Source organism: Arundinibacter roseus, from assembly GCF_004348825.1.
GTDB classification, from domain to species: domain Bacteria; phylum Bacteroidota; class Bacteroidia; order Cytophagales; family Spirosomataceae; genus Arundinibacter; species Arundinibacter roseus.
The window spans coordinates 100,576-142,204 of the sequence record NZ_SMJU01000014.1; the positions used below are offsets into that span (position 1 = coordinate 100,576).

The window sequence follows — 41,629 nt, forward strand, 5'->3', positions numbered from 1 at the left end:
ATTACTTTCTGTGGATTGATGAGGCCCGTAAGTACATCAATTCGTTCATCGGGCACAGTCACGACGCCAACGTTTGGTTCGATGGTACAAAAAGGATAGTTGGCTGCTTCGGCTTTCCCGCTCGAAATGGCATTAAAAAGGGTGGATTTTCCTACGTTTGGCAATCCTACAATTCCACATTGGAGACTCATGAGGTATGTTTATTTACAATTTTCGATATACTACAATCACTTCTGCAAGACGGAATTAGAGAGCGGTCTGCAAAAATGAGTCGCAAAATTACAATATAGTGCGCTAAAAACTAAAAAGCCTTCGGAAGGATATTCCGAAGGCTGCGATATTTTTATGATTTACGAGTCAATCTACTCCCATTTCAATTCAGTACCACCAATCTCATCCAGCTCATCTGCTTTCACTTCATACTGAGAGAAATCAAAATCCGGCATCAATTCCGTTTTTACGTGATTGACAGATTCCTGAAGCGCATCGATAAATTTATCAAAGTCTTCTTTGTACAAAAACATTTTGTGTTTTTCGTACGTAAACCCATCTCCCTGCGGATGTCTGCGGCTTTCTGTAATTGTAAGGTAGTAATCATTGGAACGAGTCGAGCGAACATCGAAGAAATACGTTCGCTTTCCTGCCCGAACCCGCTTTGAGTAGATTTTCTCTCTGTCTTCCACTAGTTTGTAGCAATTTTGGTTAAATCGAACGCTAAAATAGGAAGTTTATTGCTTGTAACAAAAAGATTTCTTGAGATACTACCATCATATGTTACTCACTAATAACTCTCATGAAATTTATATCATTCAGGAAAAAAATTGTACTAATACAATAATTAATATACAATTGAAAATGCTTTCCGTTATATTTGAGAAAAGTACCCAATCATAGGTCGTCTGATCGCCTGATCTTCTGTATCACTTTCATAGGCAAATCAGGCAGAATTTTTTACTTAAACCCCTGATTATGAGCATTCAAGCATTCTTCATTTTTCTGATCGCCAATTTTTCAAGCCCTTCTGTATCAATAATAAAAGAGCATCTTGGCAAAACCCAAACCGGAATGGCCTCCTATTATGCCTCCAAATTTAATGGACGGAAAACCTATTTTGGTGAAATTTTTAATAATCAGGAACTGACTGCCGCTCATCCATCACTTCCCCACAATACACTCATCGAAGTCACGAATCTTTCCAATAATAAAAAAGTCACCGTCCGTGTTAACGACCGCGGTCCGCATACGCGCAACCGGGTGATTGACCTCAGTAAGTCTGCCGCCCGCGAACTGGGAATGGTGGCAAGTGGTGTGGCCAAAGTCATTGTTCGTGTGGTTGGTGTGGACGGTCTGATGCTGCTTCCTCCTTCACAAGTGTCTCCTGCTGCCGCTCAGGCAGAAGTTTCGCCGAAGGAGTAGATTGACTCCTTCGTTTCCTGTCGTATCTTAGGGCACTTGTTTCGTATTAATTTTTAAGGATTATGAGCAAATTCCCCCTGGATCTAGCCAAAGTAAGAGAATTTGGCAATTTGGATTTTCTTGCCCGGCAGTTGGTAGAAGGCTTTATTACCGGTCTTCACAAATCTCCTTTTCATGGATTTTCGGTGGAATTTGCCGAACATCGGCTTTATAACACCGGCGAAACTACCCGACACATGGACTGGAAAGTTTTTGCCAAGACCGACCGTTTGTTTGTAAAACGCTACGAGGAGGAAACCAACCTACGCTGTCATCTGCTGCTCGACACGTCGTCTTCGATGTATTATCCCGAAGAAACTTACGGCAAAATGACGTTTAGCATTATGGCTGCGGCTAGCCTTGCCCATTTGCTTCAACGCCAGAAAGACGCCGTAAGTTTAGCTACGTTTTCGGATCAGATTGAGATTCAGACGCAGGTAAAATCAACTCCGTCGCATATTCACAAAATTCTGCTGGAACTGGAAGGCCTCCTGCAAAAGCCACGACCGCTACGCAAAACCTCCGTAGCAGAAGTGATTCATTTGCTCGCCGAAAAGATTCATAAACGCTCACTAGTGATTCTGTTTAGCGATATGTTTGATGATCTCGAACACAGCGAACAGCTTTTTTCCGCGCTTCAACACCTGCGACATAATCTGCACGAAGTGTTGCTTTTTCACGTAACCGACCGCCGCACCGAAGAGCAGTTTGCCTTTGAAGATCGTCCGTACGAATTTATTGATCTCGAAACCGGCGAGAAAGTAAAGGTACAGCCTAATCAGGTGCGGGAGCAGTATCAGCAATTTGTGCAGCGTTTTTATCAGGATCTTAAATTAAAATGCGGTCAGTATAAAATTGATTTCATTGAGGCAGACATTGCGCAGGGATTTGACCCTATTCTTACGGCCTATTTAGTGAAGCGTTCGAAAATGAAATGATTTTTTCAGAAATTTGGGCCATTCAACTTAACCATCTTCTCTGTTTGGCTCATGTATATGAAAAAACTTTCCTCTCTCAGTGTATTATGTTTACTGCTACTGACGATACTTGTGTCGTGCAAATCAGCAAAAAAATCCTTACGGCAAGGCGAATATGACGAATCGGTGCTATTGGCTGTTTCGAAAGTAAAAGATAATCCCCGCTCGTCTTCGGCTGATGTTCTGAAAGAAGCCTACGAACTGGCGCTTCAGCAGCATCTAAGTGATTTGCGAAGAAACGAAACTTCTACCGACCTCTTTCGGCAGGAACGCACCGCTGAAATTTATACGCGTCTGAATACACTGTACAATGCGATTCAGGACTGCCCGGCTTGCGGAAGACTTGTATCTGCCCGTAGCTTTTTTAATGAAGAGAATCAGGCACGACAATCGGCAGCCGCTACCCGCTACGAGGCCGGGCAGCAAATACTTGATCAGGGCGGACGGGACAATGCCCGTCAGGCATTTATTCATTTTGAAAAAGCCAATGAAATGGTCAACAATTTTCGGGATGTAAACCGCAAACTTGATGAGGCGTATGCAATCGGCTCTTTTAAAGTTGTGGTGGAGCAAGTATTGGTTTCGTCGCGCACCTACCAATTAAGTAATGAATATTTTCAAAATCAGGTGAACGAGTTTTTACAAACCAATCGCCGCCTGAACAAATTTGTTCGCTTTTATACTCCCGATGAAGCCACGCAAGACAAGGTTCGGCCTGATCATGTGGTGGTTTTACAGTTTGACGATTTTGCAGTTGGCCAAACCTTGGTAGAATCCAAAACAGAGGTAGTCACGAGCAAGGATAGCGTAAAAGTAGGCGAAACGACCGTGGCTGGGAAAAAAGTACCTGTGTTTAACAAAGTAACTGCCAAACTAACGCGCAACCGCAAAACTGTACTTTCCAATGGTTTATTGGATATGCAAATCAAAGATTTTGGCACCAAACGCGTGGTAAATCAGGAAAAATTTACTGGACAATATACGTGGGTCTGTGAGTGGGGAAATTTTAATGGCGATGAACGGGCTTTAACTGCCGATCAAAAACGAATGACGTCTTCCAGAGAATTGATGCCACCACCTCCGCAGCAGCTTTTTATTGAATTTAGCAAGCCTATTTATAATCGGCTCACCACCAAACTTAGAGGATTTTACGAGAATTATTAAGGTATTAGTTCTCATGACAAAAGCCGGAGGTAAACCTCCGGCTTTTGTCATGAGAATGAGATTTTTTACTTCCCTGCTTTTGCTTTGACGGCGGTTGTTGTTTCAGGATGTGTTCTGAGATAAAAGTTAAAAAAATCATCCAATTGCTCCACCGGCATACGGCGGGCAATTATCTTTTTCTTTTTATCGAGCACATAAATCGACGGTGTTGCAAAGACATCAAACTGCGAGCGGTAGTCGGTTCTGAACGTAAAATCGTAGCCGTGTGTGAGCTCTTCGAGTTTATAATCCTGAATATATTTTTTCCAATCCTCTGGGCTTTGGTCTGTGGCAATCGCAAGCACTTTTACGTTCTTGCTTTTATTGGCGTCATAAAATTCCTTCAATTTGGGTGCGGCTTCTTTACAGTGCCCACACGTAGGCGAATAAAAAAACAGCACCGTATAATCAGCATTGATTCCGTAAATACTCACCGGCTTGCGAGTCGGGTCTGAAAGCGCCAAATCAGGCATTATTTTATCGACAAGCATAGGTTTCATGGTCGCTACCCGCTCGCCAATGCGGCGTTTGGCATCGTCGGATACTTCCATTTTCCCGGACAGATAGTATTTTTCAGCCATGTGCACAAATACTCCTTCTGTACCAACAACTTTCGGATTTTCGTATTCGCTGGATACATAGTAAATAATGTAGGAACGCAGTTCTTCATTATCACCAACTTTTGCCACCAATGCATCAACATCTTTATTGATAGAATCCGGCACCTGCACGATTAGGTCTTTGACGTAGCGGTCAAGTTTGGGCTTCAAAAACGGCGCCCGCAGGAGGCGTTCATCGGTCAGGTCAAAGTTGTCCCAAAAATGAGCTTTATAATAATTAAAAACCCAAAGCGAATCTTTCCGGCCATTTGGCAAAGTAGGGGCTTCCGGAATTTCGGGTTCAGCGGAGGCTTTGAGCAGCTTAGCTGTAAAGGTGGTTTTATTTTCTTCAATAAATTTTTTACGATACGCATTAAACTGCTGTTGCGCTTCATTCATTTTCTTTGAAACAAGCGCTGTACTCACATTGTCCGTCTTCAATTTTCTTTCCAGATTGAGCGCTTCCATTTCTTCCATAATGCCCCGAAGCTCTTTTTGATACTCATAAAAAATCCGGTTTTCTTCCGAACCTTTAACAACCATGTTATTGACGATTGTAACGGTATCAGTTGCCAGAGAAAAATCTGTCTCGGTTCCTGAATATACCACTTCGATCCAGCGTTTTTGGCCGGGGAGCAGAATCAGGTACAGCCCACCGGGAAGCGGCTTGGTATCTTCAAAAACCAGCATTCCGTCAGCGTTGGTCTGTGCGGTATCTTTGGCAAGAAACTGTTGATTACTGTAATTATAGTGTCCCAAAATACAGGTTGCGTTTGAAAGCCCGCTCAGTGTAGCCTCAATGCGATACCCCTGCGCACTTGCAGACAATACTGAAATAAAAGCCAATAACACGGTACAAACCGTAGTGCTTATTCCTTTTTTCATATTTTTACTTATTCAATGATTTTCCTGCAAAATTAACTTCAAAACGATAGAATCGTACTTACCTATACCCGAATGTTTTTTTTTCTTTCCAAGACGCTTGATTTTTTCCTGATGCCCATTGGGTTCATTTCGGCCTTGCTTATTTATGCCTATTTTACCAAAAACCGTGCCTATTCGCGTCGGACAATTTTGGGCATAGCGCTGCTTTTGTATGTGTTATGCAATACATTTTTGGTCAATAAAGCCTTACTGTGGTGGGAATTTCCTCCCAAAAGTCAAACGGATTTGCCCGGCGTGTACGACGTAGGCATCGTGCTGACAGGAGGCATGATCAGTATGCCTCAGCATCGGATGGATCATCCGGGACTTGGGGTGCATGCAGATCGTTTTTTTCAGGCTTTTTTATTGTATAAATCGGGCAAAATCAAACGGATTTTAATCAGTGGAGCAGATCATCCACTAATTATGAAAAAAGGTCTGGACGATGCCAATCAGGCAGCGATGGTTTTGGAAAAGTGGGGCGTTCGCCGGCAGGATATTCTGCTGGAAAAAGCATCCCGAAATACGTATCAAAATGCTGTTAATTCGATACAGATTCTACAAAAGCAATTTCCTGCTTCGAGTCGGTATGTACTCATTACTTCCTCTTTTCACCTGCGTCGGGCGTTGGGGTGTTTTCAGAAAGCAGGCTTGCAGCCGGATTTTTACCCGGCTGATGTGTACGGCACCACGCACAATCCAACGCTGAAAGACTATTTCCGTCCCGATCCGGATGTATTTGGGTATGCCCACTTACTGTGGCGGGAATGGGTTGGGTACGTAATTTATAAGATCGTAGGATATTGCTAGCCTTAGCCCAAAACCTACGATTCGGGCTAAGGCTTAGTTGTATGGTATTAAATGCTCAAAATCCGAACCATCCGAAGCAAGTCTTCATTGATGGGTTTGGGCAATCGAATTGTATCTTCAAAAGGAGTATAAACAAGCTCATTATTAATAATCCCGGCCATCACATTTTTTTGTCCGGCCATTAACCCTTCCAGGGCACCAAGGCCAAGGCGACTGGCCAAAATACGGTCCTGCGCAGAAGGTGAACCACCCCGTTGTGTATGGCCGAGGGTTGTTACCCGAATATCTACATCTCCTTCTACCTGTTGCTTGATTTTTTCAGCGATTTGGGCAGCATTTCCTTCTTCATCTCCTTCGGCCACCACTACAATAGACGAAGATTTGGAGCGGCTCCATCCCTGTTGCAGGGTGTCAATAACTTCTGAAATAGGTGTAAGTACTTCCGGTACCATCACCAGCTCTGCCCCACCGGCAATACCCGATTGAATGGCGATATAGCCGGAGTCTCGCCCCATTACTTCAATAAAAAAGATTCGGTCGTGCGAACTCGCCGTGTCCCGAATGCGGTCAATGGCATCAAGCGCTGTGTTTACAGCCGTATCGTAGCCAATCGTGTAGTCGGTTCCGTACAAGTCATTATCAATAGTTCCTGGCGCTCCTACGGTCGGAATGCCATACTCGCGCTGAAAAATCATGGCGCCCGTAAAAGTACCATTTCCACCAATAGCTACGAGCCCTTCGATGCCATGCGCCACGAGATTGTCATAGGCTTTTTTGCGGCCTTCGGGCGTCATAAACTCTTTACTTCTGGCTGATTTGAGGATCGTGCCTCCGCGCTGAACAATATTACTTACTGAATGCGAGGACATTTCAAAAAGCTCCCCGGCAATCATTCCATTATATCCTTTTCTAATTCCGAAAACTTCAATTCCATGATAAACGGCTCCCCGCACTACGGCTCTGATGCAGGCGTTCATACCGGGGGCATCTCCGCCGGAGGTAAATACAGCAATTCTTTTCATGTATGATGATTAAGTTAATACGACTACGAAAAATGAGGGTTATCTTTCAGAAAATTCTATCTTTCGACACATTAGCCGCAAATTTATTCGGTTATTTCTAAAAGTAGATGATTACGTATCGTTTTTTACGATAAAACCTCAACAGTTGCTGAGCGCTTTGTAGTTCAAACATACATCAATACTTCTATATTTGTGGCAGTTAATCAAAATTTAACGTACAAGTAAACCTGCGGGGTCTTCCTCTGCAAGATTCATTCTGATCAAGTAGCTTTTTAATCTTCATGAAACAATTAATTTCCTGGCAGCGCACGTGGCCGCATTTGGTGGCCCTTCTTGGCTTTGCAATTCTTTCTTTACTGTATGCATCACCTGTTCTTACGGGTAAACGTCTAAACCAATATGACGACGTTCAGGCCAAATCAGCGGCACAGGAAGTCATAAAATACCACGAAGCTACCGGAGAATGGTCTGCCTGGACCAATAGCATGTTTGGTGGAATGCCCGCTTACCTGATTGCTACGGATTATCCTACAAGTATCTCGACGAAGCTCGGACGGGCGTTCAACGGTATTTTACCTGCTCCTGCCAACTACTTTCTAATCATCATGGCCTGTGCTTACCTGCTATTGGTAGTGTTGGGTGCCAATAGCTGGCTGGCGGCAATGGGCGCAATTGCCTACGCATTTGCCTCTTATCTGGTCACGAGCCTGGAAGCCGGGCACGTTTCCAAAATCCTGGCGCTTGCCTACGCACCGGGCGTTTTGGCAGGGGTTTTATTGGCCTTTCGTAAAAACTGGCTGACAGGCGCTGCCGTCACCGCCTTGTTTTTATCACTCGAACTATATGCGAACCACATTCAAATCACCTATTACCTTGGCATTGGTGTAGTTGTACTCGTTGCGATGGAAAGTATTTCCTGGATTAAAAGTGGTAAAATCAAACCCCTCCTACTGGTTTTGGCAGGTTTGGGTATTTCGGCTGTATTTGCCCTGGGCACCCACTCTACCCGCCTCTGGAACGCCTACGACTACACCAAAGAAACTATTCGTGGGAAGTCCGAGCTTACACCCGCGCCAACAGCTTCTCCGCGCAGCAATCAGGATGGTTTAGATAAAGAATATGCGTTTCAATATAGTTATGGAATTGCCGAAACCCTCACTTTCCTCATTCCTCACCTCTATGGCGGCCCCTCCGTTGGTTCACTGGACGAAAAATCTGAAACATATAAAACGCTGATAAACAAAGGTGTAGATGCGGTCAACGCCCGCAATTTCACTCAGGCACTTCCCTTGTACTGGGGCACGCAATACAGCACTGGCGGTCCGGCTTATGCAGGTGCCATCATTTTCTTTTTGTTTATTCTGGGATTGTTTTTGGTAAAAGGCCCGCTTAAATGGTGGATTGCCGGGGTTACGGTTTTGTACATAGTCTGGGCCTGGGGCAAGAATCTTGCAGGTGTTAATTATCTGTTTTTTGACTATTTCCCCATGTTCAATAAATTCAGGGCCGTAACGATGGTGCTTTCACTGGCACACCTGCTAATGGTCATTTTGGCGGTGGCTACTATTCGGGATTTAGTTAAGAGAACCTGGAAGTTTGAAGAAATCAGCCGCCCCTTTCTTATTAGTCTGGGACTAACCGCTGGACTGTGTCTGCTTTTCGCATTAATGCCCACTGTATTTTTTAGTTTCCGGGCAGAAAACGACCCGCAGTTTGTGGATAACATCGCACAAAGCAGTCAGAATCCGGCCTTTGCTCAGGAAATCATGCAGGCAATTGTGAAAGATCGGATCGGCATGATGCGCTCAGACGCTCTGCGAAGCGCATTTTTCATTCTGTTAGCGGCTATATTAATTTGGCTTTGGTTAAAAGAAAAAATCAAAGCAGGTATTCTTTATCCATCGCTAGTGCTCCTATTGGTAATTGATATGTTTGGAGTAAGCAAGCGGTACCTCAACGATGCCGACTTTATCAGCAAGCAAGCTGCCCTTTCCAAGCTATCCCCTTCACCGGCCGACGAACAGATTTTGCGTGATCCTGATCCAAATTACCGTGTACTCGATGTGCTGCGTAATACGTTCAATAATGCCGAAGCTTCAAATTTTCACAAGTCCATTGGTGGGTATCATGGTGCTAAACTCCGGCGGTATCAGGAGCTTATCGAAAATCAGATTGCCAAACCAAATCCAAATCCGGGCATTCTGAACATGCTGAATACCAAATATATACTCACGCAGGATCAACAGGGCAATCCCGTGGCACAGACCAATCCTGAGGCATTGGGCAACGCATGGTTTGTTGAAAAATTCAGCTTAGTACCCAACGCTGATGCAGAAATGAAAGCACTGGATTCAATTCAACCGGCACGGGAAGCTGTACTAGATCAGCGTTTTGCAGAAGCGTTGAATGGCTTGTCGATTCAGTCAGACTCAGCGGCCACTATCCGTCTCACGAGCTATAAGCCAAACGAACTCGTTTATGAGACTACTGCTTCAAAGGAGCAATTAGCGGTATTTTCGGAGATCTACTACAACGTGCATGACGATTGGCAGGTAACAATAGACGATCAATCGGCCCCGATGCTTCGGGCCAACTACGTGTTGAGGGCCCTGCGCGTTCCTGCCGGAAAGCACACGATCACCTTCCGGTTTGAGCCAGTTTCAGTAAGTAAAGGACGAACCCTCGACCTGATCAGTTCTATACTTTTGATTGGATTGATACTAGGTGCGGTCATCATAGAAGCACGCAAAAAGTCGTGATAAATACGGCAAAGTGCCCGCTGAATTTGCGGGTATTTTTCAATGTTTTTTGTTAAAGTGACCTGTTGTTGGTCCGAGTCAATTTTAAAAATTGATATAAAAATGGGGGTGAAATAAGTCATACAATTACAAGAACTGTATGACTTATTTCACCCCCAAACTATTAAAATTAATGAAGGCTGCTTATTCAGCTACATTTATACGGTAAAAGAAAGGCGAGCTGTAAAAAGGCCCACCTGTTATGTTAGCACCGGTATTCAAAGCATTGAAAGCACGGCCGTCAGTTAATTTCATCGTACCGCGAAACTCAAAACGGTCACCCGCCGAAATCTGATCAGCCGTTAAACCTACCGCAGTCAGGGCTTCCTGACCCGTTATGGTCATTGTTGCCCGTGGATAGCCGGTTACCGGATCCGCAGAAAACGTGGAGGCTGCAATCGTGCGAAACGCTTTATCCGCAACATTGTTTGTTCCATTGGCAGGAGTTGCATCTACAAATCGAATAACTAATTCATATTGAGCAAAATTAGCTCCTTTGCTTGGGGTAACCGCTTCGTGGACAAGTTCCAGCTTGGTACCTCCCAGGTTTGCTTTACTTACATTAAAGGTGGCATTATTGACTGGAAAAGGAGTCACTATACGCATATATCCTCCCTGCTCAAGATTAAACTCATCCAGCTTTTCTTCCGCAAGCGGAGACTCACAGCCCATGACCATAACCCCCAGCAACGCGACTAGTGATAATTGTTTGATGTATTTCATAGTAATCAAAATAAGAGTTAATTGATTAGCCCTCTCGTTTTACTCATGAATAAATCATAGACAAAACGAGAGGAATATACCATAATATTAGCGAGTCAAACTAGCAGGATTGTTATCCCAAAAGACAGGCACAGTAACATTTGCTTTCTGTGTAGCCGTAGAATTACGGGTAACGAATGCCGTTGGGTAGTAGTAGGAACGGGCAAAAGCACCTGGATTTGGATCAAGAGCAGGCTGTTGATTAGAAGGCTTACCTGTACGGCGGTACATGTTATATGCCTCAATACCATTGCCATGCAGAGCTACCCAATACTCAGTAGCTACTATATCCAAACGCTCATCATCTGTGGTGGCTGCATCGTATTTCGCCAGTATCATATTTACATACTTGGTTACCTCTTCATTCCAGGAAATACCTTTTGAGGCTTCAAAAGCAGTAATTTTTCCACCTTCGGTTGTTGCAAGACCCAATGCCCGAACATCGGCCATTGATTTTTCAATCCCTGATTTCAGCAGAGCTTTTACATCACCTGGTGTACCAAGGGTCAAGGCAGCTTCTGCCAACATGAAGTCCACAAAGGAACGCATCATGATGGGGTGAATTCCTGCACCGCCGGCACCAACGCCTAATCCCACAGGAGCACTTGCATCATTGTCATACAAACCTCCGGCAGGATACAAACCCCATGCCGTACGCAGCAGTCCATCTGGTGGAATACCCTCGTTGCTTAGGTGGTCACGTCCCCAATAGCCCGCTGAGGGAGAAGCAAGGCAAAACACATCACTTTCGGAGTAGTGGCTTGGCTTTTGGTTTGTAATACACCGGAGTGCGTTAACATCCGTCGGATTTCTGGTGGTCTGACGGTAGAAATAGTACCGAATCCGTGGATCATTGGTAGCATACAAATGCCCCATGTAGGAATTCGACTGATAGTCTCCACCACCCGTTGGGCCATATTGACCGGCATATCGTGGGTGCCGCGTATCGGGATTCACCAAGTTAGAACCATACTTGAAATTAAAGTTCTGAGCTGCGGTTGAAATCAGTTTGTTACCTGCAATAAGTGCAGCGATTCCTGAAGTAGAGCCCGCTTTATCCACCAAACGACGGTTCAATAACGCTTTCAGCTTGATCGTATTTGCTACTCGTGTCCAGCTATCGGCATTACCGCCGTAGAACAAATCTCCACCGGGAGTGGCACGTGAGGTTGCAGCAAAATCCTGTAACGCTTTATCAAGATCAGCGATCGCAGCAGTATAAACAGCTGCTCCTCCATCCACCTTAGGATTAAAATTTGCAGGATCAATAGCTTCTGAATACGGCACATCACCAAAAGCGTCTACCAAATTCAGCAAAACAGACGCACGGATAGTACGTGCAATACCAGCGTGAACGAAAAACTCTGACGATTCTGCCAAGGGAATTAACGTCTTTACGTCAGTCATGATATTTGCATAGGCATTAGACCATGCACCATCAAAATTACCTGGACTTACAGCATTGTCATAAATTGCAGAACCCTGGTTGAGCATTCGGGTTAAACGCATCCCGGGATTACTCATTTGGTTAAAGTGCCCTGCATAATCCAACTCAATCCGGCTGAGCAGGTAGTTCATATCGGTGTTGTTGAGCGTTACCGCATTGGGGTTATCCAAGAGGTCTAACGAACAAGAACTTGCCAATACCGTCAGCATAGCCAACAAGGATATTTTAAGTTTTTGAATCATATCAATTACTAATTTTATTTGAAAAAATAGCGAACAATTAGATTAGGCTATTTGAACTGATTTAAAAAGTTAATTTCAGGGTAGCACCGTAGCGTTTTGCACTTGGGCCCGTCAAGAACTCAAATCCTTGTCCGTTACCTACTCCTAAACCGAGGTTATCCGTATCGAAGTTGACACCGGGAGGGAAATTAAAGGCTTTATACCACAGGTTGTTTCCTGTAAAAGCAATAGAAGCTCCCTTAAATCCAATTTTGGTAAGCAATGTCTTAGGAATCCGGTACGAAAGTGAGAGCTCCTGCAAACGAAGAGTAGTAGCGTCGTACATACGTCCTTCATCACCAAAGAAGGAGATGTTGTTGAATCCTACGTCCGAAGCAGTAATTTGAATATCGTTAGGAGTTCCGTCTGCTTTCACACCTGGGAAAATGAAGGTTTGAGCACGGTCATAACCTGTTTCAAGTCCTGTATCTTCGGTCATACCGCGTCCCAATAGCGCACCGGTAGTAGAAGAATACATAGCACCTCCGTGACGGTAAGAGAACATAATGTCCAAAGCAAAACCTTTATAGCTGAAGCTATTGCTTAGGCTTGAGGTAAATGCCGGATTAGGATCTCCCAAAATTACAGGTGTAGTAGTGGCTAATAAATATCCACCTCCATCAACCAATAGCTGACCCTGATCATTGCGGCGGAAACCCGTTCCTTTAATGATACCAAAAGGCTCACCCACTACGGCGTAGTTACCAAGGGATGCACCAAAACCAGTCATTTGTACTTCCTGTAAGGTTCCTCCCAAATCCAATACCTTAGGAAGAATGCGAGAATATACCAGATTGACATCCCATGAGAATGCATCTGTCTTAATAGCCGTTCCATTCAGTGCCATTTCTATACCATCATTCCGGATTTTACCAATGTTAATTGTCGTAGAGGTATATCCTGTGGATGCATCAAGTGGTGAGTTAGTGATCAGGTCACGGGTATCACGACGGAACAACGTCAGGTCAAAACCTACTTTGTTGTTCAGCAACTTACCTTCTACACCAAATTCATATTCAGTTTGTAGCTCAGGTTTCAGATTTGGGTTTCCAAGGAAGTTATCCACCGAGTGTGTTTGTACCGTATTTCCAGCAGAATTCAGGAACGCACGGGCGCTTTGTGAAAGTACATTACGCGTGCTGTAAGGACTCGGAAAACCAGCTGAGGTACCATAACCTCCCCGGATTTTCAGGAAGTTCAGGAAGTTGGATTCTAAACCTTCAAAAGCAGAGGTAGGAACAAAAGAAGCACTTACCGAAGGATAGAATATGCGTCGGTTTTCTGGTTCAACGGTAGATGTCCAGTCGTTACGACCGGCAAAGTTGATAAAGAAGGAGTTTCCTATGTCAGCCGTAAGTTCTCCAAAAATACCCATACGGGTTTCTTCCTGCGTAAATTCTGACGACACATTATCAACAAAGTTTTGATGACGGAATAAGCCTGCTGCTAACTGATTTTGGCTAGTCACTGCATTGAAATTGAACAGGTCATTCCGCATGTTTCCACCAACCTTGGCAGCTAATGACACTTTATCTGATATATTCTTCGAGTAAGAAACGATCAGGCTATTGTCCCAAATGCGATTGTTGATATCAAGGGTATTATATAGACCATTAGGAAATGAAAGACCATTTTTGTTCAGTTTGTAGGCTTGTTTTTCTGTATAAGTATCCAAACCTACTTTATAAATGATATTCAAATCCTCAGTTGCCTGATAATTGAAAGTTGTCGCATTGAACAAACGTGTTACGTCGCCCGTAGTTTTGTAGTTTTCCAGCACCCAACGTGGGTTAGGGATATCATTACCTCCACGGAAATATACTGATCCACCATTTACAGGGTTTTTATAGGGCCATCCCATTAAATCTACCTGACGGGGGGTGTACATTACGTTAGCAAGTACCGAAGGAAAATCAAGTGCGTTGTTACCCGTACCACCGCTCAAAGGAGGCGAAAATTGACTGGTATTTGCAAAATTGAATGACGTTATAACAGTAAGTTTTTTAGTTAACGCAGCATTCAAGCCTAATCCTAAGTTTAGACGCTTCAGGCCGTTTTCAGGAATATATCCTTGCTCATCGTTATAACCGGCAGACATGTTATAGCTTACTTTTTCACCACCACCTGATATATTCAATGCGGTATTTGAGATCATTCCTCTACGGAAAAAATCGCTTACGTTGTTCGGGAATACCTGCATTTCGTAGGCCCCTACTGATGCTACATAGGGTGCCATCGCTGCACGCAGACCACCGGCGGTGGTAAGAAATGCGTAGGGGTGATTGTTAAGCGCGGCGTTTGTATTCTGCGAGGGATAAATTTTTGCTTCCTCAATAGTAGGTCCCCAGTTAGAAAAGAAGTAGCCCAAACTTTGCTGGAAACCGCCAACGTATTGGTTTTGATAGCGAGGCAGGTGCGCCTCGTTGGCAAATACAGATTGTGTGAGCGTAAATTCTGTTTTACGAACTTTCTTGGATCCGTTTTTGGTCGTTACCAGGATAACCCCATTCCGACCCTGATCGCCATAGGTTACTGTAGCGGCAAGACCCTTCAATACCGAGATATTTTCGACATTGTTGGGGTCTAAGTCAAGAAAACGGCTTGATGCCGATTGACCGCCACCCGTAAAACCACCCCGCGAGTTAGTGTTGGAGTTAAAAGGAATACCATCCACAACAAACAGTGGTTGGTTGGATCCGGAAATGGTAGAGTAGCCACGAATGATAATGTTCGTACCGGTACCTGAAACCCCGGAAGTTTGCGTAATGTTAACGCCTGCAATTTTACCTTGAAGTACCCGTCCTACGTCAGCTTGCGGACGATCTTCGATTTGCTTGGTTTCAAGAGAGGTAACCGCATAGCCCAACGCTCGCTTCTCGCGAACAATACCCTGCGCTGTTACTACGACTTCCTGAAGATTGCGGGTGTCGGAGGCAAGAGCCACATTAATGGTAGTACGGTTGCCAACCGTGATCTCCTGAGTGGTTGTCCCTACAAAGCTAAACACCAATACGGTATTTGCAGACGGAACATTGACGGTGTAGTTTCCGTCTGAATCGGTGTTGGTTCCTATGGTGCCACCTTTGACTACCACAGAAACACCAGGAAGTGCACTCCCGTCATCAGCGGAGCTAACCTTTCCGGTTACTTTTCTGTCTTGGGCATACGAATACACCCAAGTCGAGCACACCAGAAGGAGGCTCAACAGTAAATTTTTCCTCATGTACTATTTAGTTTAGGTTAAGAAAATGTTAATCCTGTTTGCAAATGTAATTAATCACAAATACAATCCAAATGATTCATATTAATTTTATTATACCAAAGATTATATAAGTAAGTAAACTATCAGGAGAAATATAATTTGGAATTATTGAAGACACACGAGGTTACAAAATCACAAAACGTACATTTGGCTTCATTTAACGATACTAAATTTTGCATTTAACTTATTAGATATAGCAATATTTAGCTAGGCAATAGTATGCTGGCAGCGTATTTCGTATTGGAATTGTACAATGCATACCTTCGGTGATACATTTAAAAGAAAGCTTAAATTGAAATTCTTTTGACAGCTTTCAGGCTAATAGTGGAGATTTGGCAAGGATATTTTGAGCGTACTTATATCCCAAAATAAATAATTCGCGTGCTTTCCGAAGATCATAAAGTGAATAATCTCCTAAATTCGGAGCCTCAATCAAGAGATCACATTTGTTAAAACGTTCTTTTGTTTTGGCGTGTACTGCCAATATCAGGCTCCTTGCCACGATTTCCCGCGTGCTTTTTGGGGGATTTTTAAGCGTAAAAGGATTGCAGTGGACGCCGATGATGTAGTCAGCCAAGCCTTCAAGCGGCTCAACAGGCATGTTGTTGAGCACGCCACCATCTACCAAACAGCGATTATGAAAATAAATGGGTTCAAACAAGCCGGGCAGGCAACTTGAAGCCAAAATAGGGCGGGCAAGTTCGCCCTGCTGAAACTGAACGGATTCGCCCGCGTACAGATCTGTGGCTGTAACAATCAGGGGTGTTTTTAATGATTCAAAGGTGTTTTCGGGAATATATTTGACGATCAACTCTTCCAGGCGGTCAATTTTAAACAGGCCCGAACTGCCAAAACACGGACGAACGTATTTCAAAAAATTGGTTCGGATAAAAATTTCAAGGATTTCGTCCGGTTCCAGGCCTTTGGCCAACAAACCACCGGCAATTGCTCCGGCACTTGCACCGCTGATGAGGTCGGGATAAATACCTCGTTCATGTAAGGCTTTCACCACGCCCAAATGCGACAGTCCGCGAGCGCCACCACCAGAAAGTACCAATCCGATTTTCATAAACTATCAACGCTGATTTACTACATGAAACAAGTACTTTCTCCCCAAAAATCTAACCTTGTTCAGATTATATAGGTGTAGATTAAGCTGTTCATGCATAACGAAGAACATCAGCGGATGGTTTATAAAAATGCTGAAAGCGGCCCGCGTTCCCGAATCCGAACACCCCGATCGGTAAGTTCCACCACAGCCGCTTCGTAAACTGGGTCGTGCTCAAATACAAGAATACAGTTTTCCTGTGCAGCCTTGTGTAACACCTGCTCTTTTTCCTGCATACTTAGCAGGGGCCTTACATCGTAACCCATCACCCATGGCAAAGGCACATGCGCTGACGACGGAATAAGGTCGGCGGCATAAATAATGGAGGTGCCATTATCATGTATGACAGGCAGCAGCATTTGTTCGGTATGTCCATCAACCCGAATAAATTCGATACCTGGAAATGGTGTGCTCTCTTTTTCAACAAAATTCAGTTGTCCCGACTCCTTGATAGGTAAAAGATTTTCTTTCAGAAACGAGGCCCGTTCGCGGGGATTGGGGTTCAGGGCCCATTGCCAGTGCGACTCATCGGACCAGTAGCGTGCGTTGGGAAACGAAAGTTCAGGACCTGATACGCCATTCTGAACAGCTCCACCTACGTGGTCAAAATGCAGGTGGGTAAGAATAACGTCGGTAATTTCGGCTGCCTGAAAACCGGCTTCCGCAATCGAACCCAGCAACGTATCGTCTCCATGAAGATCGTAATGTCCAAAAAACTTTTGATCCTGCTTATTTCCCAGGCCGGTATCTATTAAAATTAGTCGATCCTGATCTTCAATTAATAAACAGCGCATTGCCCAGGTACAGCGGTTGAGTTCGTCTGCGGGGTTGTGCTTGTTCCATAAGGTTTTGGGTACCACGCCAAACATAGCACCGCCGTCCAACTTAAAAAATCCGGTATTAATTGTATGTACTTTCATAGAAAACAGGTAGGTTCTGATTCGTAAAGTTTAACAAAAAACTCTTCAAATAACACACGACACCCAATGAATCAACCGGCTATATTTCTTCCTGCACTTAGTCTTGACACAATCCGGAAGTCTTTGAACCCATCAGAAGCAAACAAAACAGCAAGGTGCAATGATCAACGTATTGCAACCAAACAAAAAAGCACCTAACAGAAACCTGCCAAGTGCTTGATTTTCAACGTGGGCCCACCTGGAATCGAACCAGGCACCTACTGATTATGAGTCAGTTGCTCTAACCGAATGAGCTATAGGCCCCAACTCTTTCGAGTTTGAACTGCAAAACTAGTAATTCAGCACTTATCCAGCAAGTTTATCTTTATAAAATAAATCCTGCCGTCTTTTCTTATTTTTGTAACAAAATGTGATGTTTTGAACAAAAGAAAAATTCTCAACGACCCGGTCTACGGGTTTATAACCATCCCATCCGAGCTCATTTTTGATCTCGTGGAGCATCCCTATTTTCAGAGGCTGCGTCGGATCAGGCAGTTGGGTATGACTGACCTCGTATATCCCGGCGCTCTCCACACCCGTTTTCACCATGCTTTGGGAGCAATGCACCTTATGGGCGAAGCACTGAAAACGTTGCAGGAAAAAGGGCATTCTATTTCTGATAAAGAATGCGAAGCTGCGCAAGTAGCTATTTTGCTGCATGACATTGGCCACGGGCCCTTTTCGCACGTACTCGAGCACACCTTACTTAGCAGTATTCATCACGAAGAGTTGTCGCTGCTCATTATGAAAGAGCTCAACCGGCAGTTCAGCGGGCGCCTTTCTTCTGCGATTCAGATGTTTGAAGGGAGCTACCCGCGCCGCTTTTTTCATCAGCTCATTTCTAGTCAGCTTGACATGGATCGCATGGATTATCTCAACCGCGACTGCTTCTATACAGGTGTAGCGGAGGGTACAATCGGAGCCGGACGACTCATAAAGATGCTGGACATAGATCAGGAAGAGCTTGTAGTGGAAGAAAAAGGATTGCTCAGTATCGAAAACTTCCTGAATGCCCGCCGGCTTATGTATTGGCAGGTTTATTTACACAAAACGTCCCTTTGCGCGGAAGCAATGCTGATGCAGGCCATTCGTCGGGCACGGGAGCTGTGCCAGCAAAATAGCCCGCTGTTTGCGTCGCCTGCGCTTCTTTTTTTTCTGTCTCATGAGGTTTCTCTAAACGATTTTGATGACAATCCCGAGCTGTTAAACCGCTTCACCAATCTGGATGACTACGATATCTGGACTTCTCTGAAATCCTGGGCTACCCACCCCGACCCCGTACTTTCCACACTTTGCGATGGAATTTTAAATCGAAAATTATTCAAGATTCAGTTCTTTGATGGCCCGCCAACCGAAGAATTTCTGGCTCCGCTGCGCGATAAACTCCGGCAAAAGGGGATTCAGGAACAGCATCTGTCCTATTTTTTGGTAGCCGGTCAAACCACCAATTCGGCCTATGAGTCGGGGGAAGATCAGATTAAGGTAAAGATGAAAAGCGGCGCCATAGTCGACATCGTGGAAGCCTCTGAACTTCCGACGATCCGGGCACTCAGCAAGATTGTACGTAAGTATTACGTATGTTGGGGTAAAACTGTATCTTTGCGGGGATAGATGTACCTCGCAACAGGGGAAGAATGAACCTGGTCATTCAAAAAACAAAATCACCCGGTGTTGCTGTCGTATTGACCCAAGTCATTTATATCTACTATGGAATTTACCGTCGGGCAAATAGCCCAATTAGTACAAGGAACTGTGGCGGGTGATGCCTCCGCAATAATCCGTTCTGCTGCCAAGATCGAAGAAGGAACGCCTGGATGCATCTCTTTTCTTTCAAATCTAAAATACGAGCCTTTCCTCTACACAACCGGTTCAACTGCGGTGCTGGTAGATGAAAGTTTTGAGCCAAAAAAACAGGTTGAGACTACGCTTATTTATGTAAAAAACGCCTATACTGCCTTTACACTTCTTCTTGAAGAATATCAAAAAGCGACCCGTCAGGCACGTCGGGGCATCGAGCAACCCTGCCATATAGGGCAAACGAGCAGCATTGGAGAGGACGCTTATCGGGGCGCCTTTTCGTATATCGGAGAATACTGTACGCTGGGAAATCGGGTGAAGATTTATCCAAATACGTATATCGGCAACAACGTACAGATTGGCAACGACACGGTAATTCATCCGGGCGTTCGGATCTATGATAATACCATCATTGGAAATCATTGCACCATTTTTGCCAACAGTGTCATTGGCAGCGATGGTTTTGGATTTGCACCACAGGCCGACGGCACCTACCGGGCTATTCCTCAGCTCGGAAACGTGGTGATTGAGGATCATGTCAGTATTGGGTCCAACACCACAATCGACTGTGCCACGATGGGCTCAACCGTTATTCGGTCGGGTGTAAAAATTGATAACCTTGTGCAGATTGCTCATAACGTTGAAATAGGCAAAAATACCGTGATTGCAGCGCAGACAGGCATTTCGGGATCGACCAAAATTGGAGAGCAGTGCGTCATTGCCGGACAAGTTGGTATTTCGGGCCACATTTCCCTGGCCAATCATACCAAAGTTGGCGCGCAATCGGGCGTTGGAAAAAGTATCAAAAAAGAGGGATTATCGCTCAGCGGATCTCCGGCCTATGACCTGAGCGCTCACCTGCGCGCGCAGGTTCACGTCAAAAAACTACCAGAACTCGAAAAAAGAATTCAAAACCTTGAAAACGAACGGATTCGATCAGATAAAAATACGCATCAACTTTGACGCAACAGTTGTCCGATCTTACACGTAAAGTCGTATTATATTCAGAAAATGAACGAAAAACAGCAAACCATAAAAAAGGCCGTCTCGGTTACGGGTGTTGGCCTGCACACAGGCGTAACAGCCACCATGACGTTTTTGCCAGCTCCTGCAAACCACGGCTATAAATTTCAGCGGGTCGATCTGCCCGGTCAGCCCATTGTAGATGCCGATGTAGACAATGTGGTAGATTTGTCACGCGGTACGACCATTGAGCAAAATGGTGCCCGGATACACACCGTGGAACACACCCTTGCTGCCCTCGTAGGTTTGCAGATCGACAACGTCCTCATCCAGCTCAATGGACCTGAGCCTCCCATCATGGATGGAAGCTCCATTAAGTTTATTGACGCGCTCGAAGATGCTGGTCTGGAAGAGCAAAATGCTTACCGCAATTATTTTGAAGTGCCCGAGTACGTGCATCATGTCAATGCCGAGCATGATATTGAAATGGTAGCACTGCCGCTTTCTGACTATCGCCTTACGGTTATGGTTGATTATAACTCTAAGGTTATCAACAGTCAGCATGCCTCACTTAACGATATTTCTCTTTTTAAACAAGATATTGCTTCCTGCCGTACGTTCTGTTTTTTGCATGAACTGGAAGCTCTTTACAACCAAAACCTGATTAAAGGCGGCGATCTGACGAATGCCATCGTGATCGTGGATCGTGAAGTAAAAGAAGGAGAGCTGGACTATTTGGCAAAACTTCTGGACAAGCCGAAGGTTAGTGTCAACGAGTCCAAAGGGATTTTGAATAATGTCGATTTGCATTATCCCAACGAAATGGCCCGGCACAAACTCCTGGATTTGGTGGGCGATCTGGCGCTTGTGGGCCGTCCGCTAAAAGCACAAATTCTGGCTGCGCGTCCCGGACACGCCGCTAATGTGGCACTAGCCAAAAAAATCAAGAAACTCATGAAGGCAGCCAAAGACGGAGTTCCACAGTACGATCCCAACAAGGCGCCCATTCTGGATATAAATCAGGTAGCCAACTTACTTCCTCACCGGTATCCGTTCCAAATGATTGACAAAATCATTGCATTGGACGAAATGAGCGTTGTCGGGATCAAAAATGTGACGGTCAATGAACAGTTTTTTCTGGGTCATTTTCCGGGAAATCCGGTCATGCCGGGTGTTCTTCAACTGGAAGCGATGGCCCAAACGGGCGGCATTCTTGTGCTAAGTACCGTACCCGACCCCGAAAATTACTGGCCCTACCTGATCGGAATTGAAAATTGTCGCTTCCGACGCAATGTTGTACCAGGAGATACAGTTATTTTCAAATGCGTTTTTACCTCTCCCATGAAGCGGGGAATTGTAAAAATGAGCGGCCGTGGGTATGTAAGCGGACAGCTGGTATGTGAAGCCGATATGATTGCAAGCCTTGTTAAGAAAAAATGATACAACCATTAGCATACATTCATCCTGAGGCAAAGATAGCCCGCAATGTTGTCATTGAGCCTTTTGTCATGATCCACAAAGACGTGGAAATAGAGGAAGGCACGTGGATAGGATCTCATGCGGTCATCAACGAAGGAGCCCGAATCGGTAAAAATTGCCGCATTTATCCCGGGGCTGTTATCTCGGCCATTCCTCAGGATCTTAAATACAATAATGAGTATACCCTTACTTTCATTGGCGATAATACCACGATTCGGGAATATGCTACTATTAGCCGTGGCACCGAAGAACACTGGAAAACCGAAATTGGAAGCAATTGCCTGCTCATGGCCTATGCGCACATTGCACACGACTGCGTGATCGGCGACAATTGCATCATCGGCAACAATGTACAAATGGCCGGACACGTACATGTGGACAATTGGGCCATCGTGAGTGCCATTAGTGCGGTCCATCAATTTGTAAAAATTGGCGCCCATGCCTTTATTTCGGGCGGTTCGCTTGTACGTAAAGATGTTCCACCATTTACCAAAGCTGCCCGTGAACCTATTTCGTACGCGGGTATCAACTCGGTGGGATTAAGAAGACGAGGATACAGCAATCAGCAGATTGCCGAGATACAGAACGTGTATCGATATATTTATATGAAAGGATTAAATAATTCGGAGGCTCTGAATCAGATAGAGCTCGAATTGCCTCCTTCGGACGAGCGGGACGAAATCGTGAATTTTGTCCGCAACTCCGAACGGGGAATTATGAAAAGCCCTTTACAATTTGCAGATAATCACGATTCGGAGTAAGAAACGTTACCTGCAAAGCCAGATTGGGGAATGACTAAACGTCATTCCCCTTTTTTTATCCAAAATGCCGCAGTTGCAAACCAAACGACTGTTCCACCCAACAGGGCATTGTTCATTTGGGGCTTCGTGATAGAATCTGCATAGAACAGGAAGGGAGCTACAAGCACGATAAGCAGCCCGATATACGATAAGTATTTTAAATTTTTCATTGAAATCTCTTAAATCTTAATTGCTGCAAATCAAGGAATTAACTAATTATTTTTCTGCAAAAACTTGCTGAGAATTAAATACAGAACTCCGCAAAAGAGCCACGCAGGAAGCGTGAGAAAAGAGAGGAAAACTCCCTGATACACCGAAATAGAATAGAAGATAGCCATACTGATAAACCACGCCAACAACACCGATAGATTAAAACTGGATTGTACCCGTTCGGCATAATTCCGAATAATCCCGGCTTTTTGCGCAAAGAAATGATCGAATACAATGATTGCACCAATCGGTGCCAGGATAAATCCATAGACAGCCACAAAATCCAGGAGTTTCATGGCAAAGGCCGGAAAAAGCCCGGCAATAGTCGCCACCGCTCCGGCAATGAGGGTAACTTTTACGGTTGAAAATTTTGGAAAAATAGCTTGAAATGCCAATCCAGCCCGATAAATCGTCGGGTTAGCGGTTGTCCAACCGGCTACCACTACGCATATAAGTCCGGCAACGCCAACGGTCTCGTAAGTCATCGGTCCCGGCGCAACGGGTGGTGCAATACCAGCAGCCAACATCACCTGTGCTTCGCCCGAGCGGATATACAAGGCATACATCAAACAGGCACATATCCAGGCCAGATAATGCCCCACGTACATTCCGGCGGCAGTGGTCCAGCCCGAACTCGCCGAGCGTGCATACCGAAAAACAGTCAGGTCAGACATGCCAATGTGCATCGCGGCATTACAAAACCACGACCACAACATCACGTGCCAGAAGGTATATTTTATTTGTCCGGGAAAAGGCTCACTGCCTTCTCCAAAGATATTCCAGAAATCAGCAAAAGAGCGAACGTTGAGGCCCTGCAAAGCTACCACTCCACAGGCCAGAAATACAAGCACCATCCAGGGTGAGGCAATGTTGGCAAAGCGTGAAACGGTATCGTAGCCACGGGCAGCTACAATTGAAATGACAGCACCAATTGCCAGCACGACCAAAACCCACGTGAGGCCGTTGGGCGTTGTGTCGGTTAGTTTGGGCATTTCCATGTCAAAAGGAATTCCTACCGCAGTGGCCGAAACGGTAATCATGGCACCGGCCAGAAAACAGAATAAGATTCCATTGGCCAGGTTGTAGGCGGTCACCAGTCGACGGCCACAAATCTTTTCCAGTTGGTAATACAGCGTAAGCCGTACATCGGTAGCAATTTTTGCCGTCAGATAACGCCAGGACAAAACGGCCATTAGATTACCCAAAAACAACCCGACCAGAAGATCAAACGCACTCACACCGGCAGTCAGAAAAAGCGGACCAATCACAAACTCAGTTCCGGCGGCATGCTCACCGGCATACATTCCCAAAAAACTTTTCCAGCCCTTGTAATGGCTTGCGGGCACAGGTTCCCGCTCAAATTCCTGCACTTCGGTGGTTTGCGGCTCGGCCGTTGCGTCTGTCATCATTTTAAAAAAAGAGTTTTGGTTTACATCAGAATTTAATCCAATGAGAGGAATTTAATGTAAATACGAATCAATCAGGCTTCTACTAAAAAAAGCAGTAAACTTCTTGATCCATGTGCCCCAAGTACTAAGGACTGCTCAATATCGGCGGTTTTGGAAGGCCCCGCCAGAAACATGCCAAAGGGATAGTCCGCAGCACCGATCCGTTCGTAGGCATGGTGCATGGTTGGTACCAGCCGGTCGGCCTGCAAAACAATGCCCAAACATTGGGTGATAAATGGAGCCACGCGTTGGCCCATGTGAGCTTCGGTAAGCCATACGGAGCCGTTTTCTGCCACGCCAAAATCAGCTTCCAGAATACACAGATCGACGTTTTCAAGCACGTGCGGATCCTGTTCGAGCCAGTCCGTTTCGGCAACGGGCGACAGGGCGGGCAAAGTGGATATGACGCGCATCGGATCAGGAAATTCAGCCTGAATGTACTGCTCAATTTCCCCCAGATTTTTTACCTCAATCACTTGTCCACCAATGGATGTCAGAATTGTCCTGAATTTTTCAAGAGGATCAAAATCGATAAACGCCAGATCTGTGAGGTTTGGCAAAGGGGTTAATTGAGGTTGATTTTGGGCAATTGCCTCTAAGATTTTAGTTCGACTCTCCATTTCTATTTTTTGAATACCATTCTCTAAAACTTTCTTCCGGTGGCGCGGGCATTTCGCGTTGCTTGTACCACAAATTCAGGCCGTTGTTGACCATAAATGGTGCTGCCTGCATCACTTTTCTACCTACTTTTCCTGCAAAATTAAATACACCGGGATGTGACAAAGTGAACGTCATAGCCCGCATCGAAACCGTTTTTGACAAAGGTGCATGCCCTTCCTTGACCAACACCTGCCGCCATTTGTACAATTGATCATGAATATCAATTTTTACCGGACACACATTGGAGCACGACCCGCAAAGGGTTGACGCAAAAGGTAAATCTGCGTTTTTGGCCATGTCCAGATTGGGCGCCAGAATGGCACCAATTGGGCCCGAAACGGCATTATGGTAGCTATGTCCCCCACTCCGGCGATAGACAGGACAAGTATTGATGCAGGCCCCGCACCGAATACATTTCAATGAATTACGGAATTCAGGCCGTCCCAATTGCCGCGAACGGCCATTGTCCACAATCACGAGGTGCATTTGCTGACCGGGACGTGGTTTTTTGAAATGACTTGAATAGGTCGTTATGGGCTGCCCCGTAGCACTTCGGGCGAGAAGCCTCAGAAATACCCCAAGGTGTTTTCGCTGAGGAATAATTTTTTCAAAACCCATGCACGCAATATGTACATCGGCCAAATGCGCGCCCATGTCGGCGTTGCCTTCGTTGGTACACACCACAAATTCACCCGTTTCGGCAATGGCAAAGTTGACGCCCGTAATGGCTACCTTCCTGGTAACAAATTTTTCGCGGAGATGCTGCCGGGCAGCTTCTGTTAGGTATTGCGGGTCTTTATTACCTTTTTCTGTTCCTAAATGCTGATGAAAAGTTTCGCCAACATCTTCTTTTTTCAGGTGAATAGCCGGGAGTACAATATGGCTGGGGGCTTCGTTTCGCAGCTGAACAATACGCTCGCCCAGGTCGGTATCCACCACATCAATGCCATTAGTAGCCAGAAATTCATTGAGATGGCACTCTTCGGTGAGCATGGATTTGCTCTTAATCAGCGCATTGGCATTGGCTGCTTTCAGGAGGCTCAGGACAATCTCGTTATGTTCCTGAGCATCAGCCGCCCAGTGCACCAAAACCCCGTTTTCGATAGCTTTGGCTTCAAACGCCAGGAGATACTCATGCAGGTTTGAAAGAACATTATTTTTTATCCGGGAAGCCGTTTCACGCAGCAACTCCCACTCAGGAAGTTGAAACGCTGCCATATCCCTCTTTTGACGAACCCACCACAAGGTTTCATCATGCCAGGTAGTACGCTCTTTATCCTTGATGAATTTTTCGGCTAGTTCAGGGTGCTTCATTTTTTAATTTGTTCAGGAATGATCTATTTATCAGGCCATTACAGCCAACATATCTACTATTCGTAATCCATATTCCCGTGCAGTTTCGGGCTCGAATGTTGAAACCACTTCAACCGTAAGCTGCTTTTCAGCTTCTCGCGGCGTTATGCCTTTGGTAAAAATTCGCCAGGCAATAGAAACATCCATTGTAACACTACAAGCTACTGGCTTTGTGGTATGTTTTGTCAAAAACCAGCCATGTTCCTGTTTTATCAAATACCAGCTGTATTTATTCTCTCCCGTGACAAAAAATGCCAAAGCGGTACCTTCAGGAGCCTGTACATGACGATAATGAAACGGCAGGGCCCGCAGGGACGTTTCCAGAAATGGCTCCACAAGCTCCTTTGAATAAAGAACCTTTTCCTGCCCTACTGCCCATCGGATTTGCTGTTGATGATGCCATTTTTCGGTATATTCCCTGGCAATATGAAACCAGTTTCTGGATTCTTTTTCACCCGCCCAGGCTACGGCAAATACCGCGTTGGTATCAGGATCCAAAGTATGCAGGTAGGCGGTATATTCTTCTCCGGTTTTTTCCAAAAGATCAATAATCACCGCAGGGCTCAGGCGCTTCGTAGCGGCAATCCACTCAGCATTGAGCGAATTAAGGTACGCTACCAGATCCTGATAGGAGTTAATTTCGGGCGTCGAACTTCCCATGTAACCATCCCTGAGCATGGAAAGCGCCCGGAGATTGCCGTCCAGCAGATGCGCCGCCACATCTTTGACACTCCACAACGGCGCCAGCGTTGGCGCGTTCCATTCGTCGGGAGTCAGGCTGCGCAGGAGAGCCAGCAGGTGCTGATCCAGCACTGAAAAAAGCGGAAGTGTTTCAATTCTTTCTTCTCCGACCCTGTGGTTGTCTTTCATTTTTTCGCTGCATCTAGTTCGACAGCCACCCCATTCAGAATTTCGGCCAGATGCATCACCCGAATCGGGAGCTTTTCCCGACGAATAATGCCTTCCAAATGCATCAGGCACGACATATCGCCAGCCGTAAGCACTTGCGTGCCGCTGTGTACATGATCCATGACCCGATCCTGCCCCATGCGAACGGAAAGTGCTTCTTCGGATACGCAGAACGTTCCGCCAAAACCGCAGCATTCGTCCCTGCGTTGCAGAGTTACCAGTTCGAGGCCTTCTACCTGACTTAATAATTGCTCGGCTTTGGAAAAATGCGGCGCGTTCAATTCGCTCATTTGCGAGAGTTTCAGGCCGCGCTGCCCGTGGCAACTTTGGTGCAAACCCACTTTATATGGAAAGTACGAAGGCAGGGATTTGATGTGTAAAATATCGGTCAAAAACTCGGTAAGCTCGTAGCAGCGGGAGGCTATTTCGGGAACACCCAAATGTTCCTTGATGTGTAGCGTACAGCTTCCGGATGGACATACGATGTAGTCAAAACCCGCAAAATTTTTGGCAAAAAGTTCGTTACAACCACCCGTCAGATGTTCAAATCCAGAGTTGGCCATCGGCTGCCCGCAGCAGGTCTGATTGGGGGGGAAATGTACGTTGCATCCCTGTTTTTCCAAAAGTTCCAGCGTGGCAATTGCGACCTGTGGATAAAACTGATCAACATAGCACGGGATAAATAAACCAACGTTCATAAAGGGAAAGTTTTACTAGTGAAAGAGTGAGGTTCTTTAAAAAAAAGCCTGATTGCGCTCCCTTCCTCAAAACTCACTCCTTCTTTTTTATCCTAAAAAAAATATCTCAAAGTCCGGTAGCCACGGTTTTCAGGCCCCTTTCCCGAACCAACTCATTCCGAACATCAAATGAACGGTACGCAGCAATTGGATCGAGAGCACCCTGCCGCCGAAGCCGGGCTTCCCGAATCAACGGGCGCACGTCCGTACGGTAAGCATCCTGCAATAGCTCCTGCCCCAGCACCACATCGTTCTGAATCTGAGCTTCTTCCAGTGCGGGCGTATTGACCAGCAATGCCTGTGCGTAGGCCAGCTGAATGGCTTCCAGCGACTGAATCAAGTCTTCCAGCGGGTCTTTCAGATTATGGCTCGCATCGATCATCCAGGCGAGTGGCGGGTTATTCGCTTCGTTGTTATTCATGCCGTAAACCAGTTCATTGAATATCAAAAAGAGCTGATACGGTTTGATACTGCCCACGGTCAGGTCGTCGTCGCCATACTTGCTATCGTTGAAGTGAAACCCGCCCAGTTTTCCTTTCATCATCAGCGTAGCTACAATCTGTTCAATGTTTGTGTTTGGCAAATGATGACCCAAATCTACCAGGCAAAACGCTTTTTCACCGCAGCCTTCGGCAAGCAGCAGCGACGTTCCCCAATCCTGAATGACGGTTGAATAGAAGTAGGGTTCGTAGGGCTTGTATTCAATAAACATGCGCCAGTCGGCGGGCAATTCTGAGTAAATTTCCTGCAAAGCCCGCTGCGTGTGTTGCAGGGATTTCCGAAAATTATTTTGTCCGGGGAAACTCGCTCCATCGGCCAGCCAAACGGTAAGCGACTGCGATCCGAGTGCTTTACCGATTCGGATGACCTCCTGATTGTGCGCAATTGCCTGCTCCCGAACGGCCTGCTGCCGATCGGCCAAAGAACCGTATTTATAGCTAAAAGTCTGATCGGCCTGATTTTGAAACGTATTGGAATTGACCGCATCAAAGGCAATCCCGTGGCTGTCGGCCAACTGTTTGATTGCCTCCGGGTCTGACGGAATATCCCACGGAATGTGCAGCGATACCGCACCGGCGGTTTGGGTGAGGCAGTGAATAAGGCCAATATCTTCAATTTTTTGTTCGAGTGTCGAAGGTTCACCTCCGGCAGAAAATCGCCCAAAGCGGGTTCCGCCGGCACCCAGTGCCCAGCTCGGAATAGCGACCTGAAAATCGGCCAGATGCTGTACAATAGTTTCGGCGTCAACGCCTTTTTTATCAAGAGCAAGTTTTAAAAAACCAAAGGACTCGGCCTGTTCGGCCAGTCCTTTTTGGTTCAAATCCTGAATTTTATCTTTTGAAATAATCATAATTTAACGTACAAATGCGTTTGCCATTCCACCATCTACATTGATGATATTGCCAGTACTTTTATCCAAAATCGCCACCAAAGCAAAAACCCCGTTGGCAATATCTTCTGGATAAATAATCTCGTTCATCAGGTTTCTTTTGGCATAAAAAGCCGGAAGTTCTTCGACCGAAATTCCGTAGGCTTTGGCGCGCCCTTCGGCCCAGGCGCCTTCCCAGATTTTACTACCAACGATTACTCCGTCTGGATTAACGGTATTTACCCGGATCTTCTCAGGGCCCAGCTCAGCCGCCAACAACCGCACCATGTGCTGCTGTGCCGCTTTGGCCGTGCCATAAGCCACGTTGTTGGGCCCGGCCACAAGTCCGTTTTTGGAAGCAATGCTGACAATATCTCCGCCAAAACCTTGTTTACGCATCACAGCCACGCCCGACTGAGCCATGTGAAACTGCCCTTTGACGAGCACGTTTTGTAAAATATCCCAATCTTTCTGCGTTGTTTCTTCCAGCGGTTTAGAAATCGCCAGTCCGGCGCAATGCACCACAATATCGACGCCGCCAAATTCCAGACAGGCTTTTTCAAACGTAGCTTCTACTTCTGCGGGATTGGTTACGTCTCCGGCAGCATAGGCCGACACGTCGCGCTTGTACGTAGCATTGGCTTCTTTCAGGCGGTCTTCCACAATATCGGTCAATACCACGTTGGCACCTTCGGCGGCAAGTTTATCGGCAATCGCTTTCCCGATTCCGCCACCTCCACCGGTGACAATAGCCACCCGGCGTGACAACGGCTGCTCTTTGGGCATGCGCTGCAGTTTGGCTTCTTCGAGCAACCAATATTCGATGTCAAACGCTTCCTGACGTGGCAACGCAGTATATTCAGAAATGGCCTCCGCGCCACGCATGACGTTGATGGCATTGATGTAAAACTCAGCCGCAACGCGAGCCGTTTGCTTGTTTTTCGCAAACGTAAACATGCCCACACCCGGATACAGAATCACCACCGGATTCGGGTCACGAATCGCCGGGCTGTTGTCACGTTTGCAGGTTTCGTAATAGTTGTGGTATTCCTGACGATACTGCTCAAAGGAAGCCACCAAACTATTGCGAACCTCGGCCACCTGCGTCAAATCGGCATCAGGTGCGAGCGAAAGCACCAAAGGCTGAATTTTAGTACGCAAAAAATGGTCCGGACAGGAAGTTCCCAAAGGCGCAAGCTTGGCCAAATCGTGGCTCCCCACAAATTGCAGCACCCGCTCGTCGTCCGTAAAATGACCGATCATACGTTTTTCGCTAGAACACAATCCTCGCAAAATCGGAGCCAGTAAAGAAGCCTGTTTTTTGCGGTCGGCTTCGGGCAGGGCTTCCAGTGCGGTACCTCCAAACACCGGACGATCTTTGCCCAAACGTTCCTCAATGTATTGCGAAGCCTGCTCAATTACTTCCAGGCTGTTCATGTAGCATTCATAGGACGTATCGCCCCAGGTAAACAACCCGTGGCTCCCAAGTACAATGCCCCGAATGCCGGGATTATCGTTCAGGCATTTTTCCAGTTGCAGCCCCAGATCAAACCCCGGACGCTGCCAGGGTACCCACCCCATCGTGTCACCCCAAATTTCGCGCGTGATGGCCTCGCTGTCTTTGGCAGCGGCCACGGCAATGAGTGCATCCGGGTGCAGGTGGTCAATATGCTTGAAAGGCAACATGCCGTGCAGGGGCGTGTCGATAGATGGAGCTGCGCTTTCGAGGTCGTAGAGCGTATGATAAAACAGCGCTACCATTTCATCTTCATGTTCGAGCCCCCGATAAATAGATTTGAGTGAGCGTAACCGCTCGGTATATAATCCGGCAATTCCCTTGCGGGTCAATGTGCCGATATCTCCTCCTGATCCTTTGATCCACATGACTTCGGCATCTTCTCCCGTAAGTACATCTTTTTCAATGGTTTTACAACTTGTATTACCTCCTCCATAATTGGTAATTCTTAGATCAGCTCCCAGAATATTGGAGCGATAAAGAAACAAAGCTACTTCGTCGCCCGCTAATTCGGCGGCTTTGGCTTCGTCCCATAAGTAACTTACATGATTAAAGGTTTTCGTTGGTTCCATTGCGTAAATTTTTATACTTGAATTTTATACTTCTATACGTAGTTCAAAAGTATTAACTTGAATTAACCTAACTGTCCTGCACCGTACCACGTACAGGGCTCGAATTTTAATATTGGTAAAGTTCAAGTGACAACCCAAATTTGACCATTGATTATCAATTGTTTATCAATTTTATCTTTTGGTAAAAATACCCACAACGGATTCTCGGGATTTCAAAAAGCCTGATTTGGGCCAAAAGATTTTTTACAAAGAACAGCGAAGGGTGAGGTAAAATGGGTTTTCGATATGCTCTTTTGAATTGGTTAAAATCAGCTCGGCGGCTTTTTTTCCCATTGCTTTAAAATCGGTGGAAATTGTTGTCAATCCATTTAAAATCAATCGTTTAAGTGGAGTTTCATTGTACGAAATAATACCCACCTGCTGCCCCAATACCAGCGATTGCGCCATAATTTTTTCAATTAATAGTACCAGATCATCTTCCATTATATTGATATACGCCTGATTTTCAGAGATTAATTCATGTTGAATAGATGAGATAATGCGGTAATTGAAGGCATAGTTCTGACAGAATTTGATAAACCCATCTATAATTTCCCGCGGAGCGTAGCTATTTTCCGGAAAGATCAGATTCAGCGTTTCATATCGTGCCAATTCTTCGCCCGCTTTTTCGAGAGAAGTATAAATATCCCGTTCAAAATTCTGGTACACAGCCCCAAAGTCGCCACTGATGCGCGGAATAATTTTGTCCAGAATAATCAGATGATCTTTGGGCAAGGTGTTTATAACCTCGTACGCTTTTTCTTCACCTTCTATAAAATGAGGAATGATGACGTAGTGCGTGTACTCTTCCTTGCGTTGTTCGATGAGGCGTTTGAAAAGGCCAAAATCGTTGTTATAAATATAAAAATCAATGGCCGCCTGAGCGCCCAATGTTTCGACAAAGGAGTCGTAAATGATTTTTTTGTGCGGGCTCAATTTGTTAAAAAGCAGGAAAACTTTCAGGGTTTGGGTATACTCGGTACTTTTAATAAAATAGCCTTTGCCGGGCACAGAGCCCAACACACCGATGCTTTTCAGATGATTGTAGCCCTTTTCGGCGGTTACCCGTGAAATATCAAATTCAAAACTTACCTCATTGATCGAAGGCATCATATCCCCTTTCACAATCAGTCCGGCCTGAATACCTTTTACGATTGAATTGCTGAGTTGCAGGTATTTTGGTGTAGCCGAAAACTCGTCTACCTGAATCGATTCAAGAATTTTTTGGGAAGCACTCATCACAACTAGTTACCAGATTTTCATTAAAAACTATGACGACAAAACGAGTTGTTGTCTGCTTGTCAAAGGGCGTTTATTTTTTTCTTTACCTACCAGAAGTCGATTTAGAAGGTATTTTTTTAGGCAGGAGAAATAAAAAACCGAATTCCGGCAGATCCGGCTGAGTTACAAATTCAAGCCGGACCACTACCAAAATTCGGTGGTTTTCTGTCAAATCAACAGCTCCTATTTTCGATAATCCAGCGCCGGCGGACGGTTGCCCAGCAACGCTTCATACACAAATCCTTTCCCGCGTTTTTGATCCAGTTCTGCCTTGGCTTCCGTTAGCGTTGCGGGGTTCAAAAACAGGTCTACGGCCGTGGTCGCAATCGTTTTTGCGGCAACCATCATGCCTTTTCGGCCAATGCTCGTACCTCCGGCAGCAACTGCCTGCCAACTGTGAGCAGCCGTGCCGGGCACCCACGTGGCGGTGCGCAGCCCCACGGTCGGCACGGTCCAGCTCACGTCGCCTACATCCGTGGAGCCCATGCCGGTGCGCTCGTACTCGTACGGCAAAATGTCGGCGGCAGAGGTCAGTGCAGGAGCGCTGCCTTCGGGCAGGGCAAGGGAAGGCTGCAGGGTTTGGGCAAACTCCATTTCGGTAGCCGAGTAGGTCACTCCGCCAATTTCTTTCAGATTTTTATACATCACTTTGGCAAGCGATTCCAGCGGCAAAAGTTCGTAGGTTCCGCCGATAATCTCGTGCGCCACGGTTGTGCCCGTCCCCATCGCCGCTCCTTCGGAGGCTTTTACAATCCGCTCCCACATATCTTTAACCACATCGCGGCGCGGATGACGTACGTAATAGTACACCTCCGCAAAGTCGGGCACAACATTAGGCGCCTTGCCGCCCTGTGTAATTACGTAGTGAATCCGGGCGTCAGACGGTACGTGTTCGCGCATCATATTGACCATATAATCCATGGCTTCCACGCCATCTAGCGCCGAACGTCCCCGCTCAGGCGCACCTGCCGCATGCGCCGAAATGCCCGAAAACCGAAACTTGGCCGAAATATTGGCCAGCGAAGAGCCCGGGCTTGCGCTGTTGGAATCGGCAGGATGCCAGTGCAGCACGGCATCTACATCCTTAAACAACCCCGCCCGAACCAGGTATACTTTGCCCGAGCCGCCTTCCTCGGCGGGTGCGCCAAAAAAGCGAATCGTACCTTTTTGTTTGGTAGTTACCAGCCAGTTTTTGACCGCAATTGCCGCCGCCGCTGAGCCAACCCCAAACAGGTGGTGCCCGCAGGCATGCCCCGCCGCACCCGCAGTAAGTGGCTGCCGGGTTGGTACGGCTTGCTGAGACAGGCCGGGCAATGCGTCATATTCGCCCAAAATACCGATGACAGGCTGCCCTTCGCCATAGCTTGCGACAAAAGCCGTGGGTATACCGGCTACTCCTTTTTGAATGGTAAATCCTTCGTTGGCAAGCAGTTGCTGCAACAGATCCGAGCTTTTTTCTTCGAGATAGCCCAGTTCGGCAAAATTCCAGATTTTAAGCGCCGCCTCGCCATAGGTTGTTTCTTTTTGGGTCAATTCTTTTACAAGTGACTCGTGCGCATTTCCCTTCTTTGGAGCCTGCGCCGAGGCAGCCACGGGCAGAAGCAAAGCCATAGCCACGAGCCACTGCCGATTTTTTTTTGTAAGTTTCATGTTTCTTCGTTTAGGTTTTACCCTCCAAAATAAGTATTCTATGTAAATTCGAGCGCATTTTTAACGGGCTATCTATCAGCGATTTCGTTCCACAAACTATTCCTGATGCTACATCATTTTAGCTAATTCATTAAAAATCAAAGTAGTATATATTTTTAGAGAAATTAAAAAGGCATTTTCAGGGAACGACTTATTCACCGAATTTTACAAAAAAAAATAGATGAGCCGGCGATTGTTCCAACCTTCTCACCCACTTTTGAACTCTTTACAGTTGTGCAGCTAAGCATTCAGAACCTAGGAAAAAAGTTTATTTCGGAATGGATTTTCCGGAGAGTTAATGTCGACTTCACAGTCGGGGAAAGTTACACGCTCGTTGGGCCAAATGGTAGCGGAAAATCGACGCTGATGCAACTGCTGATGGGCAGCATGCCGCCCACCGAAGGCACGATTCAGTATGTAAAAGATGGAAAAGAACTGGATATTGATGTTTGGTATAAAGAACAGGTACTTGCGGCGCCTTACCTGGAACTTATTGAGGAGTTTACCCTGCGCGAACTCATTGATTTTCATCAGAAATTCAAACCGTTTAAACCGGGTTTCGGCTCTTCTGAGTTTGAAGAATTTGTGCAGCTTTCGCACGCACGCCATAAAGTGTTGAGGCATTTTTCGTCGGGTATGAAGCAGCGGGTAAAACTCGGTTTGGCATTTTTGTCGGACGTGCCTCTTGTATTTCTCGACGAGCCAACGTCCAATCTAGATGCCACTGCTACCCGCTGGTACCTGGATCATGTAACTCAACTTACTAAAAATCAAATGGTTATAATTGGTTCAAATCAGCCGCAGGAATATGAATTTTGTGAAAATATCCTTTCCGTTTCGACGTTCAAATAGTAACGCACAATCGGTTTTGTATTCACTTTTTGGCTTGACTTTTGTAATTTGAAAGATATATTTACCTCGTTTGTATGAATCCAATTTTACGACGTATCAGTCTCCTTGTGGCGGTTTGGCTTGGGTGTGTAGGTGTAGGAATGGCCGGAGGCTTACGTTTTGTCCAAAACAAAGGACAATGGCCCACCGAATTGCTCTTCCGGGCCGAAATCCCCGGTGGATTTTTATACCTCAAAAAACAATCGCTTGTCTATGTTTTTTACGATGGCCGGGCCGTATCGGCACAGCATGCCCGACAACCGCTGAGCGGCGACTCCCCGCAGCGGTCTGCTTTAACTACAATAAAGGCGCATGGTGTTGAAGTCAATTTTAAGGACAGCAACGTAGCCGTGCAACTTACGCCAACTCACGCAGACGGAAGCAGCTATAATTACTTCGTTGGGCCTTCAAGCCAATGGGCTACCAACGCCGGGGGCTTTGGGGAAGTGCGCTACCGGGAGATTTATCCGGGGATTGATTTCAGGATTTATGCCTACGAAAATACCATCAAATATGAGTTTATCGTAAATCCCGGTGCGGATGCGGCCCGCATCAGGCTGGGCTATGAAGGAGCTTCTGATCTCTCGCTGAACGAGCATGGACAGGTAGTGGTAGAAACCACGCTTGGCCCGCTGAAAGAAGCAAAACCCTATACCTTTCAGGAAATTCAGGAACGCACCCGGGAGGTAAAATCGGGTTATGTGCTGGACGGGAAACAAATCCGGTTTTCGCTGCCCAACGATTATGACCACAGCCAAACGCTGGTCATAGACCCTGAGCTTATTTTTTCGACCTATTCGGGCTCTACCGCCGACAATTGGGGCCACACTGCTACGTACGACACGGCGGGACATTTGTTTTCGGGCGGAACGGTTTTCGGGGTAAATTTCCCGGTAACGCTGGGAGCCTACGAAGTTAATTTTGAAGGCCTGGTAGATACGGGACTCATGAAATTTAGTCCCGACGGCTCGCAACTTTTGTATGCTACGTTTCTGGGTGGCAATAGTACCGACATCCCGAATAGCCTGGTTACCAATAGTTCAGGTGATTTATTTATTTATGGAACAACCTCGTCCACAAACTTCGCTACTACTGCAACTGCCTTCCAGCGTAATTTTGGTGGTGGCGCCGGCATTACGCCTATCGACGGGTTGGGCTTGCCCAATGGCAGCGATATTTACATTGCCCGGCTTAGCGCCAATGGTCAGCAATTGCTGGCTTCTACCTATCTCGGGGGCTCAGGGAACGACGGTCTGAGCAGTGTTTCCAATATACAGACCCGAAACTATGGCGATACGTTTCGGGGCGAAATTGTGCTTGATGCGCAAGAAAATGTACTGGTAGTTTCGTCGGTAAATTCCACCAATTTTCCGCTAAAAAATGCGTTTCAAACCAGCCTTCAAGGCCGGCAGGACGCCATCATTTCTCAACTCTCGTCCGATCTTTCAACCCTGCAATGGAGTACCTATTTTGGTGGTTCTGATTTTGATGCAGCTTTTTCCATAAAGCCAACACCCGAGGGCGATGTTTTCATTACGGGCATTACCAAAAGCCCTAATTTACCTACGCAGGAAGGTGCTTTTCAGCCTCAGATTAAGGGCAATGAAGACGCATTTATCGCCCGGTTTTCCAATCAAACCTTCAAACAGGTAACCTACCTCGGCACCGACGCCGCCGATGGCGCCTACCTGCTTGATCTCGATCCGGCTGGCAATGTGCACGTATTTGGCCTGACCCGCGGCGAATATCCCATCAGTGAAGGTGTGTATGCCAACGCCCGCAGCGGTCAGTTTATTCATGCGCTAGACGCTACACTTTCCCAATCGCTGTTTTCAACCGTCATTGGTTCCCGTCGGGGTGTGCCCGATATTTCGCCCACGGCTTTGCTGGTCAATGAGTGCGGCAATATTTACATTTCCGGATGGGGCGGCGCGGTCAACGTACGAACGGCCTACAATGCACAAAGCTCCACCAACGGCATGCCCGTAACCGAAGATGCACTGCAACGCACCACAAACGGCAATAATTTTTACGTGGCTATTCTGGAAGCCGGCGCCAAATCATTGCTTTACGCTACTTTTTTTGGGAGTGTGAGTCCATTTATTGCTGAGGAAGACCGGGGCGATCACGTGGATGGCGGAACGAGTCGATTTGACAAAAATGGGGTGGTGTATCACGCTACCTGTGCATGCGGCGGCACCCGTTTCCCAACTTCACCCACGGCCTGGTCTAAAACAAACCTTAGTGACAACTGCAATAATGCCGCTTTCAAACTGGATATTGATCGTTTAAAGGCCGATTTTGATGTCTATGAAGGTACACGAAAAGATGTCGTTCGGGGCTGCGCACCGCTGAATCTTACGTTTGTCAATACGAGCGAAGGCGGTGTTGACTATATCTGGGAAGTAAATGGCAGCGGCTTTTCGAGAGAAGAAGATCAAAGTGAATATAGCTTTAAAGAAGCAGGAACGTATACTGTAACCCTGCGGGCTTTTAATCGCCTGACTTGTAAAAAAGTTGATGTTGCAACTCGCCAAATCATCGTAACAAGCCTGAATGTTCAGACCGACGGCGATACTACCGTATGCCACGGAACGCCTGTGCCGCTGCTTGCCAAAGGCGGTACAAGTTATCTTTGGTCGCCTGCGGCAGGACTGGATAATCCCGAAAGTGCTACACCTATTGCGGTTGTTAACGAAACCACTGAGTTTACCGTAGCCGTCCGGGACGAATCGGGCTGCGTCGTAACCAAATCGGTGCAAGTAGAAATTGATGATTCAAAATCAGATTTCAAGATTAGTAAAGATACCACGATTTGTACCGGGCAAACGGTTACGCTCGTTGCCTCTGGTGCGGCAAATGGTTTTACCTGGTTGGGGGCCACAAGTACTGACACCGCTACCGGCTCTCAGCTGATTGTTCAGCCGGGCAGCACAACCTCCTACACCGTGCAGGCGCAGTACAGCGATGGCTGCACGCCGACGCAAACAGTTAGGGTTACGATAGATGACTCCAAACCGGATTTCTCGGTTAGTGCTGGCACGCTCGTGTGCGCGGGCGAAACCGTAACCTTGCAGGCAGCAGGTGCAGCCCGGGAGTTTTTGTGGAAAGGTGACTCTACGCTAAGTGCAACCAATGGAACCGTAGTAATGGCCGCTCCCTCCCAAACCACCACCTATTTGGTAGAAGCCGTGTACGCAGACGGCTGTCGTCCGGTGAAAGAAATTATGGTAGAGGTTGATCGTACGCATGAGCCACTTTTTGAGGTAATTCGTTCAAAGGCAGCGTGTAACGAGCCTATTAAATATGGATTCAGAAATCTCACAGCCAATGCCGAGCGCTACGAATGGAACGTTGGCCTGGGCGCACCGCTTTCGACCAACGATGTACAGGATAAAATCTACGATCAGCCGGGTGAGTACACGGTTTCGCTGACATCCTATAACCGGGCGGGCTGTGCGCTGACGGTTTCACAAACGTTGATCGCCGAACCGCCGCTCATTCTTCCCAACGTAATTACGCCCAATGGCGATGGGAAAAACGATGTATTCATCGTGCCTCTCGAAAATGCCACCCTGCATGTCTTTAATCGCTGGGGAAAACAGATTTTTGAATCAACGAATTATCAAAATACCTGGGGAAAAGATGTAAGTAACGGAACGTATTTTTATGAGATCATTACCCCCGCCGGCAATCAGTGCAAAGGGTGGGTACAGGTTTTGGAATGATGACCTTCCTTTATCCTGAAAACTGATTAATAGCTACTTCACATACTTTTTCAATCCGTAACCCGTATCTTTGTTAAAGCAAACTAAATTAAGATTCTTATTCCTATGAAACACGTATTTGTCTTACTTACCTGCCTGTTTTTCAGCGTTCAGGTGCAGGCTCAGGAGTATTTTGGTAAAAAAATTAATGAAAAATCTGCGGTTTCGGCTGCTCAACTGCCCGAAAAAATGGGTAGCAAAGAATCCATGAAAGCCAAGGTAAGCGGCACGGTGGAGTCGGTTTGCCAGGCCAAAGGATGCTGGATGAAAGTTATGCTTGACAATGGCGAAACGATGCGGGTTACTTTTAAAGATTATGGTTTTTTTGTTCCAAAAGATATAGCCGGGAAAACGGTGGTATTTGAAGGATTAGCTGAACAAAAGACCACGCCCGTTTCGGAGTTGCAACACTATGCGGAAGATGCCGGAAAAAGCAAAGAAGAAATTGCTAAAATCACCGAACCAAAGAAAGAACTGGCTTTTGTAGCCGACGGAGTGATTCTAAAATAAGAAATTGAGATTCTCCTTAAACGAAAAAAGCTGCCATTCTGGGCAGCTTTTTTCGTTTATCTCCTTTTTAAAAATTTACCTGAGGCAAATTCTTTATTATTTCTGCATGTGATATATTTCATTCAATTTGCTCAAATCTTCCTCGTCAAGTTCCACCTGCACGGCAGCTACGTTTTCTTCCAGGTGGTTGGTTGTAGAAGTCCCCGGAATAGGTAACATAACGGGCGAATGCTGCAGAAGCCACGCCAACGCAACCTGATATCCGGAAGCCCCGTGCTTTGCACCAATTGAACCAATAATCTCCTGACTATCAATACTTCCTGCCGAAAGTGGGTACCAAGGAATAAACCCGGCCTGATGCTCTTCGCACCAGGTCAGCACATCTTCCCAACGCCGCTCAATGAGGTTGTACATATTTTGTACCGAGGCGATATCAATAATTTGAGCAGCCTTGTCAAGCTGTTCAACCGATACTTCCGACAGACCAAAATACTTAATCAAGCCCTGCTGTTGAGCATCTTTGAGCACGCCCAAACTATCTTCCATTGGCACCTCAGGGTCAATGCGATGCAGTTGGTACAAATCTATACGATCTACTTTCAGACGTTTAAGACTACCTTTCAGCGCTTCCAGCAGATATTCGGGTTTGCCGTTAGGTTTCCATTTATTGGGTCCGGGCCGCATAAAGCCCCCTTTGGTGGCAATAACCATTCCTTTGGGATAGGGATAAAGCGCTTCCGCAATCAACTCTTCCGAGACATCGGGGCCGTAACTGTCGGCTGTATCAACAAAATTCACACCTAATTCGGGGAGGCAGCGAAGCACGCGCAAGGCTTCTGTTTTGTTGGTAGGCGGCCCCCATATTCCGGCTCCGGTGATTCGCATCGCTCCAAAGCCCATTCGATTAATTGGTAAGTCACCGCCAAGCAGAAATGTCCCTGATTGTGCTGCATTCACTTTTTCTTTTTTCATGAGTATAGGGGTTAAACGGTTCAAAATATCCAGGCCAAACCTAAGGGGATTTTAAAGTCCCGAAAAACCCGCTAAATCTAGTTTATCCAGAGGTGCTCTACGTCCAAAATCAGCCCCAGCGTTGACCTTGCGTTGCTTCGCTCTTTTTCTCAAACGTGGCGTAGTACCTCCGTGAAAAAACTGATTATACTCGATCCAGAATCGGTAAATTCCAACCCTTAGCTTGCCCGGTGTCCTCTTTTCCATAAAATTCTAAGTTTGTAAATTACTGACTAAGAACTATTTTGTCTCTTGTGATCGCTCTATAAAATTTCTATGCCATAGTGCTCACAAAACCTGCAGGTATTTTCAATAAATTGAAGAGCTGTTATGAAAAGAGCCTTAAACTATTAATTAACCACTGGTTTACAATAAAATATTCAACAATTATTTAGTACTAACGTATCTCTGACCCTTTTGTTTTCTAATCCAGTGGGTAAAAAACTACCGCCACCACAGTGCCGTGGGATATTCCTTCCCTATAAAAACGGGCTGTCCAATTAAAGGAGTGGCAAGTGGAATGTTGCGTTGAGCTGCGGCAGCCACTACCCGTTCAATTGGCTCGTACCAGGGATGTAACCCTAATGTAAACTTTGACCAATGCACCGGCATCAGCACTTTGGCCTGCAAATCAAGGGCTGCCTGAGCGGTTTCTTCGGGCATCATGTGAATGTATTTCCAGAATTCATTGTATTGACCACACTCCAAAATAGCCAGATCAATTGGGCCGTATTTTTCACCAATTTGCTTAAAATGAGCATCATAACCTGAGTCACCGCCAATATAAATCGAATAATTTGGAGAGCGAAGCATGTAGGATGCCCACAGCGTTTGGTTGCGCTTGAAACCCCGGCCCGAAAAGTGGCGGGCAGGCAGAGCCGTCAATGTCAGGGTACTATCGAGGACTATTTCTTCCTGCCAGTCGAGTTCCTGGATTTGGGTTGAATCGTATCCCCATTTTTCCAAATGCGCCCCTACTCCCAGGGCTGTTACCACTTTTTTTACACCTGAGCGCAAGGCC

General features: G+C 46.2%; 34 protein-coding genes and 1 tRNA gene (1 of these 35 cut by a window edge). 12 read left to right on the top strand and 23 right to left on the bottom strand.

What is annotated here, in order from left to right; all coding sequences use genetic code 11:
• Positions 1 to 191, bottom strand: partial view of a redox-regulated ATPase YchF gene (gene ychF / locus EZE20_RS19545; protein WP_132120874.1) — the start only. 910 nt of this gene lie to the left of the window's left edge; only the first 191 of its 1,101 coding nucleotides appear in the window; it begins with the start codon at positions 189 to 191; its stop codon lies off the left edge, out of view.
• 171 nt (positions 192 to 362) lie between these two features.
• Positions 363 to 683 carry a DUF3276 family protein gene (locus tag EZE20_RS19550; RefSeq protein ID WP_132120876.1) on the bottom strand — a complete coding sequence of 107 codons (321 nt, stop codon included), beginning with the start codon at positions 681 to 683 and terminating at the stop codon, positions 363 to 365.
• A 286-nt stretch (positions 684 to 969) separates the two neighbouring features.
• Between EZE20_RS19550 and EZE20_RS19555 the strand changes: the two genes are divergently transcribed.
• The 3 genes from EZE20_RS19555 (at position 970) to EZE20_RS19565 (ending at position 3,596) form a co-directional block, all read left to right on the top strand.
• Positions 970 to 1,416, top strand: coding sequence for a septal ring lytic transglycosylase RlpA family protein (locus tag EZE20_RS19555; RefSeq protein ID WP_132120878.1), 447 nt, complete (start codon positions 970 to 972; stop codon positions 1,414 to 1,416).
• Positions 1,417 to 1,478: 62 nt separating this feature from the next.
• The gene (locus tag EZE20_RS19560) at positions 1,479 to 2,393 is read left to right on the top strand and encodes a DUF58 domain-containing protein (RefSeq protein ID WP_132120880.1); all 915 of its coding nucleotides are present in this window, start codon (positions 1,479 to 1,481) and stop codon (positions 2,391 to 2,393) included.
• Positions 2,394 to 2,450: 57 nt separating this feature from the next.
• Positions 2,451 to 3,596, top strand: coding sequence for a hypothetical protein (locus EZE20_RS19565; RefSeq protein ID WP_132120882.1), 1,146 nt, complete (start codon positions 2,451 to 2,453; stop codon positions 3,594 to 3,596).
• A 65-nt stretch (positions 3,597 to 3,661) separates the two neighbouring features.
• Here the strand turns inward: EZE20_RS19565 and EZE20_RS19570 are convergent, their stop codons facing one another.
• A complete protein-coding gene (locus tag EZE20_RS19570) occupies positions 3,662 to 5,119 on the bottom strand; it encodes a thioredoxin-like domain-containing protein (protein ID WP_132120884.1) in 1,458 nt (485 codons plus the stop codon).
• A gap of 72 nt (positions 5,120 to 5,191) precedes the next feature.
• Between EZE20_RS19570 and EZE20_RS19575 the strand changes: the two genes are divergently transcribed.
• On the top strand, positions 5,192 to 5,968 hold the full coding sequence (locus tag EZE20_RS19575; RefSeq protein WP_132120886.1) for a YdcF family protein: 777 nt from the start codon (positions 5,192 to 5,194) through the stop codon (positions 5,966 to 5,968).
• Between the two features lie 47 nt (positions 5,969 to 6,015).
• Here the strand turns inward: EZE20_RS19575 and pfkA are convergent, their stop codons facing one another.
• Positions 6,016 to 6,990, bottom strand: coding sequence for a 6-phosphofructokinase (gene pfkA, locus EZE20_RS19580; RefSeq protein WP_132120888.1), 975 nt, complete (start codon positions 6,988 to 6,990; stop codon positions 6,016 to 6,018).
• A 281-nt stretch (positions 6,991 to 7,271) separates the two neighbouring features.
• Between pfkA and EZE20_RS19590 the strand changes: the two genes are divergently transcribed.
• A complete protein-coding gene (locus EZE20_RS19590) occupies positions 7,272 to 9,749 on the top strand; it encodes a glycosyltransferase family protein (protein WP_132120890.1) in 2,478 nt (825 codons plus the stop codon).
• Positions 9,750 to 9,932: 183 nt separating this feature from the next.
• Here EZE20_RS19590 and EZE20_RS19595 read toward each other — a convergent pair whose 3' ends face one another.
• The 6 genes from EZE20_RS19595 to EZE20_RS19620 form a co-directional block, all read right to left on the bottom strand.
• Positions 9,933 to 10,511 carry a hypothetical protein gene (locus tag EZE20_RS19595; protein WP_132120892.1) on the bottom strand — a complete coding sequence of 193 codons (579 nt, stop codon included), beginning with the start codon at positions 10,509 to 10,511 and terminating at the stop codon, positions 9,933 to 9,935.
• An 87-nt stretch (positions 10,512 to 10,598) separates the two neighbouring features.
• The gene (locus EZE20_RS19600; RefSeq protein ID WP_132120894.1) at positions 10,599 to 12,239 is read right to left on the bottom strand and encodes a SusD/RagB family nutrient-binding outer membrane lipoprotein; all 1,641 of its coding nucleotides are present in this window, start codon (positions 12,237 to 12,239) and stop codon (positions 10,599 to 10,601) included.
• A gap of 61 nt (positions 12,240 to 12,300) precedes the next feature.
• Positions 12,301 to 15,501 (bottom strand): SusC/RagA family TonB-linked outer membrane protein, encoded by a 3,201-nt coding sequence (locus tag EZE20_RS19605; RefSeq protein ID WP_132120896.1) that lies wholly within the window; start codon positions 15,499 to 15,501, stop codon positions 12,301 to 12,303.
• Between the two features lie 352 nt (positions 15,502 to 15,853).
• Positions 15,854 to 16,609, bottom strand: a complete 756-nt coding sequence (locus EZE20_RS19610; protein WP_132120898.1) for a patatin-like phospholipase family protein — start codon at positions 16,607 to 16,609, stop codon at positions 15,854 to 15,856.
• A 122-nt stretch (positions 16,610 to 16,731) separates the two neighbouring features.
• Complete coding sequence (locus EZE20_RS19615; RefSeq protein WP_132120900.1) at positions 16,732 to 17,568, bottom strand: MBL fold metallo-hydrolase; 837 nt, start codon at positions 17,566 to 17,568, stop codon at positions 16,732 to 16,734.
• A 229-nt stretch (positions 17,569 to 17,797) separates the two neighbouring features.
• A tRNA-Ile gene (locus EZE20_RS19620) sits at positions 17,798 to 17,871 on the bottom strand.
• Between the two features lie 114 nt (positions 17,872 to 17,985).
• Between EZE20_RS19620 and EZE20_RS19625 the strand changes: the two genes are divergently transcribed.
• The 4 genes from EZE20_RS19625 to lpxA all read left to right on the top strand — a co-directional run bounded on the left by EZE20_RS19625 (position 17,986) and on the right by lpxA (position 22,607).
• A complete protein-coding gene (locus EZE20_RS19625) occupies positions 17,986 to 19,218 on the top strand; it encodes an HD domain-containing protein (protein WP_132120902.1) in 1,233 nt (410 codons plus the stop codon).
• 96 nt (positions 19,219 to 19,314) lie between these two features.
• Complete coding sequence (gene lpxD, locus EZE20_RS19630; protein WP_132120904.1) at positions 19,315 to 20,367, top strand: UDP-3-O-(3-hydroxymyristoyl)glucosamine N-acyltransferase; 1,053 nt, start codon at positions 19,315 to 19,317, stop codon at positions 20,365 to 20,367.
• 48 nt (positions 20,368 to 20,415) lie between these two features.
• Entirely contained in the window at positions 20,416 to 21,807 is a 1,392-nt protein-coding gene (locus EZE20_RS19635) for a bifunctional UDP-3-O-[3-hydroxymyristoyl] N-acetylglucosamine deacetylase/3-hydroxyacyl-ACP dehydratase (RefSeq protein ID WP_132120906.1), read from the top strand.
• The gene (gene lpxA / locus EZE20_RS19640; protein WP_132120908.1) at positions 21,804 to 22,607 is read left to right on the top strand and encodes an acyl-ACP--UDP-N-acetylglucosamine O-acyltransferase; all 804 of its coding nucleotides are present in this window, start codon (positions 21,804 to 21,806) and stop codon (positions 22,605 to 22,607) included. The genes EZE20_RS19635 and lpxA overlap by 4 nt, the downstream gene beginning before the upstream one ends.
• Positions 22,608 to 22,648: 41 nt before the next feature.
• Here lpxA and EZE20_RS24145 read toward each other — a convergent pair whose 3' ends face one another.
• The 10 genes from EZE20_RS24145 to EZE20_RS19685 form a co-directional block, all read right to left on the bottom strand.
• Positions 22,649 to 22,816: a hypothetical protein gene (locus tag EZE20_RS24145; protein WP_165933536.1), complete on the bottom strand. Its 168-nt coding sequence runs from the start codon at positions 22,814 to 22,816 to the stop codon at positions 22,649 to 22,651.
• Between the two features lie 42 nt (positions 22,817 to 22,858).
• Complete coding sequence (locus EZE20_RS19645) at positions 22,859 to 24,265, bottom strand: purine-cytosine permease family protein (protein WP_317129184.1); 1,407 nt, start codon at positions 24,263 to 24,265, stop codon at positions 22,859 to 22,861.
• A 71-nt stretch (positions 24,266 to 24,336) separates the two neighbouring features.
• The gene (locus EZE20_RS19650; protein ID WP_228713896.1) at positions 24,337 to 24,864 is read right to left on the bottom strand and encodes a LutC/YkgG family protein; all 528 of its coding nucleotides are present in this window, start codon (positions 24,862 to 24,864) and stop codon (positions 24,337 to 24,339) included.
• Between the two features lie 43 nt (positions 24,865 to 24,907).
• Positions 24,908 to 26,278: a lactate utilization protein B gene (locus EZE20_RS19655; RefSeq protein ID WP_132120912.1), complete on the bottom strand. Its 1,371-nt coding sequence runs from the start codon at positions 26,276 to 26,278 to the stop codon at positions 24,908 to 24,910.
• Positions 26,279 to 26,308: 30 nt separating this feature from the next.
• Positions 26,309 to 27,187 (bottom strand): maleylpyruvate isomerase N-terminal domain-containing protein, encoded by an 879-nt coding sequence (locus tag EZE20_RS19660; protein WP_132120914.1) that lies wholly within the window; start codon positions 27,185 to 27,187, stop codon positions 26,309 to 26,311.
• A complete protein-coding gene (locus EZE20_RS19665) occupies positions 27,184 to 27,924 on the bottom strand; it encodes a (Fe-S)-binding protein (RefSeq protein ID WP_132120916.1) in 741 nt (246 codons plus the stop codon). The genes EZE20_RS19660 and EZE20_RS19665 overlap by 4 nt, the downstream gene beginning before the upstream one ends.
• A gap of 106 nt (positions 27,925 to 28,030) precedes the next feature.
• Positions 28,031 to 29,314, bottom strand: a complete 1,284-nt coding sequence (locus EZE20_RS19670) for a sugar isomerase (protein ID WP_132120918.1) — start codon at positions 29,312 to 29,314, stop codon at positions 28,031 to 28,033.
• Positions 29,315 to 29,317: 3 nt separating this feature from the next.
• On the bottom strand, positions 29,318 to 31,420 hold the full coding sequence (locus EZE20_RS19675; RefSeq protein WP_132120920.1) for a bifunctional aldolase/short-chain dehydrogenase: 2,103 nt from the start codon (positions 31,418 to 31,420) through the stop codon (positions 29,318 to 29,320).
• Positions 31,421 to 31,663: 243 nt separating this feature from the next.
• A complete protein-coding gene (locus EZE20_RS19680) occupies positions 31,664 to 32,698 on the bottom strand; it encodes a GntR family transcriptional regulator (RefSeq protein WP_132120922.1) in 1,035 nt (344 codons plus the stop codon).
• A 225-nt stretch (positions 32,699 to 32,923) separates the two neighbouring features.
• Positions 32,924 to 34,390: an amidohydrolase gene (locus tag EZE20_RS19685; RefSeq protein WP_228713898.1), complete on the bottom strand. Its 1,467-nt coding sequence runs from the start codon at positions 34,388 to 34,390 to the stop codon at positions 32,924 to 32,926.
• Between the two features lie 273 nt (positions 34,391 to 34,663).
• On the opposite strand from EZE20_RS19685, the gene EZE20_RS19690 reads away from it, so the two are divergent.
• From EZE20_RS19690 to EZE20_RS19700, 3 genes are all read left to right on the top strand, one after another.
• Positions 34,664 to 35,281 (top strand): ABC transporter ATP-binding protein, encoded by a 618-nt coding sequence (locus tag EZE20_RS19690; RefSeq protein ID WP_132120924.1) that lies wholly within the window; start codon positions 34,664 to 34,666, stop codon positions 35,279 to 35,281.
• A gap of 74 nt (positions 35,282 to 35,355) precedes the next feature.
• The gene (locus EZE20_RS19695) at positions 35,356 to 39,048 is read left to right on the top strand and encodes a DUF7948 domain-containing protein (protein WP_132120926.1); all 3,693 of its coding nucleotides are present in this window, start codon (positions 35,356 to 35,358) and stop codon (positions 39,046 to 39,048) included.
• Positions 39,049 to 39,153: 105 nt separating this feature from the next.
• Positions 39,154 to 39,597 (top strand): DUF4920 domain-containing protein, encoded by a 444-nt coding sequence (locus EZE20_RS19700; protein WP_132120928.1) that lies wholly within the window; start codon positions 39,154 to 39,156, stop codon positions 39,595 to 39,597.
• 96 nt (positions 39,598 to 39,693) lie between these two features.
• Here the strand turns inward: EZE20_RS19700 and EZE20_RS19705 are convergent, their stop codons facing one another.
• The 3 genes from EZE20_RS19705 to EZE20_RS19715 form a co-directional block, all read right to left on the bottom strand.
• On the bottom strand, positions 39,694 to 40,569 hold the full coding sequence (locus EZE20_RS19705) for an aldo/keto reductase (protein ID WP_132120930.1): 876 nt from the start codon (positions 40,567 to 40,569) through the stop codon (positions 39,694 to 39,696).
• Positions 40,570 to 40,620: 51 nt separating this feature from the next.
• Positions 40,621 to 40,815, bottom strand: coding sequence for a hypothetical protein (locus EZE20_RS19710; protein WP_132120932.1), 195 nt, complete (start codon positions 40,813 to 40,815; stop codon positions 40,621 to 40,623).
• A gap of 237 nt (positions 40,816 to 41,052) precedes the next feature.
• The coding region (locus EZE20_RS19715; RefSeq protein WP_132120934.1) for an MBL fold metallo-hydrolase at positions 41,053 to 41,629 on the bottom strand (577 nt) is incomplete at its 5' end.

What these genes read in the sequence shown, in the direction of transcription:
- lpxA (WP_132120908.1), top strand. Translation starts at nt 21,804, where the DNA reads ATGATACAACCATTAGCATACATTCATCCTGAGGCAAAGATAGCCCGC.
- EZE20_RS24145 (WP_165933536.1), bottom strand. Translation starts at nt 22,816, where the DNA reads ATGAAAAATTTAAAATACTTATCGTATATCGGGCTGCTTATCGTGCTT.
- EZE20_RS19600 (WP_132120894.1), bottom strand. Translation starts at nt 12,239, where the DNA reads ATGATTCAAAAACTTAAAATATCCTTGTTGGCTATGCTGACGGTATTG.
- EZE20_RS19685 (WP_228713898.1), bottom strand. Translation starts at nt 34,390, where the DNA reads ATGAAACTTACAAAAAAAAATCGGCAGTGGCTCGTGGCTATGGCTTTG.
- EZE20_RS19655 (WP_132120912.1), bottom strand. Translation starts at nt 26,278, where the DNA reads ATGAAGCACCCTGAACTAGCCGAAAAATTCATCAAGGATAAAGAGCGT.
- EZE20_RS19635 (WP_132120906.1), top strand. Translation starts at nt 20,416, where the DNA reads ATGAACGAAAAACAGCAAACCATAAAAAAGGCCGTCTCGGTTACGGGT.
- EZE20_RS19705 (WP_132120930.1), bottom strand. Translation starts at nt 40,569, where the DNA reads ATGAAAAAAGAAAAAGTGAATGCAGCACAATCAGGGACATTTCTGCTT.
- EZE20_RS19590 (WP_132120890.1), top strand. Translation starts at nt 7,272, where the DNA reads ATGAAACAATTAATTTCCTGGCAGCGCACGTGGCCGCATTTGGTGGCC.
- EZE20_RS19570 (WP_132120884.1), bottom strand. Translation starts at nt 5,119, where the DNA reads ATGAAAAAAGGAATAAGCACTACGGTTTGTACCGTGTTATTGGCTTTT.
- EZE20_RS19680 (WP_132120922.1), bottom strand. Translation starts at nt 32,698, where the DNA reads ATGAGTGCTTCCCAAAAAATTCTTGAATCGATTCAGGTAGACGAGTTT.
- EZE20_RS19610 (WP_132120898.1), bottom strand. Translation starts at nt 16,609, where the DNA reads ATGAAAATCGGATTGGTACTTTCTGGTGGTGGCGCTCGCGGACTGTCG.
- EZE20_RS19565 (WP_132120882.1), top strand. Translation starts at nt 2,451, where the DNA reads ATGAAAAAACTTTCCTCTCTCAGTGTATTATGTTTACTGCTACTGACG.
- EZE20_RS19665 (WP_132120916.1), bottom strand. Translation starts at nt 27,924, where the DNA reads ATGAACGTTGGTTTATTTATCCCGTGCTATGTTGATCAGTTTTATCCA.
- EZE20_RS19560 (WP_132120880.1), top strand. Translation starts at nt 1,479, where the DNA reads ATGAGCAAATTCCCCCTGGATCTAGCCAAAGTAAGAGAATTTGGCAAT.
- EZE20_RS19695 (WP_132120926.1), top strand. Translation starts at nt 35,356, where the DNA reads ATGAATCCAATTTTACGACGTATCAGTCTCCTTGTGGCGGTTTGGCTT.
- EZE20_RS19645 (WP_317129184.1), bottom strand. Translation starts at nt 24,265, where the DNA reads ATGATGACAGACGCAACGGCCGAGCCGCAAACCACCGAAGTGCAGGAA.
- EZE20_RS19595 (WP_132120892.1), bottom strand. Translation starts at nt 10,511, where the DNA reads ATGAAATACATCAAACAATTATCACTAGTCGCGTTGCTGGGGGTTATG.
- lpxD (WP_132120904.1), top strand. Translation starts at nt 19,315, where the DNA reads ATGGAATTTACCGTCGGGCAAATAGCCCAATTAGTACAAGGAACTGTG.
- EZE20_RS19700 (WP_132120928.1), top strand. Translation starts at nt 39,154, where the DNA reads ATGAAACACGTATTTGTCTTACTTACCTGCCTGTTTTTCAGCGTTCAG.
- EZE20_RS19710 (WP_132120932.1), bottom strand. Translation starts at nt 40,815, where the DNA reads ATGGAAAAGAGGACACCGGGCAAGCTAAGGGTTGGAATTTACCGATTC.
- EZE20_RS19675 (WP_132120920.1), bottom strand. Translation starts at nt 31,420, where the DNA reads ATGGAACCAACGAAAACCTTTAATCATGTAAGTTACTTATGGGACGAA.
- EZE20_RS19555 (WP_132120878.1), top strand. Translation starts at nt 970, where the DNA reads ATGAGCATTCAAGCATTCTTCATTTTTCTGATCGCCAATTTTTCAAGC.
- EZE20_RS19605 (WP_132120896.1), bottom strand. Translation starts at nt 15,501, where the DNA reads ATGAGGAAAAATTTACTGTTGAGCCTCCTTCTGGTGTGCTCGACTTGG.
- EZE20_RS19670 (WP_132120918.1), bottom strand. Translation starts at nt 29,314, where the DNA reads ATGATTATTTCAAAAGATAAAATTCAGGATTTGAACCAAAAAGGACTG.
- EZE20_RS19660 (WP_132120914.1), bottom strand. Translation starts at nt 27,187, where the DNA reads ATGAAAGACAACCACAGGGTCGGAGAAGAAAGAATTGAAACACTTCCG.
- EZE20_RS19575 (WP_132120886.1), top strand. Translation starts at nt 5,192, where the DNA reads ATGTTTTTTTTTCTTTCCAAGACGCTTGATTTTTTCCTGATGCCCATT.
- EZE20_RS19615 (WP_132120900.1), bottom strand. Translation starts at nt 17,568, where the DNA reads ATGAAAGTACATACAATTAATACCGGATTTTTTAAGTTGGACGGCGGT.
- pfkA (WP_132120888.1), bottom strand. Translation starts at nt 6,990, where the DNA reads ATGAAAAGAATTGCTGTATTTACCTCCGGCGGAGATGCCCCCGGTATG.